A 48,520-nucleotide genomic window follows, 5' to 3' on the forward strand; every position below is an offset into this window, starting at 1 on the left:
GAGGTCAAGAAGCCGGAGACCATCAACTACCGCACGCTCAAGCCCGAGCGTGACGGCCTCTTCTGCGAGAAGATCTTCGGTCCCACCCGGGACTGGGAGTGCTACTGCGGCAAGTACAAGCGGGTGCGCTTCAAGGGCATCATCTGCGAGCGCTGCGGTGTCGAGGTCACTCGCTCCAAGGTCCGCCGCGAGCGGATGGGCCACATCGAGCTGGCCGCCCCGGTCACCCACATCTGGTACTTCAAGGGTGTCCCGAGCCGGCTCGGCTACCTGCTCGACCTCGCCCCGAAGGACCTCGAGAAGGTCATCTACTTCGCGGCGTACATGATCACCTCCGTCGACGAGGACGCCCGGCACAAGGACCTCGCCTCGCTCGAGAACAAGGTCGGCCTGGAGCGGGAGCGGCTCGAGAAGCGCCGCGACCAGTCCATCGAGGACCGCACCAAGAAGCTCGAGGAGGACCTCGCGGCCCTCGAGGCCGAGGGGGCCAAGGCCGACCAGCGCCGCAAGGTCAAGGACGGCGCCGAGCGGGAGATGAAGCAGCTGCGCGACCGCGCGCAGCGCGAGATCGACCGCCTCGAGGAGGTCTGGAGCACCTTCAAGGCGCTCAAGGTCCAGGACCTCATGGGCGACGAGATGCTCTACCGGGAGATGAAGAACTGGTTCGGCAAGTACTTCGAGGGCCACATGGGCGCCACGGCGATCCAGAAGCGGCTCGAGGACTTCGACATCGCCGCCGAGGTGGAGTCGCTGCGCGAGACCATCGCCACCGGCAAGGGCCAGAAGAAGGTCCGGGCGCTCAAGCGGCTCAAGGTCGTCGACGCGTTCCGCAAGACCGGCAACCAGCCGCAGGGCATGGTGCTCGACGCCGTCCCGGTGATCCCGCCGGACCTGCGCCCGATGGTGCAGCTCGACGGTGGCCGGTTCGCGACCTCGGACCTCAACGACCTCTACCGCCGCGTGATCAACCGCAACAACCGGCTCAAGAGGCTGCTCGACCTCGGCGCGCCCGAGATCATCGTCAACAACGAGAAGCGGATGCTCCAGGAGGCCGTCGACTCGCTGTTCGACAACGGCCGCCGCGGGCGTCCGGTCACCGGACCGGGCAACCGGCCGCTGAAGTCGCTCTCGGACATGCTCAAGGGCAAGCAGGGCCGGTTCCGCCAGAACCTCCTCGGCAAGCGCGTCGACTACTCCGGCCGCTCGGTGATCGTGTCGGGTCCGCAGCTCAAGCTGCACCAGTGCGGCCTGCCCAAGATGATGGCGCTGGAGCTGTTCAAGCCCTTCGTCATGAAGCGGCTGGTCGACCTCTCCCACGCCCAGAACATCAAGTCCGCCAAGCGGATGGTGGAGCGGGCGACGTCCGGGCTCTCGCGCTACGCGATGGTCTGGGACGTGCTCGAAGAGGTGATCATGGAGCACCCGGTGCTGCTCAACCGCGCACCGACCCTGCACCGTCTCGGCATCCAGGCCTTCGAGCCGCAGCTGATCGAGGGCAAGGCCATCCAGATCCACCCGCTCGTCTGCGGCGCGTTCAACGCCGACTTCGACGGTGACCAGATGGCCGTGCACCTGCCGCTCTCCGCGGAGGCGCAGGCCGAGGCCCGGATCCTGATGCTGTCGACCAACAACATCCTCAAGCCGTCCGACGGCCGTCCGGTGACCATGCCCTCGCAGGACATGATCATCGGCCTGTTCTGGCTCACCGCCGAGCGCGACGGTGAGAAGGGCGAGGGCCGGGCGTTCAGCTCGCCGGCCGAGGCCATCATGGCCTTCGACCGCGGCGAGGTCACCCTGCAGAGCAAGGTGAAGATCCGCCACACCGACGTGGTGCCGCCCCTCGGCTTCGACGGCGACTGGGAGGAGGGCCAGCCCCTCACCCTGGAGACCACCCTGGGCCGGTCGCTGTTCAACGACACCCTGCCCGCCGACTACCCCTACGTGAACTACGAAGTGGGCAAGAAGGCGCTGGGCGCGATCGTCAACGACCTGGCCGAGCGCTACACCAAGCTCGAGGTGGCCGCCTCGCTCGACGCCCTCAAGGACGCCGGCTTCTACTGGGCCACCCGGTCCGGTGTCACGGTCTCGATCGAGGACGTCGTCACCCCGGACTCGAAGGCCGAGATCCTCGCGGGCTTCGAGAAGCAGGCCGCGAACATCCAGAAGCAGTTCGAGCGCGGCCTGATCACCGACGACGAGCGGCGCCAGGAGCTGATCGAGATCTGGACCGACGCGTCCAGCAAGGTCGGCGACGCGATGGAGGAGAACTTCGACCGGTCCAACCCCATCTTCATGATGGTCGACTCGGGTGCCTCCGGAAACATGAACCAGATCCGGCAGGTCGCCGCGATGCGTGGCCTGGTGGCCAACCCGAAGGGCGAGATCATCCCCCGCCCGATCAAGTCGAACTTCCGTGAGGGCCTCACGGTGGTCGAGTACTTCATCGCGACCCACGGTGCCCGCAAGGGTCTGGCCGACACCGCGCTGCGGACGGCCGACTCGGGTTACCTGACCCGACGCCTCGTGGACGTCTCCCAGGACGTCATCATCCGCGAGGACGACTGCGGCACCGAGCGTGGCCTGGTCAAGCGGATCGGGGTCAAGCGCGAGGACGGCACCGTCCGCAAGGACGACAACGTCGAGACCTCTGCCTACGCCCGGACCGCGGCCGTGGACGTCACCCACCCGACCACCGGCGAGGTGCTGGTGTCGGCGGGCGAGGACCTCGGCGACGTCCGGATCGGCGAGCTCGTGGCCGCCGGCGTCGAGGAGGTGACGGTCCGCTCCGTGCTCACCTGCGACGCCAAGACCGGCACCTGCGCCAAGTGCTACGGGCGCTCGCTGGCCACCGGCAAGCTGGTCGACATCGGTGAGGCCGTGGGCATCATCGCGGCCCAGTCGATCGGCGAGCCCGGCACCCAGCTGACGATGCGCACCTTCCACACCGGTGGTGTGGCCTCGGCCGACGACATCACGCAGGGTCTGCCCCGCGTGGTGGAGCTGTTCGAGGCGCGCTCACCCAAGGGTGTCTCGCCGATCAGCGAGGTCGCCGGCCGGGTCGAGATCGAGGAGACCGACAAGGCGCGCGTCGTGCGGGTGACCCCCGACGACGGCTCCGACGTCCAGGAGTACCCCGTCAGCCGGCGCTCGCGCCTGCGGGTCGCCGACGGCGACCACATCGAGGTCGGGGACCAGCTGGTCGTCGGGACACCGGACCCCAAGGAGGTCCTGCGCATCCTCGGTGTCCGCAAGACCCAGCAGCACCTCGTCGACGAGGTGCAGGCCGTCTACCGGTCGCAGGGTGTCGCGATCCACGACAAGCACATCGAGATCATCGTGCGGCAGATGCTGCGCCGGATCACGGTGCTCGAGTCGGGGGACACCCGGATGCTGCCGTCCGACCTGCAGGACCGGGTCTCCTTCGAGGAGGAGAACCGGCGCGTGGTCTCCGAGGGCGGCAAGCCGGCCTCGGGTCGCCCGGAGCTCATGGGTATCACCAAGGCCTCGCTCGCGACCGAGTCGTGGCTGTCCGCGGCCTCCTTCCAGGAGACCACCCGCGTCCTCACCGACGCGGCGATCCACGGACGCTCCGACGCGCTGCGCGGCCTGAAGGAGAACGTCATCATCGGCAAGCTGATCCCGGCGGGCACCGGCCTCGAGCGGTACCGCAACATCCGGGTGGAGCCCACCGAGGAGGCCCGCGCCGCGGCGTACTCCGTGACCGGCTACGACTCCTACGACTACGAGTTCGCCGGCTCCGGCGGCCAGGCGGTCGCCCTGGAGGACTTCGACTTCGGGTCCTACCAGAACTGAGCACGACGGTCGGCCCCCAGCAGCCAACGGCTGCTGGGGGCCGTGCCGTCTCCTCAGCCCCCACGCGCCGACCTGGCGGTGCCGGCGGCGGTGGCCGTTGCCGCGCCCGGTGGGGCACGATGACGGCCGATGAGCGCCGTCGCAGTCCTGTCCTTCGTAGCAGGTCTGGCCCTTCTGGTCCTCGGCGCGGACGGCGTCGTGCGGGGCGGCTCCCGGCTCGCGGCCCGGCTCGGAGTGGGCCCGCTGGTGATCGGCATGACCGTCGTCTCGCTGGGAACGAGCCTGCCGGAGCTCGCGATCGGGCTCAGCGCCGTCCGCGACGGCAACGGAGAGCTGGCGGTCGGCAACATCGTAGGGACCAACCTGGTCAACACCCTGCTGGTCCTGGGCATCGCCGCCCTGCTCGTCCCGATCCGGTTCGAGTCGCGCACCTTGCGCGTCGACCTGCCGGCGGCCGCGCTCGCATCGGTGCTGCTCTTCGTCCTGGCGCGGGACGGATCGTTGTCCCTCGTGGACGGCGTGGCGCTGACGGCCTACGGGCTCGGCTACTTCGGATCGGTCATCGTCACCACTCGTGGAGCAGACCGGCCCGGACCGGACCAGCTGTCCACGGGGCACGAGGACGAGGGCGGAGGAAGTGGGCCTCCTGGACGGGTCGCCCCGACGGTCGCCGTCCTCGTGGCGGGCCTCGTCGGCGTCCTGGTCGGAGCCGAGCTGCTGGTCGACGGGGCCACGACGATCGCCCTGGACCTGGGGATGTCCGATGCCCTGGTCGGCCTGACCATCGTCGCCGTCGGGACCTCTGCGCCGGAGCTGGTCACGACCGTCGTCTCCACGGTCCGGGGGGACCGCGCGATCGCGATCGGGAACCTGATGGGCTCCAACGTCTTCAACATCGCGCTCGTGCTCGGCCCCACGGTGCTCGCATCCCCCACCGAGCTGTCGGTGCCCGACGAGGTGCTCGCCGGGGACCTGGTGCTGATGGTCGGCGCCGCCCTGGCCTGCGTGCCGGCGTTCTGGACCAGGCGCACGCTGAGCCGGATCGAGGGCGGGCTCTTCGTCGGGGCCTACCTGGCCTACATCGTCACCCTGGTCGTCGCGCACGTCTGACCGCGAGCCGGGACCGGGTCCAGGTGGTGGGAACATGCCTCGCATGGGACCACGCGCCGGCGCCGCGTCGCGGCGCCTGCTGAGGGCCGTGGCCGGGGCGCTGGTCCTCGTGGGCGCTGGCTGCGGCTCGGCCGGCACCTCGGACAAGGAGCCCGCCGCTGCCACGGCCGCGCGGCTCGAACCCGACTGCCCGACCGCGACGACGTCCCCGAAGATCACCGCCGACCTGGTCAACAAGGTCGTGTCGTCCTCGGACCTGCCCGCCTGGCAGGCCGGCGACATCGGTGCCAGCGCCCGGCTGAGCGACGGGCGGCTCGTGTGGGTCTTCGGCGACACCGTCCGCACCGGTGACTTCTCGCCGCGCATCGTGGCCAACTCGATGCTCGTCTCCTCGGGAAGCTGTGTCTCGCAGCTCCGGGTGCGCGGCAACGGCCCGGTCATCCCGGACGTGTCGAACGACGTCGTCCGGTGGCCGATGTCGGTCGTGGTGCTCCCGCCGGTGGGCCCCGCCGCCGGCACCGGGGTGCAGGACGTGCTCGTCGTCCTCTGCGCGCGCACCCAGCGCGGTGGGAGTGGTGGCGACCTCGACTTCACCTTCCTCGGGACCTCGGCAGCCGTGTTCACCGTGGCCGCCGACGGGGTGCCCGAGCTGCAGGAGGTCATCGAGATCACCCCCGACGACACCGCCACCGACCAGGTGAACTGGGGTGCGGCGGCGACGGTGCACGGGAAGTGGTACTACGTCTACGGCACCCGGCTGCCGGACCAGCAGGGCGTCTTCGGCCGCGAGCTGTACGCCGCCCGGGTGCCGGTCGACGACCCGGGCAACCGGGACAAGTGGCGGTTCTGGGACGGCTCGCGATGGCAGCCGGCGATCGGGTCCGCGGCGCTCACGCTGCCGGCCGTGGGCGGGGTGTCACAGACCCTGTCGGTGAGCGTGGTCGACGGCGTCTTCGTCGCCGTCTCGAAGCGCGACGGCGACCTCGGCGACCTCGTCTACTCCTGGACCTCGACCACACCGGCCGGTCCGTGGACCCCGCACCAGGGCGTCTCCGCCCCGTCCGGCGTCGACAGCGGGAACCTGCAGTACGCACCGCTCGCGCACCCCGAGGTCCCGCTCACCGACGGCAAGCTGCTGGTCTCCATCTCGCGCAACACCACGGACCTCCAGCAGCTGATGGACGACCCGGAGGTCGGCCGTCCGCTGTTCGTGGAGGTCGCCCGGCCATGACGGCGCCCGAGCCCAGGCCCACCCGGCGCGGCGTCCTGGTGGCCGCCGCTCTCGGTGGCCTCGCGGCGTGCTCCTCCGGCGGCGGCGCCGAGCCGGAGCCACCCTCGCCCGGCTCCCCGGCGGGGTCGGCCAGCGTCCCGAGCGGCTCCCCGTCCGGCTCCCCATCCGGCGCGGCGCCGACCCGGGCCGACTGGGCGCAGCTGGGCCGGTCGGTCCAAGGCAGCCTGGTGCTGCCGTCGGACCCGGGCTACGACCAGGTCCGCCTGCTCGAGAACCCGCGGTACGACGGCGAGAAGCCGCTCGCGGTGCTCTCGGTGCACTCACCCCAGGACGTCGCGGCCGGGCTGGCCTTCGCCCACGACCACGCGGTGCCGGTGGCCATCAGGTCCGGTGGCCACGGCTATCCGGGCTGGTCCGCGGGCGGCTCGCCGCCGGCCCTGGTCATCGACTGCCGGCCGCTGAGCGAGGTGCACCTCGACGGAGCCACCGCCACCATCGGCTCGGGGGCCGCCCTGGCGAGCGTCTACGACACGCTCGGGAGCCGGGGCCGGGCGATCGCCGCCGGGTCCTGCGCGACGGTCGGCATCGCCGGGCTCACGCTGGGCGGGGGAGTGGGCGTGCTGACCCGGGCGTTCGGCCTGACCTGCGACGCGGTGACGTCGATGCAGGTGGTCACCGCCGACGGCTCGGTCCGCACGGTCAGCACGCAAGAGGAGCCGGACCTGTTCTGGGCGCTGCGCGGCGGCGGTGGCGGACACCTCGGCGTGGTCACGTCGTTCGCGCTCGAGACGTCGGCGGCGCCCACGCTCCAGACCGTCTACCTCCAGTGGCCGGTCTCGGCGGCGCCGCAGGTGATCGAGGCCTGGCAGTCGTGGGCGCCGGGCGCGGACGACAGGCTGTGGTCGACGCTCAAGGCGCTCGGTGGCAGCAAGCACGCCGGTGGCGCGATCCTGCAGCTCTCCGGCACCTGGACCGGCCCCGCGAGCGCCTTCGACCAGCAGCTGGCGGCGCTGCTCGACCACGTCCCCACGCCGACCACCCGGTCGACGCACAGCCACAGCTATCGCGACGCGATGATGTCCTATGCCGGCTGCGCCTCGATCCCCGTCGCCCAGTGCACGACCGGGCCGGGCGGGTCGCTGACCCGGGAGGCCTTCGCGGCCACGTCACACGTCGCCTACGACCCGCTGACCTCCGCGGGCATCGACGACCTGCTCTCGCAGGTCGACGCCGCGCAGTCCTCCGGGCTCCAGGAGGCCGGCATCTCGATCGACGCCCTCGGCGGCAAGGTCCGCGACATCGACCCGGACGGCACCGCCTTCGTGCACCGCTCGGCGCTGGCGACCGTCCAGTACACCGCGACCTTCCCGCCCGGCACCGCCGGCCACGCCGACGACTACGTCCACGGCTTCCGCGCCGCGATGGTGCCGCACTGGGGCAACCACGCCTACGTCAACTATGCCGACGCGACCATCTCCGACTACCAGGACGCCTACTTCGGCGCCAATGCCGCCAGGCTCGCGCAGGTCCGGTCGACCTACGACCCCGACGGGTTCTTCACCCAGCCGCAGGACTTCTGAGCCGCGGCCTCACCCCGGGCTGAGCAGGGCCCGGCTCGGCACCACGGGATCCTGGAGCCGCCGTCGTTTCACCGCGGAGACCATCACGAACGCGGCGACCAGCGACCAAACCCCGAGCACGACCACGACGGCGACGTACGACGCCACGTGGCCGCCCGAGACCAGTTGGCTCGCGCCCTTGACGAACGCGGTCAGCGGCAGCATCCCGTTGAGGGTGCGCAGCACGCCCGGCGCGGTCTCCAGGGGGATCACGTTGCCGGAGGCCGCCAGCTGCAGGATCAGGAACAGCACGAACAGCACCACGCCGACCCGGCCCCACTTCAGCACCATCGCCAGGGCCAGCAGGCAGAACGCCGCAGCTGCCAGGGCCACCAGCAGGACAAGCGGCACGATCGCCGCGGCGCTCGGGTGGAAGAGCAGCAGCGCGGCCACCACCGCGACCGCGTTGAGGACCGCGAAGCCCAGCACCGGGAACGAGTGGACCATCGTCAGCGCGCGCGAGCCGACCGGGGCCATCGCGTTGCGGGTGATCGGGGAGAGGTCGAGGGTCAGCGCCGCGACCAGGGCCGCGAGCCAGAGGATCAGCCCGAGGATCATCGCGATCAGCCACCCGTTCCCGTGCGCGGTGTGCTGGACCTTGTGGGTCAGCAGGACGGGCTCGCTGACCACGCTGCTCAGGGCCTTCTGCAGCTCGTCGCTGTAGGTCGGGCTCTGGGCGGCCGCCTGGGCCAGGCCGCTGCTCAGCTGCTGGGCGCCGTCGTCGGCCTGGCCGGCGCTCGAGGCCAGGCTGGCGCTGCCCGCCGCGAGTGACCTCCCGGCCCTGGCTGCCCCCTCCGTGCCGCTCGCGAGCTCACCGGCCGCGCGGTCGAGCCGGGCCGCGCCGCGGCTGAGGGAGGTGGCCCCGCCCTGCAGGTCGTTCGCCGCGCTGCTCAGCCTGCCGCCGGCGGCGCTGAGCGCCCGCGCGGATCCGGCGAGCTCGTCGCTCCCGCGCGCGAGCCGACCGGCGCCTGTGGCCAGTCCGGAGGCACCGTCGGACACCCGGCCCGCGCCCCGGTCCAGCCGCGCAGCCGCCGATGCCAGGGTGCCGGTGTGGTCGGCGGCGCGGGCCAGCTCCCGGCAGAAAGCGTCCGAGCCGCCGGCCCCCGCGCACTGGGCGGCCAGCCGGGCCACCTCGTGCGAGAGCAGCCGGGAGCCGCCGGCGATGACGCGCGCCCCAGCCTTGACCGCGCGCGCGCCATCGGACAGCTCGCGGGAGCGGGCAGCCAGCGTCTCGCTGTCGCGGGCCAGCGTGCGGGCGCCGTTCGCGAGCCGCACCTGCCCGTCGTGGAGCCGCCGGGTGCCCGAGGCCAGCCCGATCGCGCCGTCGGCGAGCTGCGCGGCGCCGCTGCGGACCGAGCCGGCGCCGTCGTCGAGCTGGCGGGCACCCGAGGCCAGCTCGTCGAGCCCCTCGGACAGCTGGCCGGCGCCGTCGTCGAGCTGGTCGGCCCCGGCGGCGAGCTGCTCGGTGCCGTCCGCGAGCTGCGCGGCCCCGCTGGCGGACTGCTGGTTGCCCTGCGCGAGGGAGTTGAACCCGTCATAGACCTTGCCGAGGTAGGAGACGGTCACCTGGTTGCCCAGGGCCGTCGCCGCGGCGGACGCCACCTGCTCGCTGAGATAGGGGATCGTCGTGCTCGCCGCGGCGTTGCTGACCAGCGTCACCTTGCCCTGCACGGGCTGGTCGGTGCCGCTGGAGAGGATCGCGCTGGAGAAGTCCGACGGGATGGTCAGCACGGCGTAGAAGGAACCGTTCTGGAGCCCCGCGGTGGCGTCGTCCTCGTCGCTGAGGACCCACTTGAGGTTCTCGCTCGGGGTCGCCGGGTGGGTCAGGGCGGCGGTGAGCGAGCGGCCGGCGGCCATGGGCTGGGGGCTGGTGATGATCGTGTCGTTGTTGACGATCGCGACGGGCACCTTGTCGATGTGGTCCTCGCGGCCGGTGGCCGACCAGATCAGCAGGGACGCCGCGACGAGCGGCAGCAGTACGCCGGCCAGGACGACTCGCCGCCAGTGCGGCCCTTGGCCCTTCCGGTCCCCGGGGAGCTCTCCGGTCACCTGGTCACTCATCGTGTGGTCCTCACTGATCCGTCGACGTCGGGAACAGGGGCCTGGTCGGCCGTTGATCGATGGCTCGCAGGCACGAGCATGGGTTCGGTGCTCCCCGACACCACCAGCACGGTGGCCCCCCGGTCCGCCAGAGTTCGGGCGAGCAGCTCCGCGGACCCGCGGTCGACGTCGGGCAGCCCCTCGAGGCCGCTGAGGACGAAGACGTCGACCTCCTGGGTGAGGCCGAGCCCCGCCTCGACCACGGCAGAGGCGATGGCGCCGCCTGCGCCGCGCGGGGTCACCACCGAGGCGAGCTCGCGGACCTGCTGCTGCGCCCGGGCGGCCAGCTCGTCACGACGGCGACGCGACAGGCTGAGCATCCGGACCCGGTCGCGGACCCGGTCCTCGACCGACCCCTCGGACCGGTCCAGCGCCGCCAGGTCCAGCAGCGCGGTGCGCTGGATGACCGCCTCGCGCTGCTCGGGGAGCAGCAGCCCGTCGACGACCAGCTCGCCCCCGGCGGCCGGGCGGCGACCGGCCAGCACGCGGGCGATGGCCGTCGGGTCCGCCCCGGCCGGGACCGCGACGTGACCGACCTCGCCGGCCCGGGCGGCCACCTCCACCACCGGACCGCCCGGCTCCGCGGCGATCTCCCTCGCCAGCAGCATGATCCCGTCGTGGGTCGCCCGGAAGTCGTCGTAGGCGACCTTCCGATGGAGTGCGGCCCCTTCGACGTCGACCTCGGGCAGTCCGCGGGCCAGCCCGCCGGGCAGCCACCATGCGCGGCGGCGCAGGAGCATCAGGACGGCCGGCACCAGGGTCATCCGCACGATGAACGCGTCGACGAAGACCCCCACCGCCAGGCCGAGCGCGATCTGCTTGATCGTCGCGGTGCCGGCAGGCACGAAGGCGATGAAGACGGAGGTCATGATGAGTGCGGCGGCCGTCACCACTCGGGCCGAGGCCCGGAAGCCGTCGTGCACGGCCTCGTGCGGGTCGCCGGAGAGCACGAAGTGCTCGCGCATGGCGGAGACCAGGAACATCTCGTAGTCCATCGCCAGGCCGAACAGCACGCCCATCACGAAGATCGGCAAGAAGCTGACGATCGGTCCCTCCGCCAGCCCCGGCACCACGCTGTCGGCCCAGCCCCACTGGAAGATCGCCACGACCGCACCCAGCGCGGCGCCGACCGAGAGCAGGTAGCCGAGGGTCGCCTTCAGCGGGACGGCGACGGACCGGAAGACGACCATCAGCAGGACCAGCGAGAGCCCGATGACGATGGACCCGAAGGGCAGCAGCGCCGCGCCGAGCCGGTCGGAGGCGTCGATGTTCGCGGCGGTCTGGCCGGTCACCATGATGTCGCTGACGCCGTACTCCTTCTCCAGCGCTGGCGCCTGGGTGCGCAGCTCGGTCACCAGGTCGGCCGTCGCCGGATCGGTCTGGCCGCCCTCGGGGATCACCTGGACCAGCGCGGTGTCGCCGCCCTGGTCCGGCGTCGACTGGGGCACCGCGACCACGCCGGGGACCTTGCGGATCGCGTCGGCGAGGTCGCTGACCGTGTCCTGGGGCGAGGTGCTGGTGATGATGTCGGCGACCACGGCGAGCGGGGCGTTGTAGCCCTCGCCGAACGCCCGGGTGATGTCGTCGTACGTCGTCCGCGCGGGTGTGCCCTCGGGAGCCGTGCTGTTGTCGGGAAGGGCGAGCCGCAGGTCGAGAGCCGGGACCGCGGCCAGCCCGAGCAGGACCACGACCGCGACCACGGTGAGGACCGGGACCTTCGTGACCGTGCGCACCCACCGCACCGCCACGCCGTGCGGTGCCGTGGGCGCGCTCGCCGGCCGGGCGGTCTTCTTGCGGCTTCGCGGCCGGCGCGGCTTCCTCGGGCGCGGCCGCAGCCGCTCGCCGAGCAGCAGCGCGATCGCGGGGAGGAGCGTGAGGGCGACCGACACCGCCACGGCCACCGCGAACGCCGCGCCGGCGCCCATCACGGTGAGCACCGGGATCCCGGCTACCGCCAGACCGCCCAGGGCGATGATCACCGTGGTCCCCGCGAACACCACGGCGCTCCCGGCCGTGGCCAGGGCGCGGCTCATGGACTCGACCACGTCGAGCCCCTCGGCGAGCTGGGCCCGGTGGCGGGACAGGATGAACAGCGCGTAGTCGATGCCGACCGCCAGCCCCAGCATCTCCGCGAGCGTCGGGGCCGTGCTCGAGACGGTGATCCCGTGCGAGGTGACCATCACCGACGTGATCGTCACGGCCACGCCGACCAGCGAGGTGAGGATCGGCATCCCGGCGGGGATCAGCGCGCGGAAGGTCGCGACCAGGATGAAGAAGGAGACGAGCAGCCCCAGCAGCTCGGGCACCTTGCTCGGGTCGGAGGTGTACTTGTAGGCGTCGCCCCCGATCGAGGTGGTCACCGGCGCGGACGCCTTCGGCGTGCCGGCCTCCTGGACCTCGTCGAGGGTCTCGTCGGAGGGCACCTTGTCGGCGAACTGGATCTGGGTGAGGGTCGCGGTGGCGCTCTTGTTGAGCGTCGGGGTGGTCGCGCTCAGGGGGTTGTTGAGCGAGACGCCGTCGACCTTGTCGATGGCCTTGACCAGGGAGGCGACCTCGGCGGCGTTGTCCTGGTCCGTGATCTTCCCCTTCTTGGCCTCGAACAGGATCTGCCCGGCCGCCCCGGTCAGCCCGAACCGCTCGCCGAGCAGGTCCTGACCCTCCTGCGACTGCGTGCCCGGGATCGAGAACGAGTCGTCGTACCGATCACCCAGCGTGGCTGCCGCCCCGCCGATGGCGACGAGGACCAGGAACCAGAGAGCCACAACCATTCCGCGGTGCCTGGCGATGGCTCGGCCCAGGGCGTAGAGGAGAATGGACATCCTGCTGAATCCTCCTCAGCCAGACGAGCCGAGTTATCGTCCGGCCAGCTGAGCCCCGTCACGGTGTGGGCCGACATCGTGGCACAGCAGCGGCCGCACGCGGGTCGCCGGAATTGGCGATCTGGGACGCGGTCGGACTGTCCGGCGTGGCGACTTCTCAGCCGAAACTCAGCCCCGTCAGCAACTGCGCCGGCCCCGGGCGAGTCACACTCGATGACGGACGAGTGCGAGTCCACAGGAGGATGGGGTCATGGAACGCTGTATCAAGGTTCCGGTCTGGAGCCTCGCCGCGACCGTGGTCGCCGCGGCGGCCGCCGGGAGCGTGCTGATGTTCGCGCCGGCCGGGACCGCGGCCACCGGCCACGACGCTGCGGCGCGTTCGGCGCCCGAGTGCACCAAGGCCGACCTGAGCGCCAAGTACAAGGCGACCGACGCGGGGATGAGCCACGTCTACGGCCGGATCATCCTGCACAACGTGTCCGACCATGCCTGCTTCGTCCAGGGGTACGGCGGGCTGTCCTACGTCGGCGGTGGCAACGGCACCCAGATCGGCGCGCCGGCGGACCGCACGCCCAGCAAGACCCCCAGGACGGTCCTCCAGCCGGGCGAGAAGGTGCGCAGCGCGGTGTCCGAGACCTCGACCGCGCCGTACCCCAAGAACGTGTGCCGGCCGACCAAGGTGGACGGGTTCCGGGTCTACGTGCCCGACGAGACGCACGCCTTCTTCATCCCGCACAAGACCACGGGCTGCGCGAACCCCAAGGTGCACCTGCTGCAGCACAAGGCCTACCACTGAGCGAGGGCCGAAGGCCTGAGCGACGTGGTGGAACCGCCGACCCGGCGGTGCTGCTGGGCCCGATCCACGCCGCGGGTCGACGTGACCGGATCGACGAGTTCGGGTACATCTCACCCATGAGTGAGACCGCGCCAGAGCCCGGCCGTCACGCCGCGCCCGACGTCGATCCGACCAGCGACCCGCCGCCGGTGGCGGGCCAAGGCGGGGACCACCGCGCCGACGGCGCGCCCGTGGAGGGCGAGGACGGCGAGCAGTAGCCGGCACCACCCCCGTCGGGGCGAACAGGCCCCGATCGATTGGGGCGCTCGCGGGACCCCCTGAGACAATGAGCGGGTGACCAGCCCGCCGACGTACGCCGACGTCCTGGTCGTCGGCGCCGGGCCGGCCGGGTCCGCCGCGGCCGCCTGGGCGGCCCGGGCGGGCGCCGAGGTGGTGATCGCCGATGCGGCGGTCTTCCCGCGCGACAAGACCTGCGGCGACGGGCTCACCCCGCGCGCGGTCGGCGAGCTGCAGCGGCTGGGCCTCGAGGACTGGCTGCGCGCGCACACGGTCAACAGGGGGCTCCGGGCCCACGGTTTCGGCCAGACCCTGCTGCTGCCATGGCCCGGCGGCACGCTGCCCGACTGGGGCTCGGCGGTGGCCCGCACCGAGCTCGACGACCACCTGCGCACCACCGCGATCAAGGCCGGTGCCACGGCGGTGGACGGCGTCCGGGCGGTCGACGTACGCCGGGCCGGCGGCCGGGTCGAGGCTGTGGTGTTCAAGACCGACGACGGCCCGCGCGAGATCGGCTGCCGCACCCTCGTGGTTGCCGACGGCGTCCGCTCGCCGCTGGGGAAGGTGCTCGGCCGGGAGTGGCACCGCGACACCGTCTACGGCGTGGCCGGCCGCTCCTACGTCGCCAGCGAGCTGAGCGACGATCCCTGGATCAGCAGCCACCTCGAGCTGCGCGACGAGAACCAGAAAGTGCTGGCCGGCTACGGCTGGATCTTCCCGCTCGGTACCGGCGAGGTGAACCTCGGCGTCGGCACGCTTGCCACCAGCAAGCGCCCCGCCGACCTGGCCGTCAGGCCGCTGATGAGGCAGTACGCCGAGCTGCGCCGCGAGGACTTCAGGCTCGCCGGCGAGCTGCGGGTGCCGACGAGCGCGCTGCTGCCGATGGGAGGCGCCGTCACCGGCGTGGCCGGGCCCAACTGGGCGCTGGTCGGCGACGCGGCCGCGTGCGTCAACCCGCTCAACGGCGAGGGGATCGACTACGGGCTCGAGGGCGGCCGGCTGGTGGCCGAGCTGATCGAGCAGGGCGACGACCTCGCCACCGCCTGGCCGGCGCTGCTGCGTGCGCACTACGGCGAGGCGTTCTCGATCGCGCGCCGCCTGGCCGGCCTGGTCACCGTGCCCGGGCTGCTGAGGGCGTTGGGCCCTGCGGGCATGCGCTCGGACTGGCTGATGACCCTGGCGCTGCGCTGGATGGGCAACCTCGTGACCGACGAGGACCGCGACCGCGCGGCCCGGGTCTGGCGCTGGGCCGGCAGGCGCTCGGTCGCCCGGGACGCCCGACCCCCCTTCTCCTGAGCGGCTCGAGCGGCGACCTAGGGTTCAGGAGTGGCTGAACGGCGGCAGGTGCGGAAGGTCCAGCGGGTGGCCGCCTATGCCGTCATCATGCGTGATGACCACATCCTGCTCAGCCGGCTGGCCAAGCGGCTGACCAGCAAGGAGCTGTGGACGCTCCCGGGCGGCGGCGTCGAGCACGGCGAGGACCCGCGCGACGCGGTGGTCCGCGAGGTCCACGAGGAGACCGGGCTCGACGTGCACATCGGGGAGACCGCCCATCTCTACTCCTTCCACCAGCGCAACACCTGGCGGCAGGGCCGGAGGGCGGACGCGCACGCGCTGCGCATCGTCTACGACGGATGGGTCCCGGTCGACAGCCCGGAGCCGCGCACGCTCGAGGTCGACGGCTCCACGATGGACGCCGCCTGGCAGCCGATCGCCGGGGTCCTCGACGGGTCCGTCCCGGTGGTCAGCCTGGTCACCGAGGTGCTTGCCGAGCACCAGCCGTTCCAGATGCAGCGGGTCGCGGCCTATGCCCTGGTCCTGCGCCAGGGGCCGTCCGGCGAGGAGGTGCTGCTGACCCGCAACTCCGCCCGCGGCCCACACCCCGGCCAGTGGACGCTGCCCGGCGGCGGCATCGACCACGGCGAGGAGCCCCGGCAGACCGTCGTGCGCGAGGTCCGGGAGGAGACCTCGCTGCACTGCACGGTGGGCGACGTGCTCGACGTCGGGTCCACGCACTTCGAGGGCACGGCCCCCTCGGGCCGGCGCGAGGACTTCCACGCCCTCCAGATCGTCTTCAGCGCCGAGGTCTCCGACGGGGAGCCCGCGGTCCTGGAGGTGGGCGGCACCACCGACGCGGTCGCCTGGGTGCCGGTGGATCGGCTGGGGTCGGCCGAGCACCCGGTCCGCGATCTCGTGCACACCGCACTGGCCGCCCACCGGCATAGGTTGGGGGCGTGAACGAGACCGTCTTCACCTACGCCGCGCCGGCGCTCAAGTTCGGTGCCGGGGCGTCCGACGAGGTGGGGCACGACCTCGCGTCGTACGGCGCCCGGCGGGTGCTCCTGGTCACCGACCCCGGCGTGATGGAGACCGGCCACCCGTCGCGGATCGCCGAGCACATCTGGCAGCGCGGCATCGAGACGGTGATCTTCTCCCGGGCCCGGGTGGAGCCGACCGACGAGTCGCTCGACGAGGCGATCGGGTTCGCCCGCGACGCGCAGTCGACGGGCCGCACGCTCGACGCGATCGTCGCGGTCGGCGGCGGCTCCTCGATCGACACGGCGAAGGCGGTCAACCTCCTGCTCACCAACCCCGGCGAGCTCATGGACTACGTCAACGCACCGGTCGGCAAGGCCAAGGCGCCGGTCCGCGACCTGCTCCCGCTGGTGGCGATCCCGACCACCACCGGCACCGGCAGCGAGAGCACCACGATCTGCGTCCTCGACGTGCTGGCGCTGCAGGTCAAGACCGGGATCAGCCACGCCGCGCTGCGACCCAGGCTCGCGATCGTCGACCCGCGGCTGACCGTCTCGCAGCCCACCATGGTCACCGCCTCGTCCGGGATGGACATCCTCTGCCACGCGCTGGAGAGCTACACCGCCCGCTGGTACGCCGACTTCGACGCCAAGCAGCCCGACGAGCGGGTGCCCTACTGCGGCGCGAACCCGATCGCGGACATGTGGTCGGAGCGGGCGATGGGGCTGCTGGCCGGCTCGTTCCGCGCCGCGGTCACGGACGGCCACGACCTGCGGGCCCGCGAGCAGATGGCGATGGCAGCGACGTTCGCCGGGCTCGGCTTCGGCAACGCCGGGGTGCACATCCCGCACGCGAACGCCTATCCGATCGCCGGCCGGGTCACCGACTACACGCCCAAGGACTACCCCCAGGACGAGCCGATCATCCCGCACGGCATGGCGGTCTCGCTCACCGCGCCGGCGGCGTTCCGGTTCACCTTCGACGCCGCCCCCGAGCGGCACCTGCGGGCCGCCCGCATCCTCGATCCCGACGCGAAGGGCGACGGACCGGAGGTGCTGGCCGGCGTGGTCACGGCGCTGATGCGGGACCTCGGGCTCCCCAACGGCCTGGCCGAGGTCGGCTACGCCGCAGCCGACGTCGTCGACCTCGTGGCCGGGGCCACCCAGCAGCAGCGGCTCCTGGCGACCGCACCCAAGACGCCCAGCGAGGAGGACCTGGCGCAGGTGTTCGTCGCCTCGATGGAACACTGGTGAGGTGACGGCCGGCCCCGCAGATCTCCTCCAGGAGCTGCGGAAGCGGGGGGTCACCGACGTCGACGACTCGGTCCTCACCCGGGCGCTCTACTCCTCCGACGCCTCGCTCTACCGCGTCGTCCCGCAGGTGGTGGCCCGGCCCCGGGCCGGCGACGACCTCGAGGCGATCCTCGACGTCGCGAGCGCCACCGGCGTCCCCGTCACGATGCGTGGCGCCGGCACCTCGATCGCGGGCAACGCCGTCGGCCCGGGGATCGTGGTCGACACGGTCCGGCACCTCAACCGGGTCCTCGCGATCGACCCCGAGGCGCGGACCGCGACGGTCCTGCCCGGCGTCGTGCACGCCGAGCTGCAGCGGGCAGCGGCACCGCACGGGCTGCGGTTCGGGCCCGATCCATCGACGCACACGCGCTGCACGATCGGCGGGATGATCGGCAACAACGCCTGCGGCTCCCGGGCGCTCGGCTACGGCCGCACTGTCGACAACGTCGTCTCCCTGAACGTCGCGTGGGGACCGGGCGCCACCGACGTCGAGGGCCAGCTCGGCCGGCTCGTCGACGAGCACCTCGGGCACGTGCGGACCGAGTTCGGCAGGTTCTCCCGGCAGGTCAGCGGCTACTCCCTCGAGCACCTGCTGCCCGAGCAGGGCCGCAGCGTCGACCGGTTCGTGGTCGGCTCCGAGGGCACCCTCGCGCTGGTCCGCGAGGCCACCGTGCGGCTGGTCGACGACACCGTCGACCGGCTATTGGTCGTGCTGGGCTACCCGTCGATGGTCGACGCCGCCGACGCGGTGCCCGCGCTGCTCGCGAGCGGCGCGGGGGCGATGGTCGCCTGCGAGGGGCTGGACGCCCGGATCGTCGACCTGGTGCGCGCTCGCGGGAGCGCCGTGCCCGAGCTGCCCCGCGGGGCGGGCTGGCTGTTCGTCGAGGTGGTCGGGGCCGAACGCCGGGCCCTGGCCGACCGGGTCGTCGCCCACGGTGGCGCCCTGGACCACCGGCTCGTGACGCACCCGGCCGAGGCCGCGGCCCTGTGGCGGATCCGCGAGGACGGCGCCGGGCTCGCGGCCCGCAGCCTCCGGACGCCGGCCTACTCCGGCTGGGAGGACGCCGCGGTGCCCCCGGACCGGCTCGGTGCCTGGCTGCGCGACTTCGACGAGCTGCTGGAGGGGCACGGGCTGGACGGCGTGCCGTACGGCCACTTCGGCGACGGCTGCGTGCACGTCCGCATCGACTTCCCCTTCCGGCCCGGGGAGGGCGGCCCCGGGTCGGACGGCGCGAAGGTGTTCCGCGACTTCCTGACCGCCTGCGCGCTGCGGCTGCGCGACCACCGCGGGTCGCTGTCGGGGGAGCACGGCGACGGCCGGGCCCGCTCGGAGCTGCTCCCGCTGATGTACGACGCGGAGTCACTCCGGCTGTTCGCGGCGGTCAAGGCCGTCTGCGACCCCGGCAACCTGCTCAACCCGGGCAACCTGGTCGACCCCGCCCCGCTCGACGCCGACCTGCGGCCGGTGCGCGCCCGGCAGCCGCTGCTGCCGCTGCTGCGGCTCCCGCACGACGACGGGGAGCCCGCGGACCGGTTGGGCAACGCGGTGCACCGCTGCACCGGTGTCGGCCGCTGCGTGGCGCCGTCGACCAGCGGCGTCATGTGCCCCTCCTACCTCGCTACCCGGGAGGAGAAGGACTCCACCCGGGGCCGCGCCCGGGTGCTGCAGGAGGCGATCGACGGCTCCCTGGTCCGGGGGTTCGCCGACCCGGCGGTCGCCGAGGCGCTCGACCTCTGCCTGGCCTGCAAGGGCTGCGCGTCGGACTGCCCGACCGGCGTGGACATGGCGACGTACAAGTCCGAGGCGCTCTACCAGAAGCACGAGGTCGAGGGCGTGCGCCGCCCGCGCAGCCATCGGCTGCTCGGCCGGCTGCCGTGGTGGGCGGACCTGGCCGCGCCGGCCGCCCGGGCCGCCAACCGGATGGTGCGGCTGACGCCCGTGGCGCGGCTCGCCAAGGCGGCGGCAGGCATCGACCCGCGGCGCTCGATCCCGGCCTTCGCGCCGCGGACCCTCCGCAGGAGCGCACCGACGGGACCCGTTGGCGGCAGGGCCCCGGACGTGTGGATCTGGGCGGACTCGTTCAGCGACCACTTCTTCCCCGGCAACGGGCACGCCGCGATCCGCTACCTGGAGTCGGTCGGCCTCACCGCGCGCGTGATCCCCGACGACGCCTGCTGCGGGCTCACCTGGATCACCACCGGCCAGCTCGACCGGGCGCGGGAGATCATGGCCGGCACGCTCGCCACGCTGAGGCCCTACGTCGACTCGGGTGTCCCGGTCGTCGGCCTGGAGCCGTCGTGCCTGGCCACGCTGCGCAGCGACGCCGCCGAGCTCGTCGGCGACCCGCCCGACGTGATGAGCCTGGCCGAGCTGGTCGAGCGCGAGCAGCTGCCGCTGCCGGACCTGTCGGGCGTCGAGGTGGTGGCGCAGCCGCACTGCCACCACCACGCGGTCATCGGCTGGGCGACCGACCAGCGGCTCCTCGAGCGGGCCGGCGCCACGGTCACCCGGGTGGCCGGCTGCTGCGGGCTGGCCGGCAACTTCGGGATGGAGAAGGGGCACTACGACGTCTCGGTGGCCATCGCGGAGACCCACCTGCTCCCCGCCGTACGCGCCCACCCGCGGGCGGTCGTGCTCGCCGACGGGATGTCCTGCCGCGTCCAGCTCGACGACCTGGCCGGTGTGCCCGCCCTGCACCTGGCCGAGCTGCTCGCGTCCCCGCCTCAGCCCGCCCGGCGGTAGCGGCCGTCGAAGGCGACGGTCCACGTCGCTCCGTCGTCCTTGGAGGTCTCCCAGAGCTGGCGGACGCCGTCGCCCTCCGCGGTCCAGGTGATCCGCTGCTGGGCGTCGGCCGTCACCCCGGTGAGGACCATGGCGCCCTCGCACACGTCGCCGTCCAGGAGCAGGATGCCGCCGGTCGAGTCGATCCAGGTCTGGTGCCAGCACGAGCGCTCGGGGTCCCAGGAGTTCAGGCTGTGTCCCTCGACGCCGCCGTCGCCCCGCCAGTGCTCGGCGAGCGCTCCGGTGTCGTACGGCGCGGTGATCGAGTTGCGCCCGACGTGCTTGCCGTCGGGGTCGAACACGTCCCATTCCCCGAGCCAGAAGTCGAAGGCGTGGGCGTCGTCGGTCATGACAAGACCGTGGCACCCGCCCTCGCGCGAGGACGAGGGCGCCGGGCAACTCGTGACCGGCCCGGGACCGTTCCGTGACCTGCCCCGTGCCGCGGGCCTGACCCGAACGGGCCACCCCGAGAGGGCCCGGAGGGGTCAGGGCGCGGTGGCGCGGCTGGCCCTACAGTTGCTCAACCGTCCGCACGTGGCTCGGGCACCTGGTCCTTGGGGGGAGGACCGATGGAGATGCTCCGGTTGCTGCGCGGCCTCGCCGCGCTCACCACGTTCGCGTCCGTGGCACTGCTCGGGGCGGTGCTCGCGCCGGCAGAGGCAGCCGACCAGCCGGTGGTCGTAGGGCCTTGGACGATCACGGCGGCCTTCCAGAGCGGCGACAAGGGTGCCAGCTTCGCCGCCAAGAAGTGGCACCTCGCCTTCGGTGATGCGTGCTCCGCCGGTGCGGCCTGCCAGGTCCAGGGGAGCACCGGGCTGGGCGAGTCGGACTCGATGTCGCTGGCGACCGGTGCCGACGGCTTCCAGATCACCCAGCACTTCGACCTGGAGTGTCACGACACCGTGACCGGTGAGACCACGACGACCCATGGCGCCGACTACGACCTGACCGCGACTTTGACCGCCACGAAGGTGGAGGAGGTCGACGGCACCAGCTACGTGACCGAGCTGACCGGGACGATGGTCGAGGCCGTCGTGATCAACGCTCGGGGACGAGCGGAGGACTGCACCACCCCCAGCGGGGGCTTCGAGGAGCACGCCCGGTCGACCCTGACCGGCACTGCGGACGCGCTGCCCGCTCCCTCGGCCGGGGCGCCGTCCGAGCCCGTCGGCCTGGGACCGTCGTCCACCGGCACCGCCGCCAACGGCTCCGGCACCATCGCCGGCTTCACGCTTCCGCTCGGCAGCGAGGCCGAGCGCAGCGTGGCGGCCGTGGACGCCGGCCGGCGCTCCTCGTTCCCCGGTGCCGTCGTGGTGCCCTCGGAGTCGCTGAGCACGGTCGTGGACCGGCTGCCCCAGGACCTGCTCCTCGTCGGGATCCTCGCACTGCTGATCGTCTTCCCGGCGCAGGTCTTCAACAGCACCTACGAGGAGAACCACGAGCGGGTCGAGCGCACCTTCGGCCGGCTCCGCCGCCGGCGCGCACCACCGGCCGAGGAGCAGCCGGCGGCCGGACCCGGCCGGGTCCGCCGGATCGTGGTCTTCCTCGTCAGCGTCGTGCTGGGCACGCTGCTCGGTGGGCTGCTCGACCCGAACTTCGGCGCCGACCGGCCGACCACCGCGCTGCTGGTGGGTGTGTTCGTCGCCCTGCTGGTCGCGGTCGGGGTCGCGGTTGGTTCCGGCTGGCTCTTCCGCTCGGTGCGCCACCTCTCCCGCGACTGGTACCTGCGCGCCATCCCGAGCGGGCTCGTCGTCGGGATCGTCTGCGTGCTCGTCTCGCGGCTCACCCACTTCGCGCCGGGCTACCTCTACGGCGTGCTGGGCGGGGCGGTCTTCGCGGGCGCGCTGGCCAGGCGCACCGAGGGCGGGGCCGAGACCGTGACGATGCTGGGCGGGCTCGTCGTCGCGCTCGGGGCGTGGGTCGCCTTCGAGCCGGTCGCGCACGCCGCCAACTCGGCCCACCCGAGCCTCGGCGTGCTCGTGGCGGACTCCTTCCTCGCGGCCCTGTTCGTCGGCGGCATCGAAGGGATGCTGTTCTCGCTGATCCCGCTGCGGTTCCTGCCCGGGCACCGGGTCAAGCAGTGGGGCTGGGTGCCGTGGGCGCTGCTCACCGTGCTGACGGCGTACGTCTTCGTGCACGTCCTGCTCACGCCGGCCTCCGGCTATCTCGGCCGATCGACCGCGGCGACCACCAACCTCACGATCGCGCTCTTCGCCGGCTTCGGGGTGTTCTCCATGGGCTTCTGGGCCTGGTTCCGGTTCCGCCCCGACAAGCCCGAGGAGCGGGGGCCCGAGCCCGGGCCACCGCAGGAGGGCCTCGAGCGCGTCCCCGCATCGGAGCCGGTGGTGGCGTCGTGAGCGCCCGACGAGGGGCCCGGCTGCTGGTGGGCTGCGCCCTCGGCACGGTGCTGCTGGCGGGCTGCGGCGACGAGCCCGCCCTCGACGTCTCGGCGGTCGAGTCCTACCTCGCCGCCAGCCAGGCGACGACGTACGGCGCCGGCGCCGACGTGGGCAAGGCGCACTGCGCCGGGCACCCGGCCCTGAAGGAAGGGATGACGGTGCGGTGCACGCTCGACGTCTCAAACACCTCCGTGCCCTACCGGCTGACGCTGCACCACGTGCACGCGCGCAAGGTCGCGGTCGCGGTGGCGCTCGACGCCGTGGTGCTCGACGCCGGTGACATCGGTGACTTCGTGCGCACGCAGCTGCCCAAGAAGTTCGCCGACGCTGCGGTGGACTGCGGAGGGGCCTACGTCGTCACCGACGTCGGCAAGACGGTGGAGTGCACGGTCTCCTCGGGTGCGCAGACGCAGTCGGTCGTCGTGACGGTGGAGGACGCCGAGGGCCACGTCTCGCTCACCTGAGCCTCCTAGACTTTCGGGGTGAACCCGCGCCACCGCCGCCTGATCATCCCCGTAGCGCTGGTGGCGCTCCTCCTGGTCGTCGTCATCGCGGCGGTGCTCTGATGGCCCAGAAGGCGGAGAACGTGCTGCGCGCGCTGGCCCAGGTCCGCAGCCGGCTCCTGGAGCCCGAGACCATGGTCCGCGCCGTGGCGTCGGGCCGGCAGAAGGGCTCGACGCCTCGCTGGCGCCGGGTCGAGCTGAGGTACGTCGACCTCAAGGCCGGCCGGCACCTCCAGGTCACGACCTACGACGAGACGCAGGCTCACACCGCCAACCACGCCGGAGCGGCGGCGCGGGACGCCGTCGACGACCTGCTGGACGAACCGTTCGGCAGCTGGCACGTCGAGACCACGGCCGAGACCGTGCAGCTGCGGGTGACCAGGAAGGGTGCGCTGCTGCACGTCGCCGAGCGCTCCACGCCGGTCGAGGTCGACCGGGGCCACGACCGGGACAAGGCGCGCCTCCTGCCCGAGGACGACCCGCTGTTCCGGGCGCTCGGCCTCGCCGATGCCGAGGGCCGGCTCAAGCCCAACCGGCGCGACAAGTACCGCCAGGTCGAAGAGTTCCTGCGGCTGCTGGACGCCGCCGTCGGCGAGGCCGTGGACAAGGGCCAGCTGCGCACGCCCACGGCCGAGGACCCCCTCCGGGTGGCCGACCTCGGCTGCGGCAACGCCTATCTGACCTTCGCGGCCGAGCAGTACCTCGCCGGCACCCGCGGCCTGCCCGTCAGGCTGGTCGGCGTGGACGTGAAGGAACAGTCCCGCGAGCACAACGAGAAGGTGGCACGCGAGCTCGGGCTGGACGCGGAGTTCGTGGTGGGCACGATCGGCGGAGTCACGCTCGACCCTGCGCCGGAGGTGGTGCTGGCCCTCCACGCCTGCGACACCGCGTCCGACGAGGCCCTGGCCCGCGCGGTCGAGTGGCAGGCCGCGCTGGTGCTGGCCGCGCCCTGCTGCCACCACGACGTGGCCGCCCAGCTCCGGCGGACGCCCACGCCGGCGCCGTACGCCATGCTCACCCGGCACGGCATCCTCCGGGAGCGGCTGGCAGACACCCTGACCGACGCGCTGCGGGCCACGCTGATGCGGCTGCAGGGCTATCGAGTCGACGTCGTGCAGTTCGTCGAGAGCCAGCACACCCCCCGCAACACCCTCCTCCGCGCCACCCGCACCGGAGCGCCGGTCACGGGCGGCTCGCTGCGGCGCGACTACGACGAGCTGGTCGAGGCGTGGGGGATCCGCCCGAGGCTGGCCGAGCTGCTCGATGCTTGACCGGGTCGTCACCGGCCTGGTCGCCGTACCCTTCCTGCTCGGTGCGGCCGCGTCCCCGGTCGACAAGGCCCAGGTCGTCCTCTCCTTCCGGGACGCCGACATCGTCGAGTCCAGCGGCCTCGCGGTCGTCGGCGGCCTGGTGGTGACCACCAACGACTCCGGTGACACGGGACGGGTCTTCACCGTCGACCCCGAGACCGGCCGGACCGTGGGCGTCACCGGGTGGGGGAACGACCCCACCGACGTCGAGGCGCTGGCGCCGCTCGGGGACCACGAGGTCTGGGCCGGGGACATCGGCGACAACACCGAGAGCCGCGACACCATCCAGGTATCGCCGGTCCCCGTCGGTCCGGGGGACAAGGACGTCGACGCGCCGGTCTACGACCTCGCCTATCCGGACGGCCCGCACAACGCCGAGACGCTGATGAGCGACCCCACCACCGGCCGGCTCTACGTCGCCACCAAGGGGGTCCTCGGCGGGACCTTGTACGCCGCTCCGGCCCGCCTCTCCGCCGACCACGTCAACGAGCTCGAGCCGCTCGGCGACGTGCTGCCGATCGCCACCGACGGCGCCTTCCTGCCCGACGGCAAGCACCTCGTCGTGCGCAACTATGCCGCGGCCGCGGTCTATGCGTTCCCGTCGATGGAGAAGGTGGCCCAGCTCAGGCTGCCCGACCAGCCCCAGGGCGAGGGGATCGCGGTCGAGAGCGACGGCAGCACGGTGCTGCTGAGCTCGGAAGGGGTGCACTCCGACGTGCTCCGGGTGCGCCTGCCGGCGCTCCCGGACACTGCGAGCCCCAGCCCGAGCCCCAGCCCGAGCTCGACCCCGTCGGCGACTCCCGGGGGCCAGCCCGACCAGGCTGTGGACGCGCCGCCCACCGCCCAGGAGGAGCGACCGCTGTGGCCGTGGCTGCTCGGTGGCCTGATCGGTCTCGGCTGCGTCGTGGTGCTGGTCCGCTCCCTCCGCCCTCGATAGCCCCCTCCGCCGGGATAGTCCCAGACCTTCCCAACGCATCTGCCGCGGGAGTCGTGTTGGAAACGTCTGGGACTATCCCGGCGGGAGGTTGGCTACCGTGCCGCCGTGCCACGCCTGCGACGTACCTCCCCGGAGCAGCCCGGCTGGTCGCGCCGCCGGTCGGGCAAGGGGTTCGTCTACCTCGACGAGCACGGCCGGAGGCTCTCGGCGGCGGACGCCCAGCGGGCCCGGGACCTGGTGATCCCGCCGGCGTGGGAGGACGTGTGGATCACGCCCTACGACAACGGCCACCTGCAGGCGGTCGGCACCGACGACGCGGGCCGGCGGCAGTACCTCTACCACCCGCAGTGGCGGGAGCGGCGCGACGCCGAGAAGTTCGACCGGATGCTGCTTTTCGGCAAGGCGCTGGCCAAGGCACGCGCACAGGTGCTCCTCGACCTCGCGCTCGAGGGGATGCCGCTCGAGCGGGCCTGTGCGGCCGCGGTCCGCCTGCTCGACCTCGGCTACTTCCGGATCGGCAACGACGTCTACGCCGAGGACAACGGGTCCTTCGGCCTGACGACGCTGGAGCGGCGGCACGTGCGCCGGCTCCGCGACGCGCTGGTGTTCAGGTTCGTCGGCAAGTCCGGCGTCGAGCACGTCGTCGAGATCGACGACGAGGTCGTCGTCGCGGCGATCGAGGTGATGCGGCGGCGTCGTACGCCGGACGACCCGGGCCTCCTGGCCTACAAGGACGGTCGTTCGTGGCGCTCGATCATCCCGGGGCTGGTCAACGACTACGTCCGCGAGACCACCGGCCTGGACGCCACCGCCAAGGACTTCCGCACCTGGCACGCCACGGTGCTCGCGGCCGCCGCGCTCGCCGGCACCGACGAACCGGGCGAGACCAAGACCTCTCGCAAGCGCGCGGTGTCGGGGGCGATGAAGGAGGTGGCGTCGTTCCTCGGGAACACACCCACCCTGGCGCGGTCGTCCTACGTCGACCCGCGGGTGGTCGACTCCTACGAGCGCGGCCGGACCATCGAACGAGCGGTCCAGCGCAGCTACGCCACCACCGACGAGCGCCAGGCCGCGCTGGAACGTGCGACGCTGCGGCTGCTGAGGGAGTATGAATGAACATCACGGTGGTCGAGGGCGACATCACCCGGCAGGAGGTCGACGCGGTCGTCAACGCGGCCAACAGCGCGATGCGCGGCGGCGGGGGAGTGGACGGGGCGATCCACCGCGCCGGCGGGCGGGAGGTCCTCGAGGACTGCATCCGCCGGTTCCCGGACGGCTTGCCCACCGGCGACGCAGGCTGGACCACGGCCGGCCGGCTGCCGGCGCGCTGGGTGATCCACGTCGTCGGTCCCAACCGGCACGCCGGCCAGACCGATCGCTCGCTGCTGACCTCCTGCTACGTGCGGGCGCTGGAGGTGGCCGACGAGCTGGGCGCCCGGACGGTCGCGTTCCCGCTGGTCAGCGCGGGCGTCTACGGCTGGCCGAAGGACGACGCCATCGCCTGCGCGTTGGAGGTGTTCGGTTCGGCCCGGACGCAGGTGGAGGAGGCGCGGATGGTCGCCTTCGACCACGCGACGTACGAGCAGATCCGGGCTCAGCTGGACCGGTCGGCTGGCTGACCGCCGCCGGGGCTGGCGGCGGGTCGAGCGGGGCAGGCAGCTGCGCGGTCGGCTAGAGCCGCTCGACCACCCAGTCGATGCAGTGGGTGAGCGCCTCGACGTCGGACGGCTCGATCGCGGGGTACATCGCGACCCGCAGCTGGTTGCGGCCGAGCTTGCGGTAGGGCTCGGTGTCGACGATGCCGTTGCCGCGCAGCGTCGCCGCGATGGCGGCGGCGTCGATGCCCTCGTTGAAGTCGATCGTGCCGATGACCAGCGAGCGGTCGGCAGGGTCGGGGACATAGGGGAACGCGACCTCGGACCGCTCCGCCCAGCCGTAGAGGTTGTCCGAGGACTGCGTGGTGCGCTCCACCATCCCCTTGAGCCCGCCCTGGCCGTTCATCCAGTCCAGCTGCTCTGCCATCAGGAACAGCGTGGCCACCGATGGCGTGTTGTAGGTCTGGTTGAGCCGCGAGTTGTCGATGGCGAGCTTGAGGTCGAAGAACGCCGGGATGTGCCGGTCGGAGGCGGCGATCCGCTCGGCCCGCTCGATCGCGGCGGGGGAGAAGAGAGCGACGTAGAGGCCACCGTCCGACGCGAACGACTTCTGCGGCGCGAAGTAGTAGACGTCGGACTCGGTCAGGTCCACCGGGAGGCCGCCGGCGCCCGAGGTGGCGTCGATGAGGACCAGCGCGCCGTCGTCGGCTCCATCGGGACGCACGACCGGCGCCATCACGGCCGTTGACGTCTCGTTGTGGGCCCAGGCGTAGGCGTCGACGCCCGCCTCGGCGGCGGCCACCGGCCGCGAGCCAGGCTCGCTGGCGATCACCGAGGGCTCGTCGAGCCACGGTGCCGACCGGACCGCACTCACGAACTTGCTCGTGAACTCGCCGAAGGACAGGTGCTGGCTCTTCTGCTCGATCAGCCCGAAGGTCGCGACGTCCCAGAACGCCGTGGCCCCGCCGTTGCCCATGACCACTTCGTAGCCGTCGGGCAGTGAGAAAAGCTCGGCGAGCCCCTCCTTCACCCGGCCCACCAGGTTGCGGACCGGAGCCTGCCGGTGCGACGTACCCATGAGGGAGGTGCCCGTCGCGGCGAGCGCCGCGAGGTGGGAGGGCTGGATCTTCGAGGGCCCGGCCCCGAACCGGCCGTCGCCGGGCAGCAGGTCCGCGGGGATCGTCAATGGCTTTTCGTGCGCGTCGCTCACGCTCGTATTCTGGCAGCCGCAGAACGGCTGAACCCGAGGAGTCCAGATGCCACGTGGTCGCTCTGCGCCCAACGACGACTTCCGTCAGGAGGGGCTGCAGCGCGTGCTGCTGGTCGGCGGCGTGCTGGTCGGGCTGTTCGCCATCGCGATCACCGCCTGGGGGCTGGCCGCCGAGAACTGGGCGCTGGTCGCGGGACCGGTCCTGCTCGTCTTCGCGGCGGCGTGCCTGGTCGTCTCCCGCGACGACGGCAAGGGCCGCTGGTGCCCGGAGTGCGCAACCCGCAACCCGGTGGACGCCGCGGTCTGCCAGAAGTGCGGTCAGCGCCTTGAGTGAGCCCGCACCGCACCTGGAGATCGTCCGGGTCGGCTACGGCCACCCCGACGCGACCCTGCTGATCGAGGAGGTCCAGGCCGAGTACGTCGTCCGCTACGGCGGCCCCGACCACACCCCGCTCGACCCGGTCATGTTCGAGCCGCCGCTCGGCAGCTTCTACGTCGGCTACCTCGACCTCGACACCCGCACCGAGGTGCGAGCGGAGAGAGTCTCGAAGGGCCGCCCGACACCGGTCGCCACGGGCGCGTGGCGGTTCCACGACGAGGTCGAGGCGTTCGGCACCAGGCGGGTGGCCGAGGTGAAGCGGATGTACGTCGTCCCGGCCGCCCGCGCACGCGGCCTGGCCCGCACGATGCTCGCGCACCTCGAGCGGACGGCCGCCGAGAACGGCGCCGAGGCGATGGTCCTCGAGACCGGCACCGCCCAGCCGGAGGCCATCGGCCTCTACGAGTCCTCGGGCTACACGCGGATCCCGTCTTTCGGCTACTACAAGGAGGAGCCGCTGAACCGCTGCTACGCCAAACCACTTCCGGCGCTGCGACGGGGGCCCTAGCCTCTGCGGCGTACCGACACCCGACCCGGAAGGGACGTGATGGGCATCTTCGGCGGCTCCGCGCAGGACGAGGTAGACCTCGCGCACGTCAACGAGCGGCTGGCTCACCTCGAGTCGGCGCTGGCGTCGCTGCAGAGCCAGGTGGCCGCCCTGACCAGCGGTGCGGTGGCCGCCGGGACGCCCAACCCGCTGGCGGGGACCGACCCGGGGAGCGTGCCCTACGGCAACAACCCGGGCGCCGGCGGGGCGTGGCTCGACGAGGTCCGCGCGCTCAAGGCAGACGGCAAGCTGATCGAGGCGATCAAGGCCTACCGCGAGCACACGGGGCTCGGCCTCAAGGAGGCCAAGGACGCCGTCGAGGGGTTGGTCTGAGGAGCGCCGCCCGGTGCTGCTCCCGCTGAAGGTGGCGCGTGGCGTCGCGGACGGATCGGTGACCCTCGCGTTCCGCCGCTGGCGCCGTCAGGACGTGCGGCCGGGCCAGGTGTTCACGACGGCCGCCGGCATGGTGCGCGTCGACGCGGTCACCCTTGTGGACCCCGACGACATCACCGACGAGCAGGCCCGGCTCGCGGGCTGGCCGGACGCCGACGGGTTGCGCCGCCGGCTCGCACCTGAGGGGGAGACCTACCGGGTGGAGCTCTCCTACGCCGGGCCAGACCCGCGGGTCGACCTGCGGGAGTCGGCCGAGCTGAGCGCCGACGACATCGCCGAGCTCGACCGTCGGCTCGACCGGCTCGACCGGGCCGCAGCGCACGGACCGTGGACGCTGCGCTACCTCGAGCTGATCCGCGCCCACCCCCAGCGCCGGGCGCCCGACCTCGCCGAGCTGGTCGGCAGGGAGACGGCGCCGTTCAAGATCGACGTGCGCAAGCTGAAGAACCTCGGCCTGACCGTCTCGTTCCCGGTCGGCTACGAGGTCTCGCCGCGGGGCCTGGCCTACCTGGCCGGCACCACGCGGCGGCCTCCACCGTTGTAATTCACCCGGTTCCGCCGCGCGGTCCCCTGGCCCGGCCTACGGTCCTTGCCCATGCGTGCGTTCCTCGTCGTCGCCGCCCTCGTCGCCGCCACGGTCGCAGGCCCCGCCGCGGTCGCGGACGTGAACGGCGGGGGCATGCCCGTCGAGGACTACGCGTCCTACGACCCGCAGACCGGCTGCACCAAGAAGCCGCGGGTCGGGACCGTCGCGCTCGGCGAGTGGCTGGTGGCGACGTACGGCGGTGCCGGCGGCGCGGTCAACCGGCCCTGCTCCGGCGCCGGGACGTCGGAGCACAAGGACGGCCGCGCGGTCGACTGGGTGCTGAACGCCGAACGCCCGGCGGACCGCAAGCTGGCCCGGGCGTTCCTCAGGGCGGCGTTCGCCACCGACGCCGACGGCAACCAGGCCGCGCTGGCCCGCCGGATGGGGATCATGTACGTCATCTGGAGCGACCACTTCTACCCGGCCTACCGCCAGTTCCAGCCGGAGAAGTACCTGTCGTCCTCCTGCCGCTCCAAGCAGAAGTGCTCCAAGACCCTGCGCCACCGCGACCACATGCACATCTCGCTGTCCAGGGCCGGTGCCAAGGCCCTGACCAGCTTCTACGTCGACCTCGTGCCCGGCCGCGGCGTCTGACCTTCGCAGAGGGGGGAGGATGCGAGGCGTGGACCGCGACGAGCTCCTCACCCTGCTCACCGGCATGCCGGGCGCGGTCGAGGACTACCCGTTCGGCGACGAGGTCGCGGTCTTCAAGGTCGGCGGGAAGATGTTCGCGCTCGTCTCGTTGGACGGCGACCCAGGCGTGGTGAACCTCAAGTGCGACCCGGCGCTGGCGCTGCAGCTGCGCGAGGAGTACGTCGCCGTGCGTCCCGGCTACCACCAGAACAAGAGGCACTGGAACTCCGTGGACCTCGACGGCTCACTGGACGACGAGGAGCTCCGGGAGATGGTCCACCACAGCTACGACCTGGTCGTCGCCTCGTTGCCGAGGGCGAGGCGGCCCTAGCCACTCGTCTGCGACGATCCGGCCCACCCGGCCCGGGTGCGCTCGTAGCGCAGCACCTGCGGCCTGACCTGGCCGACGAGCTCCATCCCGCACTTGGCGAGCACGTGCTGGGAGGCGACGTTGCTGGTGCGGGTCTCCGCCCAGACCGAGTCCAGGCCCACGATCCCGAAGCCGTGGTCGAGCATCGCCAGCGCCCCCTCGGTGGCCAGGCCGCGGCCCCAGGCCCGACGCGGCAGCCGGTAGCCGAGCTCAGCGGTCGTCGGGTCCGCGTCGCGCAGCAGGCACCACCAGCCGACGAACTCCTCACCGGAGGCGGTGGCCTCGAACCCCACCCACAAACCGAGACCGCGCGTGTCGGCGTCCTGCTCCATGCGCAGCGGCAACGCCGCCAGCGACTCCTCGCGGGTCAGCGCCCGCCCGATGATGTGCTCGAGGACATCGGGGTCCGAGTCCAGCTCGACGAGCAGCTCGGCGTGCTCGGCACGCAGCGGCTCGAGCCGGAGCCGGGCCGTGCGAAGGACGGGTCGCATCAGCCGTCTCGGGCCGCCCGCTTCGCCTGCAGCTTGCGCTGCTTGGCGACGAAGCGGATCGAGGAGGCCGCCATGAAGCCCGGGGCCAACCGGCCGATCCGCCAGGCGATCCGGGCCGTTCGTGGGGTGACCAGCAGTGGACGGTTCTCGGCGACTGCGTCGAGGACCTCGACCGCGAGGACGGCCGGGTCGAGCGGGCGGCGGACCCCTTGACCCTTGAGGAAGTAGTCGCGCCCGTGGAACCGGCCCACCGCCCCCTTGTCGAGGATCGGGGTGTCCACGGCCGAGGGGCAGACCGCCGTCACGCCGACCCCGTGGGCCGCGGCCTCCGAGCGCAGCGCGAGCGAGAGGCCCACCACGGCGTGCTTGGTCATGACGTAGGACGTGAGGAGCCCGGCGGCCAGCAGTCCGCCCAGCGACGCGGTGTTGACGATGTGGCCGGTGTGCTGGCGGACCATCACCGGGTAGGCCGCGTGCACGCCGTGCACGACGCCCCTGATGTTGACGTCGATGATGGAGTTCCAGTGGTCGAGGGTGAGCTCCTCGGTCTCGCCGCCGATGGTGATGCCGGCGTTGTTGAACATCAGGTCGAGCGCACCCGCCTCGTCGGCCACCGACGTGACCAGGGCCGCGACCGCCGCCGCGTCGGTGACGTCGAGGGCGACGGCCCGCGCGGAGCCGGGCCCCGTGCACGACGAGGCCACCGACGAGGCGGCGTCGAGGTCGAGGTCGGCGCAGACCACGTGGGTGCCCGCCTCGACCAGCGCCCGAGACAGCGCCGCGCCGATGCCGGACCCCGCGCCGGTGACGATGGCGTTCCGACCGACGTAGTAGTCCGCCGGCTCGGCTACTGGGCCCACTCGGCCCGCCAGCCCTCGACCTCGTCGGCCTTCCGGGCCGACGGACCGGTGTAGATCGCCGACGGCCGGATCAGCCGACCGGTCTTCTTCTGCTCCAGGATGTGCGCCGACCAGCCGCCGGTGCGGGCGCAGGTGAACATCGAGGTGAACATGTTCGCCGGCACGTCGGCGTAGTCGAGGACGATCGCCGCCCAGAACTCGACGTTGGTCTCGAGCACGCGGTCGGGCCGGCGGGCGCGCAGCTCGGCCAGCGCCGCCTGCTCCAGCGCCTCGGCCACCTCGTAGCGCGGTGCGCCGAGCTCTCGCGCAGTACGCCGCAGCACCCGCGCGCGCGGATCCTCGGCGCGGTAGACGCGGTGGCCGAAGCCCATCAGCCGCTCGCCCTTGTCGAGCAGCCCCTTGACGTAGCCCTCGGCGTCGCCTGACCTCTCGACCTCCTCGATCATCGTGAGCACCCGGGCGGGCGCGCCGCCGTGCAGCGGTCCGCTCATGGCCCCGATCGCGCCGGAGAACGCCGCGGCGACGTCGGCACCGGTCGAGGTGATCACCCGGGCGGTGAAGGTCGAGGCGTTCATGCCGTGCTCGGCCGCGGAGGACCAGTAGGCGTCGATCGCCTGGACGTGCTTGGGGTCGGGCTCGCCCCTCCAGCGGATGAGGAACCGCTCGGCCAGCGTGCGGCCCTTGTCCACCTCTCGCTGCGGCACGACCGGCTTGCCGAGCCCGCGGGCCGACTGCGCGGCGTACGACAGGATCATCACCGCGACCCGGGAGAGGTCCAGCCGGGCCTGCTCGTCGCTGATGTCGTAGGTCTGGCCCATGCCCAGCATGGGGGCGAGCATGGCGACCGAGGCCTGGACGTCGGCGCGGACGTCACCGGTGTGGATCGCGATGTTGTAGGGCTCGGCCGGCGGCAGCCCGGGTGCGTAGGTGCCGTCGACCAGGAGGCCCCAGACGCTCTCGAACGGGACCCGCCCGACGATCTCCTCGATGTCGACGCCGCGGTAGCGCAGCGCCGACCCCTCCTTGTCAGGCTCGGCGATCTCGGTCCGGAACGCAACGACGCCCTCGAGACCCTCGTTCACCTCAACCCCGGATACGTCCTCGGCCATGTTGCGCATTGTGCCTCACCGCGATCAGGACGCGAGGTGGCCCGTATGTTGAACATCCATGGACCTCGGCAACTCCTCCGACGCACTCGACTCGGTGGCCGCCGCCCGCGAGGAGTACACCCGCGGCGGGCTCAGCGAGTCCGACCTGCTGCCGGACCCGATCGCGATGTTCCGGCGGTGGTACGACGACGCCCACGCCGCCGGGCTGCACGAGCCCAACGCGATGGTCGTCGCCACCGTTGCTTCAGACTTCGCGCCCGCGGCCCGGCTGGTGCTGCTCAAGGGTGTCTCGGAGGACGGCTTCGTCTTCTACACCAACACCGGCTCGCGCAAGGGCAGGGAGCTGGCCGGCAACCCGCGTTGCGCGCTGCTCTTCCCCTGGCACCCGCTGGAGCGTCAGGTGCGGGTCGACGGCACGGCCGCGCCCCTACCCCGGGAGGCCGTGGACGCCTACTTCTCGGTGCGACCGCGTGGCTCGCAGCTCGGCGCCTGGGCCTCGCACCAGTCGCGGGTGGTGTCGGGCCGAGAGGAGCTGCAGGCGGCCTACGAGGAGGCGGACCGGCGGTTCGCCGCCGGTGACGTGCCCACCCCTGACGAGTGGGGCGGCTACCGGGTGCACCCGGAGTCGGTGGAGTTCTGGCAAGGGCGGCCGGGCCGGATGCACGACCGGCTGGTCTACCGGCGTACTGCCGACGGGTGGCGCACCGAACGCCTGGCCCCCTAGGTCCAAGAGCTCCGGACCTGGTGCTCCTACCGCTCATATGGCCCACACGGGTCATGGGCGCCGGCGTGAGCCGGACATAGCCTCGACGTTCGTGAGAACGCGCCTGTTCAGGGGGAACCCGCGCCTCCTGGTCGCCGCGCTGCCGTGGGCCGCCGGCGTCGTCGTCCTCAAGCTCGTGGCGCACGAGTACGACGCGGAGTGGCTGAGGCTGAGCCCGCTCCTCGCCGGTGCGATCGCCGCCGAGGTGTTCATCCTCGGCTTCCTGCTCAGTGGCACCGCCGGTGACTTCAAGGAGGCCGAGCGGCTGCCCGGTGAGGTCGCCTCGAGCCTCGAGACGATGGCCGACGAGTGCCTGATCACCTACCAGGACATCAAGCTCCCCGAGGCGCGCACCTGCCTCCAGCAGCTGATCGAGATCAGCACCTCGGTCCGGATGTGGCTGATGCAGGACCGCGGCCTCGACGACGTCATGTCCGACATCCGCGCACTCAACGGCCCGTTCCGCGTGATCGCCCCTGCCATCCAGGCCGGCTTCACCACCCGGATGAAGTCCGAGCAGGCCGTCATCCGCAAGCTGGTGATCCGGATGGACACCATGCGCCGGACCTCCTACGTCGCCGCGGGCTACCTGATCGCCGAGGTCACCGCGGTGCTCCTCCTCGGCATCCTGGTCGTCACGGACTTCGAGGACTTCTGGCCCACGCTCTGGGTCTCGGCGCTGATCGCCTACCTGCTCTTCTACGTCGTCGGGCTGATCCGCGACCTCGACAACCCCTTCGAGTACCGCAACGGGCAGCCCGGCGCCGCCGACGTCAACCTCGACGTCCTCGAGCGCAGCGAGGACCGGCTGCGCGCCCTCCTCGGCTCGCTCGACGCGGCCACCGCGGCGGAGGCCGAAGCGGGCACGTAGCCACCGATCATCGAGCTTGTCGAGATGTCCGCAGGGTCGGCTCCCGACCCACGCTGCGGTGATCTCGACAGGATCGATCGGCGGTGGTGCGGTCGGTACCTGCCCTGCGGTGGTCTCGACTGCGCTCGTTCCTCGCGCTCGCCTGCAAAACCACTTGTGAGTGAGTGCTCACTCATTTACGCTGCCGGATGTGCCTGACACCCAAGTACGCCGCGAGCGCGCTCGCCCCATGTCACCGGAGGAGCGGCGTGACCACCTCATCGACACGACCCTGAACCTGCTCCGCGAGCACGGCCGCGCCGTGACCACCCGCCAGATCGCCGAGGCGGCCGGGGTGGCCGAGGGCACGATCTTCCGGGTCGTCGAGTCGAAGGAGGAGCTGGTCGATCTCGCGATCACACGCGCCTTCGAGCCCGGGGCGCTCATCGAGCGGATCGGCGAGATCGACCTGGACCAGCCGCTGCACGCCCGTTTGGTGCAGCTGTGCTCGATCCTCCAGCAGCGGTTCCGCGCCACCTTCGAGCTGATGAAGAAGGTCGGGATGGTCCGCCCCGCCGACCACGTCCACGACAGCCCAGAGGCGGTCGAGCTGCGCGAGTACGTCCACGCGCTCATGGAGGGCGTGATCGGCGCCGACCGGAATCGGCTGTCGGTGTCGGCCCGCGAGTTCCTCCATCGACTCCGGCTGCTCACCTTCGCGGGCAGCCACCCGCACATCACCGACGGCCAGCTGCTCACTCCCGAGGAGATCGTCGACACCGTGCTGCACGGGCTGCTGCGGAGCCAGCCGGCCGAGGAGGAGACAGACTGATGCTGCTGCGCATCCTGCGGACCCACCTCGCGCCGTACAAGCCGTGGCTGGCCGCGATCGTCGTGCTCCAGTTCACCGCGACCGTCGCGATGCTCTACCTGCCCAGCCTCAACGCCGACATCATCGACAAGGGCGTGGCGGTCGGCGACACGGGCTACATCTGGCGCATCGGCGGGGTCATGCTCGCCGTGACGCTGCTGCAGATCGCCTGTCAGGTGGTCGCGGTCGCCTGCGCCGCCCGGACCTCGATGTCGGCCGGTCGCGACCTGCGGGCGGCGGTCTTCCACCGGGTCGGCCGGTTCTCCGGCCGTGAGGTGGCGCAGTTCGGCGCGCCCTCGCTGATCACCCGCACCACCAACGACGTCCAGCAGGTGCAGATGCTGACCCTGCTGACCTGCTCGCTGGCCGTCCAGGTGCCCATCATGATGGTTGGCGGGATCATCATGGCGATGCGCCAGGACCTCGGCCTCTCGTGGCTGCTCGCGGTCGTGGTGCCGGCGCTGTTCCTGTCCGTGGGGCTCGTGGTCTCCCAGATGGTGCCGAGCTTCCGGCTCGTGCAGTCGCGCATCGACGACGTGAACCGCATCCTGCGCGAGCAGATCAGCGGCATCCGGGTGGTCCGCGCCTTCGTGCGGGAGCCGCGCGAGCGGCAGCGCTTCGCCGGGGCCAACGACGGCCTCACCGAGGTCTCGATCCGCGCGGGCCGCTGGATGGCGACGATGTTCCCCCTGGTCATGCTCGTGGTGAACGTCTCCAGCGTCGCGGTGATCTGGTTCGGCGGGCACCGCGTCGACAACGGCGAGATGCAGGTCGGCTCGCTCACGGCCTTCCTCAGCTACCTCATGCAGATCCTGATGAGCGTGATGATGGGGACCTTCATGCTGATGCAGGTCCCGCGTTCGGCGGTGTGCGCCGACCGCATCGGTGAGGTCCTCGACACCGACTCCAGCGTCGTACCTCCCCGTGCGCCGGTCACCAGCCTGACCCAGCACGGCGTGCTCGAGCTCGACGACGTGTCGTTCACCTACCCGGGCGCCGAGCACCCGGTGCTCTGCGACGTCAGCTTCGGCGCGCGCCCCGGCCAGACCGTTGCGATCATCGGCTCCACCGGTGCCGGCAAGTCCACGCTCGTCAACCTCGTGCCGCGGCTCTTCGACGCCACGTCCGGCACGGTCCGGGTGGACGGCATCGACGTGCGCGACCTCGACCCGGAGCTGCTCTGGTCGCGGATCGGGCTGATCCCGCAGCAGGCGTTCCTGTTCTCCGGCACGGTCCGCAGCAACCTGCTGCACGGCAAGCCCGACGCCACCGACGAGGAGCTCTGGCATGCGCTCGAGGTCGCCCAGGCCCGCGACTTCGTCGAGCAGATGCCGGAGGCGCTGGACGCCCCGATCGTCCAGGGCGGCACCAACGTCTCCGGCGGGCAGCGCCAGCGGCTGGCCATCGCCCGGGCCCTCGTGCGCCGTCCCGAGATCTACCTGTTCGACGACGCCTTCTCCGCCCTCGACCTGGCCACCGACGCCCGGCTGCGCGCGGCGCTCCGCCCGGAGACCCGTGACGCGACCGTCGTCGTGGTCGCGCAGCGGATCTCCACCATCCGTGACGCCGACCTGATCCTGGTGCTCGAGGACGGTCGGGTGGTCGGCCGAGGCACTCACGCCGAGCTGCTGGAGTCCGACGAGACCTACCAGGAGATCGTCACCTCGCAGCTGACCGCCGAGGAGGCCGCAGCATGACGACCACCCAGCAGCCGCAGTCCGCCTCCAAGGGTGGCGCAGCGATGAAGGAGACCGAGCGGATCCAGTCGCCCATGGGCGGCGGACCCGGCCGCGGCCCCATGGGCGGGGGGATGGTCGGGCAGAAGGCCATGACCTTCGGACCCTCGGCCAAGCGGCTGCTCCGCCGGATGGAGCCCGAGCGCAACCGCGCGTACGCCGTCGTCGCGTTCGCGTTCTGCAGCGTCTTCCTGCTGGCCTACGGCCCCCGGGTGCTCGGCCACGCCACCGACCTGATCTTCGACGCGTTCCTGGCCCGCCGCCCGGTGGACTTCCACGCGGTCCGCAACACCCTCCTCGAGGTCCTCGCGATCTACGTCGCCGGATCGGTGCTGGCCTGGATCCAGGGCTACTTCCTCAACGACGTCGTGCAGGGCACCGTCCGCCGGATGCGCTCCGACGTCGAGGACAAGATCAACGCGCTGCCGCTGGAGTACTTCGACAAGCAGCCGCGCGGCGAGCTGATGAGCCGGGTCACCAACGACATCGACAACATCAGCCAGACCCTCCAGCAGACCATGAGCCAGCTGCTCACCTCGCTGCTCACCGTGGTCGCGGTGGTGTCGATGATGTTCTGGATCTCGCCGACGCTGGCCCTCATCGCGCTGGTCTCGGTGCCGGTGTCGATGTACGCGACGTCGCGGATCATGAAGCGCTCGCAGGGCCAGTTCATCGCCCAGTGGCGACGCACCGGCAAGCTCAACGCGCACATCGAGGAGACGTTCTCCGGGCACTCGCTGGTGACCGTCTTCGGCCGCCGGGCCGAGGTCGAGCGCGAGTTCGCCGAGCAGAACGACGCGCTCTACGAGGCCTCGTTCAAGGCGCAGTTCGTCAGCGGCCTGATCATGCCCACGATGATGTTCATCGGGAACCTCAACTACGTGGTCGTCGCGGTGGTCGGCGGGCTGCGGGTCGCCCACGGGTCGCTCACGCTGGGCGAGGTGCAGGCGTTCATCCAGTACTCGCGCCAGTTCACCCAGCCGCTGACCGCGGTCGCGTCGATGATGAACCTGCTGCAGTCCGGGGTCGCCTCGGCCGAGCGGGTCTTCGAGCTCCTCGACGCCGACGAGCAGGTCCCCGACAGCACCACCGAGTGGCCGCCCGCGGGTCGCGGCGAGGTGCGGTTCGAGCACGTGTCGTTCAGCTATGACCCCGACAAGCCGTTGATCGAGGACCTGTCGCTGGTGGCCAGCCCCGGCCACACCGTCGCCATCGTCGGACCCACCGGCGCCGGGAAGACCACGCTGGTCAACCTCGTGATGCGGTTCTACGAGCTCGACGGCGGACGGATCACCCTCGACGGCACCGACATCACCGAGATGCCGCGCGCGGCACTGCGCGGCCAGATCGGCATGGTGCTGCAGGACACCTGGCTGTTCAAGGGGACGATCCGCGACAACATCCTCTACGGCCGCCCCGACGCCACCGAGGAGCAGCTGCTCGAGGCCGCGCGGGCCACGTTCGTGGACCGGTTCGTGCACTCGCTCCCCGACGGCTACGACACGCTGGTCGAGGAGGACGGCGGCAACCTGTCCGCAGGCGAGCGGCAGCTGATCACGATCGCCCGGGCCTTCCTCTCCGACCCGGCGCTGCTGATCCTCGACGAGGCCACGTCGTCGGTGGACACCCGGACCGAGCTGCTGCTCCAGCACGCCATGGCGGCGCTGCGCACCGACCGGACGTCGTTCGTGATCGCGCACCGGCTCTCCACGATCCGCGACGCCGACCTGATCCTGGTGATGGAGGACGGCAGCATCGTCGAGCAGGGCAACCACGACACGCTGCTCGCCGCCGGCGGCGCCTACGCCCGGCTCTACCAGTCGCAGTTCGCCGCGGCCGTCGCCTGACCCGCTCCGTTGCGCCGGACAACCCCGTTGCGGAGCCTTGGGCCGCCGACCTACGCTCGTCGTACACGGGAAAGGAGGTGGTCCGAAGAATGAATTCTTTCAGGACGCGTGAGGTGGCTGCCCGCTAGCAGCCCCAGCAACACGACGGGTGGAATCGCCCGTCGAGCTGCTGGCGAATCCCAAGCAGCTACCCGACCCGCAGGCGAACCGGGAACGTCCCCCGGTGCGGTGCCCAGGCTCCGGCCGAGGCGCCACGCCTGCGGGTCGTTGCATGTTCGGCCCGGCGGGATAGTCCCAGACCTTCCCAACGCTCCTTGCGCGAGGGGCACGTTGGGAAGGTCTGGGACTATCCCGCCCTGGGGGTGATCCGGGTCTCTTTGGTTGCCAAGTGTCAACTTTCTGGAATACAGTTGACTCTTGCAACCTTATGCATGACGTGACCCGGACCGCACCAGACGTGGATGAGACTCCCTTGACCCAGACCGCATCTCCCAGCTCCCTCCAGGAGGCGTCCGCAGAGACGTCCGGCCAGATGTCGCACCGCGAGGTGCTCGAGGCGCTGTCCGGCCTCCTGCTCGCGATGTTCGTGGCAATGCTCTCCAGCACCGTCGTGACCAACGCCCTGCCGCGGATCGTCGAGGACCTGCACGGCAGCCAGACCGGCTACACGTGGGTCGTGGTGGCCACGCTGCTGGCCATGACCGCGACCACCCCGATCTGGGGCAAGCTCGCCGACCTGTTCAGCAAGAAGCTGCTCGTCCAGTCCGCGCTGGTGATCTACTCCGCCGGCTCGCTGATCGCGGCCCTCGCGCCCAGCATGGGCGTGCTGATCGGCGCCCGAGTCGTCCAGGGCCTCGGTGTCGGTGGCCTGACCGCGCTCGTCCAGGTGGTCATCGCCACCATGGTCAGCCCGCGGGAACGAGGCCGCTACTCCGGCTACATCGGGGCGGTCTTCGCGCTGGCGACCGTGTCCGGGCCGCTCATCGGTGGCCTGATCGTGGACTCGCCGCTGGGCTGGCGCGGCACCTTCTTCGTCGGGCTGCCGATCGCGATCGTGGCGTTCGCGGTCCTGCAGGCCAAGCTGCACCTGCCGGTGGTCAAGCGGCCGGTCGACATCGACTACCTCGGCGCCACCCTGATCATCGGTGGCGTCAGCATCCTGCTGGTCTGGGTCTCGCTGGCCGGCACCCAGTTCGCCTGGCTCTCCGCGGCCACCGTGGCCATGGTCCTCGGCGGTCTGTTGGTCCTCGCGGCGGCGGTGTACGTCGAGGCGCGGGTCGCCAGGGAGCCGATCATCCCGCTGCGGCTCTTCAAGGACCGCACCACCGCGCTCGCCACCGCCGCGTCGGTGCTGATCGGCGTCTCGATGTTCGGCGCCACCGTCTACCTCAGCGAGTACTTCCAGAACGCCCGCGGCATGAGCCCGACCGGGGCCGGCCTGATGTCGGTCGCGATGGTCGGCGGGCTGCTCGTCTCGAGCATCGTCACCGGCAAGATCATCAGCGACACCGGCGTGTGGAAGCGCTACCTCGTCGGAGGCATGGTCCTGGTCGTCATCGGCCTGGGGCTGCTCGGCACCATCGACGCGACCACGCCGCTGGTCGAGATCGGCGCGTTCATGGCGGTGCTCGGCATCGGCCTGGGCGCCACCATGCAGAACCTCGTGCTCGCCGTCCAGAACAACACCGCCCAGGCTGACATGGGTGCTGCCAGCTCGGTGGTCGCCTTCTTCCGGTCCCTCGGCGGCTCGATCGGCGTGTCCGCTCTGGGTGCGGTGCTCAGCCACCAGGTCACCCAGAAGGTCACCGAGGGGCTCACCGCCATGGGCATCGATGCCAGCCACCAGAGCGGGTCGATCCCGGACCTCGGCTCCCTGCCCGCGCCGATCGTCGCGCTCTACCAGACCGCGTTCGGCGAGGCCACCGGGCACCTGTTCCTCGTCGCCGCGCCGTTCGCGTTCCTCGCCCTCGTCTGCGTGTCGTTCATCCGGGAGGTGCCGCTACGGACGACCCTGGACCGCGAGTTGCCCCAGAATGCCAGCATGGAGGAGAGCGTGGAGACCAGCGGACTGAGCGAGGCGGTGCTGCGATGACCAGCCGGGCAGACTCCCTGCGCCACCTCGAGCGCGAGGTCGGCGTGCTCATCCGCCGGGTCAAGCGGGTCATCGGCGAGCGCGCCCGGGCGGTCCACGAGGACCTCCAGCCCGCGTCCTACCTCATGCTCTCCTGGCTGGCCGACGAGGGCCCGGTCCGGGCCTCGGCGATGGTCGAGCGGTTCGCGATCGACAAGGGCGCGATCAGCCGTCAGCTCCAGCACCTCGACGACCTCGGCCTCGTCGTCCGTACGCCGGACCCGGACGACGGCCGCGCCACCCTGGTCGCCGCCAGCGACGATGCCCGGCGCCGCCTGGCCGACGTGGCCGAGCACCGGCGCAAGTGGCTCGACGAGCAGCTCGGCGACTGGACCTCCGAGGAGCTCGAGACCTTCGCGACGATGCTCGAGCGCTACAACCTGTCGCTCAACGCCTGAGTCCTAGGCGAGCCAGGCTGCGGTGTCCGGCGGCAGCAGCCGACCGGTCAGCTCGCCGCTGGCGACCACCACCTGGCCCGCGGGCAGCTCGACCGCGTCGGCGCCGGCGTTGAGGACGACTGTGAGCGGCCCTCGGGTGAACGCGAGCACGTCCCTGCCCGCGTCGAGCAGCTCCACCTCCTCGGTGGCGTCTAGCGCGTGCTTGCGTCGGGCGGCCAGGGCCGCCTTGTAGAACGCCAGCGTCGAGTCCGGGTCCTGCTCCTGCGCGGCGACGGTGAGCTGTGCCCAGTCCGCCGGCTGCGGCAGCCAGGGCTGGCCGGTGCCCGGGCCGAAGCCGTACGGCGGACGGTCGCCGGACCACGGGATCGGCACCCGGCATCCGTCGCGCCAGTCGGTCCCGGTCCGCTTCCAGGCCGGGTCCTGGCGCAGCTCCTCGGGGACGTCGACGTTCTCCAGGCCGAGCTCCTCACCCTGGTAGAGGTAGGCCGACCCGGGCAGCGCCAGCATCGCCAGCGTGGCGGCGCGCGCGCGGGCGACGCCCACCGGGCCGCCGCCGTACCGCGTCGCGTGCCGCACCACGTCGTGGTTGCTCAACACCCACGTCGGTGCCGCGTCGACCTCGGCCAGGTCCTCGAGGGTGGTGCGGATGACGTGTGCGAACGCGGTGGCCGACCACGGTGCCAGCAGCCACGAGAAGTTGAACGCCTGGCTCATCTCGTCGGAGCGCACGTAGCGCGCCATCGCCTCGGAGTCCTGGGTCCAGGCCTCGGCGACCGTCATCCGGTCGCCTGGGTAGTCGGCCAGCACGCGGTGCCAGCGCCGGTAGACGTCGTGCACCTCGGGCTGGTCCCACATCGGCTCGTCCCGCGACGCGCCCCCGGTGCCGGCGGTGAAGTCCACGCCGCTCGCCGGCTCCTCGTCCAGTGCTACCACCTGGTCGCGCAGGCTCTCCTCCTTGACCAGGCCCATGGCCACGTCGACCCGGAAGCCGTCGACGCCGCGGTCTAGCCAGAACCGCAGCACGCCCTCGAACAGGTCGCCGACCTCGGGGTTGCGCCAGTCGAGGTCGGGCTGGGTGTCGTCGAACAGGTGGAGGTACCACTGCCCGTCGGGCACCCGCGTCCAGGCCGGGCCGCCGAAGACCGAGCGCCAGTTGTTGGGCGGCTCCTCGCCGTGCGGCCCCTTGCCGTCGCGGAACAGGTAGCGGGCGCGCTCGGGCGAGCCCGGCGCGGCCGCCAGCGCAGCCCGGAACCATGCGTGGTCGCTGGAGGTGTGGTTGGGTACGAGGTCGACCATGATCTTGAGGCCCAGCCCGTGCGCGGACGAGATCAGCTCGTCGGCGTCGGCCAGGGTGCCGAACAGCGGGTCGACGTCCTCGTAGTCGGCGACGTCGTAGCCGTGGTCGTGCTGTGGCGAGGTGTAGAACGGCGTGAGCCAGAGCGCGTCGACCCCGAGGTCGCGCAGGTAGGGCAGCCGCGAGGTGATGCCCGGGAGGTCGCCCACACCGTCGCCGTCGTTGTCGGCGAAGCTCCGGACGTAGACCTGGTAGGTCACCGCGTGCCGCCACCAGGGCTGTCTTGGATCGTTCAAAGCCACGGGTGCAGCCTATCGACAGGACAACCGGCGGTGGTCCTCGCAACCTCCAGCCGGCCCCGCGGGGTCACCGGATATCCGGTGACCCCTGAGCTTCTGTACCGAGATCTCGGCACAGAAGCGGATGACTCGGCACAGAAGCCCGGCTCTGCTCCCGGGCGCGCGGGGGACCCGGCCGCCGCCCCGGCCCGGCGCGGTCCGCTCAGTTGAAGTCGGCGGGGTCGACCGCGATCCACACGTGCTCCGCGGCTCCGACCAGCCGGCCGTCGGCGGTGTAGAGCGAGGACGCGCTCATCCGCTTGCGCCCGGACTCCTCCCGGCCCTCGCCCACGACGACGTGCTCGACGCCGACCACGGGCAGCGAGTACAGCCGGGCGGTCATGGTGCCCAGCACCATGAGCCGCTCGCCGATGTCGGCCGCCCAGCCGCCGGCGCAGTCCAGCGCCGCCCAGGTGACCGCGTGGCCGACCTCGCGGGCGGCGTCGCGGTACTCGTGCCAGTCGCCCGCCACACTTGCGTCCGGGGTCCAGGTCGCCGCGACCCGACCGTCGCCAACCGGTCCCGGGAAGACCCGCAGCCCGTCCCCGGGCTCCCGGCCGGTGCCGCAGGAGAAGCAGGTCGGGAACGGGTGCGACGTGAGGCCGGCGTACGACGCCGAGGCGGTCCGGGCGGTGTCCGGCTCGACCGGCTGCACCGGCTCGGGGTCGGAGTCGGCTCTCGTCGCCCGCGCGACCTCGGCGCCGTCCCAGGACGCGACGAGCAGCCCGTCGCTGCGGGTGACGGTCATCGCCACGTCCAGCGGGGGCGGCTGGCTCAGGCGGACGGAGACCGCGGTCCAGTCGTCCGGCGCGAGCGCCGCCAGCGCCCCGCACGTGTAGCCGCCGTTGCCCGACCGCGCCGGGCCGCGGTAGCGGGAGGCGACGACCAGCTCGGTGTCGACCAGGCTCTCACTCACCCGGGCCACGCTAGCGCCGGATCGCCTGCCACCGGTCGAGGGCCTCCTGCCGCTCGGCCCGATGGTCGACGATCGGCTGCGGATAGCCGACCAGGTCACGGGTGTCGGGGTCCGGGTCGTGCGGGTCGGGCACCCGCTCGGGGTCGCGCAGCTCCTCGACCCATCGGCGCACGTAGCTGCCGTCCGGGTCGAACCTCCGGCCCTGGCCGGTCGGGTTGAAGACCCGGAAGTACGGCGCGGCGTCGGTGCCGGAGCCGGCGACCCACTGCCAGTTCTGCTGGTTGGAGGCGAGGTCTCCGTCGACCAGCCAGTGCATGAAGTGCCGAGCACCGTGCTGCCACTCGAGGTGCAGGTCCTTGACCAGGAAGCTGGCCACCACCATCCGGACCCGGTTGTGCATCCATCCGGTGGCCCGGAGCTGACGCATGCCGGCGTCGACGACGGGGAAGCCCGTGCGCCCCTGCTGCCAGGCCTCGAGCTGCCGGCCGGGCCGGTCGTAGCCCATCAGGGCGAGCTCCGGGCGGAGGTACTCGCGGGCGGTCTCCGGCCGGTGGGAGAGGACGTCGGCGTAGAACTCCCGCCAGGCCAGCTCCTTGCGGTAGGTCGCGGCGCCCGCGCTCGGCTTGCGGGCCAGGTCGGCGAGGAGCGTGCGCGGGTGGATCTCGCCCCACTTGAGGTGGACCGAGAGGTGCGACGTGCCGGGGACGGCGGGCCGGTCGCGGTCCTCCTCGTAGTCGTCGACCTTGTCGAGGAACGCAGCCCACCTCCGCAGTGCGGCGACCTCGCCGGCCTCGGGGAGCTCCAGGCCCGGTGGCGGCGCCGCGTCGGGGACGGCGGTGGTGCCGTCCGCGAGCTCGACCCAGCTCGCCCGGGCCGGCGGGCCGACCGGGCCGCGCCAGCCGTGGTCGAACCACGCCCTGCTGTACGGCGTGTAGACCTTGTAGGGGTCGCCGTTGCTGTTGGTCACCCGCCCCGGCGCGACGGCGTACGGCGAACCGGTCCGGACCAGCTCGATGTCCGCCTCGGCCAGTGCCCGCTCGACCTCCTGGTCGCGCCTGGCGCCGTAGGGACCGAAGTCGGCGGCGACGTGCACCCGCTCGGCACCCACCTCCCTGGCGGCCAGCACCACGCGCCGCGTGGGCTCGCCCCGCACCACGCTGAGCCGGGTCCGGCGCTGCCGGAGCCGGCCGTCGAGGGCGCGCAGCGACGCGCCGAGGTACGCGCGGCGGGACGGGCCGGCGGGTCCCCACAGCGCCGGGTCGAGGACGAAGAGCGGAAGCACCGGTCCGTCGGCCACCGCCTCGAGGAGTGCCGGGTTGTCCGCCAGCCGCAGGTCGCGACGGAACCACATCACACTCGGCACTGGGTCAGCCTCCCGTCCGGGCCGGATCGTGGGCGCCCCCGGTACCCCCTCGTAGGACAGAATGGACCAGTGATCACCCCACGAAACCGTGCAGGGCAGGCGCCGCGCGCGAGCGCCGAACGCTTCCGCGGGGACCCCGGAGAAGCATGAGCGACCTGATCGACACCACGGAGATGTACCTCCGGACCATCTATGAGCTGGTCGAGGAGGGCATCGTCCCGCTGCGTGCCCGGATCGCCGAGCGGCTGCACCAGAGCGGCCCCACCGTCTCCCAGACCGTGGCCCGGATGGAGCGCGACGGGCTGGTGACGGTCGAGGGCGACCGCCACCTCCAGCTCACCGACGAGGGGATGCGGCTGGCCACCCGGGTGATGCGCAAGCACCGGCTGGCCGAGCGGCTGCTCACCGACGTGATCGGCCTCGACTGGGAGCTGGTCCACGAGGAGGCGTGCCGCTGGGAGCACGTCATGTCGGAGACGGTCGAGCGGCGGCTGGTCGAGCTGCTGGACCACCCGACCGAGTCGCCCTACGGCAACCCCATCCCAGGGCTCGACGAGCTGGGGGAGTCGACGATGGGCGAGGAGTTCATGCACGGCGTCGAGGCGCTGTCCGACGCCGCCTCCCAGGAGGAGGGCCGGGTCCTGGTCCGGCGGATCTCCGAGGAGATGCAGAAGGACGAGTCGCTGATGAGCGCGCTGCGCCGCGTGGGCGCGCTGCCCGACAAGACCATCACCGTGGTGTCGACCGCGGAGGGCGTCCTCGTCGGCTCCGGCGGCGAGACCGCCGAGATCGTGCCCGAGGCGGCCGACCACATCTTCGTCCGTCGTTTGTGACAGTTTCCGGCTGCGGATCCGGGCTGGACCACTACCCCAGTACTGCTGTTTTCGCTGGCCTCTGGTGCGGTTTGCTCCTAAATTCGTAGGTGGGGACGGACGCGTGGGGTGTCCGTAGCGAAAATCTGGGGGATTTTCACGATGCGTGCTCTGCTGTCGATGGGTAGTCCGACCGACGAGATCCTGGACCTGACCGCACCCGAGAGGAGCGACGGGATCGTCGCCCGCTGGCTGCGCCAGTCGCTGTCGTTCAGCACGCCGGAGCCGGCGTACCTGCTGAACCGGCACATCGAGGGTTAGGCGGCCTGCCAGACCCGTTCAGCCTCGCCGGGCAGCGGCCAGCGCGGTGAGGAACTCGGAGGTTCCTGTGTCGAGCCGGTACGCCGCGAGCTCGTCGCCCCGCGTGGTGCCGCGGTTGACGATGACGACCGGCGTACCGGCCTTGGCCGCCCGGCGCACGAACCGGAAGCCGCTCATCACCGTCAGGCTCGAGCCGGCCACCAGCAGTGCTCCCCCTGTCTCCACCAGCCGGTCCACCGCCGCATAGCAGCGCGCCACCCGGTCGGCCGGGACGTTCTCTCCGAAGAACACGACGTGCGGTTTCAGCACCCCGTCGCAGTCCTCACATCCCGCGACGACGAAGTCCCGCGTGTCGTCGAGCTCGACGTCGCCGTCCGGCCGCACCTCGGCGAGCCGGTGCCGCTCGGCGAAGCCCGGGTTGAGCTCGCTCAGCCGTTGGTGCAGCCGGGTCCGGGTCGTCACCGCGCGGCACGCCAGGCAGACCACCTCGGCGATCCGGCCGTGCAGCGCCACCACCCGGCGCGACCCGGCACGCTCGTGCAGCCCGTCGACGTTCTGGGTGATCAGCAGCTCGGTGTCGATGCGGGCGAGGGCGCGGTGCCCGGCGTTGGGCTCGGCACCCTTCATCCGGCCCCACCCCAGGTGGCTGCGCCCCCAGTAGCGCTGCTGCGCCTGCGACCCGGAGACGAACTCCTGGTAGGTCATCGGCATCCGGGCCGGGCTGTTGGGCCCGCGGTAGTCCGGGATCCCCGAGTCGGTCGAGCAGCCCGCGCCCGTGAGCACGACGAGCGGCCGTGCGGCGAGGACGTCGAGGACCTCCGCGAGCGTGCCGTCGCGCTCCGGCGCGAGTGTCACTGCGCGTACCGCAGCGCCGCCCGCTCGCGCGCCTTGGCCGCCTCCACCTCGCGGTTCTTGGGCGGCGCGGTCGTGACCAGGTCGTCGATCAGATGGCGTACGACGTGGGCGATGTCGTGGACCGCCCGGTCGAAGACCTCCTGGTTGGCGGCCGACGGCTTGGTCGTCCCGCTGACCTTCCGCACGAACTGCAGGGCCGCTGAGGTGACCTCGTCGTCGGTGGCCGGGGGCGCGAAGTTGTTGAGCGGGCGGATGTTGCGGCACATGGCGCCAGAGTACGTCGGCGCATAGACGGCCATAGACCTCCGCAGGCTGGCGATGGGACGGACCGGGCCGCTGGTCGAGCCTGTCGAGACCGCCGCAGCGACGGCACCCCGGGCGAGTCCCGGACCGGGCTGCGGACATCTCGGCGGTCGGCTCGAGTGCCCCCTCTGCAGGATGGTGTGGGACGGGCGCACCGCGGGTCGAGCCTGCCCGGGCGAGTCCCGGCCCGGGCTGCGGACATCTCGACAGGCTCGATGAGCGGCGGTCGGCTCGAGTGCCCCCTCCGCAGGCTGGGCTGGGACGGGCGCACCGCGGCTCGAGCCTGTCGAGACCTCCGTAGCG

Annotated in this window: 43 protein-coding genes; 31 read left to right on the forward strand and 12 right to left on the reverse strand. The window is 72.1% G+C overall.

The genetic code is table 11. The annotated features are described in order from the left end of the window. From VFV89_RS11725 to VFV89_RS11740, 4 genes are all read left to right on the forward strand, one after another. The coding region (locus VFV89_RS11725; protein ID WP_329706121.1) for a DNA-directed RNA polymerase subunit beta' at window positions 1-3,813 on the forward strand (3,813 nt) is incomplete at its 5' end. A gap of 129 nt (window positions 3,814-3,942) precedes the next feature. Beyond that, on the forward strand, window positions 3,943-4,923 hold the full coding sequence (locus tag VFV89_RS11730) for a calcium/sodium antiporter (RefSeq protein WP_329706122.1): 981 nt from the start codon (window positions 3,943-3,945) through the stop codon (window positions 4,921-4,923). A gap of 43 nt (window positions 4,924-4,966) precedes the next feature. Next, window positions 4,967-6,154, forward strand: coding sequence for a hypothetical protein (locus VFV89_RS11735; protein WP_329706123.1), 1,188 nt, complete (start codon window positions 4,967-4,969; stop codon window positions 6,152-6,154). Further along, complete coding sequence (locus tag VFV89_RS11740) at window positions 6,151-7,734, forward strand: FAD-binding oxidoreductase (protein WP_329706124.1); 1,584 nt, start codon at window positions 6,151-6,153, stop codon at window positions 7,732-7,734. Before VFV89_RS11735 ends, VFV89_RS11740 begins: the two co-directional genes overlap by 4 nt. A 9-nt stretch (window positions 7,735-7,743) precedes the next feature. Here VFV89_RS11740 and VFV89_RS11745 read toward each other — a convergent pair whose 3' ends face one another. Together VFV89_RS11745 and VFV89_RS11750 are read right to left on the reverse strand one after the other, a co-directional pair. Continuing rightward, a complete protein-coding gene (locus VFV89_RS11745; RefSeq protein WP_329706125.1) occupies window positions 7,744-9,834 on the reverse strand; it encodes an ABC transporter permease in 2,091 nt (696 codons plus the stop codon). After that, window positions 9,831-12,692, reverse strand: a complete 2,862-nt coding sequence (locus VFV89_RS11750; RefSeq protein ID WP_329706126.1) for an MMPL family transporter — start codon at window positions 12,690-12,692, stop codon at window positions 9,831-9,833. Before VFV89_RS11750 ends, VFV89_RS11745 begins: the two co-directional genes overlap by 4 nt. A gap of 250 nt (window positions 12,693-12,942) precedes the next feature. Between VFV89_RS11750 and VFV89_RS11755 the strand changes: the two genes are divergently transcribed. The 6 genes from VFV89_RS11755 to VFV89_RS11780 all read left to right on the forward strand — a co-directional run bounded on the left by VFV89_RS11755 (window position 12,943) and on the right by VFV89_RS11780 (window position 20,058). Next, the gene (locus VFV89_RS11755) at window positions 12,943-13,488 is read left to right on the forward strand and encodes a DUF4232 domain-containing protein (protein ID WP_329706127.1); all 546 of its coding nucleotides are present in this window, start codon (window positions 12,943-12,945) and stop codon (window positions 13,486-13,488) included. Window positions 13,489-13,604: 116 nt separating this feature from the next. Then, on the forward strand, window positions 13,605-13,745 hold the full coding sequence (locus VFV89_RS11760) for a hypothetical protein (protein WP_329706128.1): 141 nt from the start codon (window positions 13,605-13,607) through the stop codon (window positions 13,743-13,745). Window positions 13,746-13,821: 76 nt separating this feature from the next. Next, complete coding sequence (locus VFV89_RS11765) at window positions 13,822-15,060, forward strand: geranylgeranyl reductase family protein (RefSeq protein ID WP_329706129.1); 1,239 nt, start codon at window positions 13,822-13,824, stop codon at window positions 15,058-15,060. Window positions 15,061-15,090: 30 nt separating this feature from the next. Beyond that, window positions 15,091-16,002: an NUDIX domain-containing protein gene (locus VFV89_RS11770; RefSeq protein WP_329706130.1), complete on the forward strand. Its 912-nt coding sequence runs from the start codon at window positions 15,091-15,093 to the stop codon at window positions 16,000-16,002. Beyond that, window positions 15,999-17,273, forward strand: a complete 1,275-nt coding sequence (locus tag VFV89_RS11775; protein WP_329706131.1) for a hydroxyacid-oxoacid transhydrogenase — start codon at window positions 15,999-16,001, stop codon at window positions 17,271-17,273. The genes VFV89_RS11770 and VFV89_RS11775 overlap by 4 nt, the downstream gene beginning before the upstream one ends. Before the next feature lies 1 nt (window position 17,274). Continuing rightward, a complete protein-coding gene (locus VFV89_RS11780) occupies window positions 17,275-20,058 on the forward strand; it encodes an FAD-binding and (Fe-S)-binding domain-containing protein (protein ID WP_329706132.1) in 2,784 nt (927 codons plus the stop codon). On the opposite strand, the gene VFV89_RS11785 is transcribed toward VFV89_RS11780, so the two are convergent. Further along, on the reverse strand, window positions 20,040-20,447 hold the full coding sequence (locus tag VFV89_RS11785) for a hypothetical protein (protein ID WP_329706133.1): 408 nt from the start codon (window positions 20,445-20,447) through the stop codon (window positions 20,040-20,042). The genes VFV89_RS11780 and VFV89_RS11785 overlap by 19 nt on opposite strands. A 219-nt stretch (window positions 20,448-20,666) precedes the next feature. Between VFV89_RS11785 and VFV89_RS11790 the strand changes: the two genes are divergently transcribed. The 6 genes from VFV89_RS11790 to VFV89_RS11815 all read left to right on the forward strand — a co-directional run bounded on the left by VFV89_RS11790 (window position 20,667) and on the right by VFV89_RS11815 (window position 26,865). Beyond that, window positions 20,667-22,454: an FGLLP motif-containing membrane protein gene (locus VFV89_RS11790; RefSeq protein WP_329706134.1), complete on the forward strand. Its 1,788-nt coding sequence runs from the start codon at window positions 20,667-20,669 to the stop codon at window positions 22,452-22,454. Beyond that, on the forward strand, window positions 22,451-22,960 hold the full coding sequence (locus tag VFV89_RS11795; protein WP_329706135.1) for a hypothetical protein: 510 nt from the start codon (window positions 22,451-22,453) through the stop codon (window positions 22,958-22,960). The genes VFV89_RS11790 and VFV89_RS11795 overlap by 4 nt, the downstream gene beginning before the upstream one ends. 101 nt (window positions 22,961-23,061) lie before the next feature. Further along, a complete protein-coding gene (locus VFV89_RS11800; RefSeq protein WP_329706136.1) occupies window positions 23,062-24,270 on the forward strand; it encodes an SAM-dependent methyltransferase in 1,209 nt (402 codons plus the stop codon). Continuing rightward, window positions 24,263-25,246: a hypothetical protein gene (locus VFV89_RS11805; protein WP_329706137.1), complete on the forward strand. Its 984-nt coding sequence runs from the start codon at window positions 24,263-24,265 to the stop codon at window positions 25,244-25,246. Before VFV89_RS11800 ends, VFV89_RS11805 begins: the two co-directional genes overlap by 8 nt. A gap of 105 nt (window positions 25,247-25,351) precedes the next feature. Further along, a complete protein-coding gene (locus VFV89_RS11810) occupies window positions 25,352-26,362 on the forward strand; it encodes a DNA topoisomerase IB (RefSeq protein ID WP_329706138.1) in 1,011 nt (336 codons plus the stop codon). Next, a complete protein-coding gene (locus VFV89_RS11815) occupies window positions 26,359-26,865 on the forward strand; it encodes an O-acetyl-ADP-ribose deacetylase (RefSeq protein ID WP_329706139.1) in 507 nt (168 codons plus the stop codon). The genes VFV89_RS11810 and VFV89_RS11815 overlap by 4 nt, the downstream gene beginning before the upstream one ends. Window positions 26,866-26,917: 52 nt before the next feature. Here the strand turns inward: VFV89_RS11815 and serC are convergent, their stop codons facing one another. After that, on the reverse strand, window positions 26,918-28,051 hold the full coding sequence (gene serC, locus VFV89_RS11820) for a phosphoserine transaminase (protein ID WP_329706140.1): 1,134 nt from the start codon (window positions 28,049-28,051) through the stop codon (window positions 26,918-26,920). Between the two features lie 46 nt (window positions 28,052-28,097). On the opposite strand from serC, the gene VFV89_RS11825 reads away from it, so the two are divergent. The 6 genes from VFV89_RS11825 to VFV89_RS11850 are packed head-to-tail and all read left to right on the forward strand — an operon-like array spanning window position 28,098 to window position 30,920. Next, window positions 28,098-28,385 (forward strand): hypothetical protein, encoded by a 288-nt coding sequence (locus VFV89_RS11825; protein WP_329706141.1) that lies wholly within the window; start codon window positions 28,098-28,100, stop codon window positions 28,383-28,385. Continuing rightward, window positions 28,378-28,938: a GNAT family N-acetyltransferase gene (locus VFV89_RS11830; RefSeq protein ID WP_329706142.1), complete on the forward strand. Its 561-nt coding sequence runs from the start codon at window positions 28,378-28,380 to the stop codon at window positions 28,936-28,938. Before VFV89_RS11825 ends, VFV89_RS11830 begins: the two co-directional genes overlap by 8 nt. 39 nt (window positions 28,939-28,977) lie before the next feature. Then, window positions 28,978-29,310 (forward strand): ribosomal protein L7/L12, encoded by a 333-nt coding sequence (locus VFV89_RS11835; RefSeq protein WP_329706143.1) that lies wholly within the window; start codon window positions 28,978-28,980, stop codon window positions 29,308-29,310. Between the two features lie 13 nt (window positions 29,311-29,323). Further along, window positions 29,324-29,914 carry a hypothetical protein gene (locus VFV89_RS11840; protein WP_329706144.1) on the forward strand — a complete coding sequence of 197 codons (591 nt, stop codon included), beginning with the start codon at window positions 29,324-29,326 and terminating at the stop codon, window positions 29,912-29,914. A gap of 51 nt (window positions 29,915-29,965) precedes the next feature. Continuing rightward, window positions 29,966-30,550, forward strand: coding sequence for a hypothetical protein (locus tag VFV89_RS11845; protein WP_329706145.1), 585 nt, complete (start codon window positions 29,966-29,968; stop codon window positions 30,548-30,550). A 28-nt stretch (window positions 30,551-30,578) separates the two neighbouring features. Further along, window positions 30,579-30,920 (forward strand): MmcQ/YjbR family DNA-binding protein, encoded by a 342-nt coding sequence (locus VFV89_RS11850; RefSeq protein ID WP_329706146.1) that lies wholly within the window; start codon window positions 30,579-30,581, stop codon window positions 30,918-30,920. Here VFV89_RS11850 and VFV89_RS11855 read toward each other — a convergent pair. The 3 genes from VFV89_RS11855 to VFV89_RS11865 are packed head-to-tail and all read right to left on the reverse strand — an operon-like array spanning window position 30,917 to window position 33,419. Beyond that, window positions 30,917-31,450 (reverse strand): GNAT family N-acetyltransferase, encoded by a 534-nt coding sequence (locus tag VFV89_RS11855; protein ID WP_329706147.1) that lies wholly within the window; start codon window positions 31,448-31,450, stop codon window positions 30,917-30,919. The genes VFV89_RS11850 and VFV89_RS11855 overlap by 4 nt on opposite strands. Beyond that, window positions 31,450-32,310 (reverse strand): SDR family oxidoreductase, encoded by an 861-nt coding sequence (locus tag VFV89_RS11860; RefSeq protein ID WP_329706148.1) that lies wholly within the window; start codon window positions 32,308-32,310, stop codon window positions 31,450-31,452. Before VFV89_RS11860 ends, VFV89_RS11855 begins: the two co-directional genes overlap by 1 nt. After that, window positions 32,298-33,419 (reverse strand): citrate synthase 2, encoded by a 1,122-nt coding sequence (locus tag VFV89_RS11865; RefSeq protein ID WP_329706149.1) that lies wholly within the window; start codon window positions 33,417-33,419, stop codon window positions 32,298-32,300. The genes VFV89_RS11860 and VFV89_RS11865 overlap by 13 nt, the downstream gene beginning before the upstream one ends. A gap of 58 nt (window positions 33,420-33,477) precedes the next feature. On the opposite strand from VFV89_RS11865, the gene pdxH reads away from it, so the two are divergent. The 7 genes from pdxH (at window position 33,478) to VFV89_RS11900 (ending at window position 42,015) form a co-directional block, all read left to right on the forward strand. Continuing rightward, window positions 33,478-34,143 carry a pyridoxamine 5'-phosphate oxidase gene (gene pdxH, locus VFV89_RS11870; protein ID WP_329706150.1) on the forward strand — a complete coding sequence of 222 codons (666 nt, stop codon included), beginning with the start codon at window positions 33,478-33,480 and terminating at the stop codon, window positions 34,141-34,143. Window positions 34,144-34,234: 91 nt separating this feature from the next. Further along, window positions 34,235-35,053 carry a hypothetical protein gene (locus VFV89_RS11875; protein WP_329706151.1) on the forward strand — a complete coding sequence of 273 codons (819 nt, stop codon included), beginning with the start codon at window positions 34,235-34,237 and terminating at the stop codon, window positions 35,051-35,053. Window positions 35,054-35,243: 190 nt separating this feature from the next. Then, window positions 35,244-35,864: a helix-turn-helix domain-containing protein gene (locus VFV89_RS11880; RefSeq protein WP_329706152.1), complete on the forward strand. Its 621-nt coding sequence runs from the start codon at window positions 35,244-35,246 to the stop codon at window positions 35,862-35,864. Then, window positions 35,864-37,600, forward strand: coding sequence for an ABC transporter ATP-binding protein (locus VFV89_RS11885; RefSeq protein WP_329706153.1), 1,737 nt, complete (start codon window positions 35,864-35,866; stop codon window positions 37,598-37,600). The genes VFV89_RS11880 and VFV89_RS11885 overlap by 1 nt, the downstream gene beginning before the upstream one ends. After that, window positions 37,597-39,486 (forward strand): ABC transporter ATP-binding protein, encoded by a 1,890-nt coding sequence (locus VFV89_RS11890; RefSeq protein WP_414690373.1) that lies wholly within the window; start codon window positions 37,597-37,599, stop codon window positions 39,484-39,486. Before VFV89_RS11885 ends, VFV89_RS11890 begins: the two co-directional genes overlap by 4 nt. Before the next feature lie 472 nt (window positions 39,487-39,958). Next, the gene (locus VFV89_RS11895; protein ID WP_329706154.1) at window positions 39,959-41,578 is read left to right on the forward strand and encodes an MDR family MFS transporter; all 1,620 of its coding nucleotides are present in this window, start codon (window positions 39,959-39,961) and stop codon (window positions 41,576-41,578) included. Beyond that, complete coding sequence (locus VFV89_RS11900) at window positions 41,575-42,015, forward strand: MarR family winged helix-turn-helix transcriptional regulator (RefSeq protein WP_329706155.1); 441 nt, start codon at window positions 41,575-41,577, stop codon at window positions 42,013-42,015. Before VFV89_RS11895 ends, VFV89_RS11900 begins: the two co-directional genes overlap by 4 nt. Before the next feature lie 3 nt (window positions 42,016-42,018). Here the strand turns inward: VFV89_RS11900 and VFV89_RS11905 are convergent, their stop codons facing one another. The 3 genes from VFV89_RS11905 to VFV89_RS11915 form a co-directional block, all read right to left on the reverse strand. Then, the gene (locus VFV89_RS11905; protein WP_329706156.1) at window positions 42,019-43,611 is read right to left on the reverse strand and encodes a glycoside hydrolase family 13 protein; all 1,593 of its coding nucleotides are present in this window, start codon (window positions 43,609-43,611) and stop codon (window positions 42,019-42,021) included. A gap of 199 nt (window positions 43,612-43,810) precedes the next feature. Beyond that, window positions 43,811-44,563, reverse strand: coding sequence for a hypothetical protein (locus VFV89_RS11910; RefSeq protein WP_329706157.1), 753 nt, complete (start codon window positions 44,561-44,563; stop codon window positions 43,811-43,813). Between the two features lie 10 nt (window positions 44,564-44,573). Further along, window positions 44,574-45,926: a deoxyribodipyrimidine photo-lyase gene (locus VFV89_RS11915; RefSeq protein ID WP_329706158.1), complete on the reverse strand. Its 1,353-nt coding sequence runs from the start codon at window positions 45,924-45,926 to the stop codon at window positions 44,574-44,576. Window positions 45,927-46,072: 146 nt separating this feature from the next. Between VFV89_RS11915 and VFV89_RS11920 the strand changes: the two genes are divergently transcribed. Together VFV89_RS11920 and VFV89_RS11925 are read left to right on the forward strand one after the other, a co-directional pair. After that, complete coding sequence (locus VFV89_RS11920; protein WP_329706159.1) at window positions 46,073-46,759, forward strand: metal-dependent transcriptional regulator; 687 nt, start codon at window positions 46,073-46,075, stop codon at window positions 46,757-46,759. Window positions 46,760-46,900: 141 nt separating this feature from the next. Then, a complete protein-coding gene (locus VFV89_RS11925) occupies window positions 46,901-47,059 on the forward strand; it encodes a hypothetical protein (RefSeq protein WP_329706160.1) in 159 nt (52 codons plus the stop codon). A gap of 18 nt (window positions 47,060-47,077) precedes the next feature. Here VFV89_RS11925 and VFV89_RS11930 read toward each other — a convergent pair whose 3' ends face one another. Together VFV89_RS11930 and VFV89_RS11935 are read right to left on the reverse strand one after the other, a co-directional pair. Continuing rightward, window positions 47,078-47,914: a Sir2 family NAD-dependent protein deacetylase gene (locus VFV89_RS11930; RefSeq protein WP_329706161.1), complete on the reverse strand. Its 837-nt coding sequence runs from the start codon at window positions 47,912-47,914 to the stop codon at window positions 47,078-47,080. Further along, a complete protein-coding gene (locus tag VFV89_RS11935) occupies window positions 47,911-48,180 on the reverse strand; it encodes a DUF2277 domain-containing protein (RefSeq protein WP_329706162.1) in 270 nt (89 codons plus the stop codon). Before VFV89_RS11935 ends, VFV89_RS11930 begins: the two co-directional genes overlap by 4 nt. Window positions 48,181-48,520 lie beyond the last annotated feature (340 nt).

Origin of the sequence: Nocardioides sp., assembly GCF_036274455.1 — a bacterium.
Classification (GTDB): Bacteria; Actinomycetota; Actinomycetes; order Propionibacteriales; family Nocardioidaceae; genus Nocardioides.

Coding starts and splice junctions, on each gene's coding strand:
- VFV89_RS11730 (WP_329706122.1), top strand. CDS start 3,943: ATGAGCGCCGTCGCAGTCCTGTCCTTCGTAGCAGGTCTGGCCCTTCTG.
- VFV89_RS11735 (WP_329706123.1), top strand. CDS start 4,967: ATGGGACCACGCGCCGGCGCCGCGTCGCGGCGCCTGCTGAGGGCCGTG.
- VFV89_RS11740 (WP_329706124.1), top strand. CDS start 6,151: ATGACGGCGCCCGAGCCCAGGCCCACCCGGCGCGGCGTCCTGGTGGCC.
- VFV89_RS11745 (WP_329706125.1), bottom strand. CDS start 9,834: ATGAGTGACCAGGTGACCGGAGAGCTCCCCGGGGACCGGAAGGGCCAA.
- VFV89_RS11750 (WP_329706126.1), bottom strand. CDS start 12,692: ATGTCCATTCTCCTCTACGCCCTGGGCCGAGCCATCGCCAGGCACCGC.
- VFV89_RS11755 (WP_329706127.1), top strand. CDS start 12,943: ATGGAACGCTGTATCAAGGTTCCGGTCTGGAGCCTCGCCGCGACCGTG.
- VFV89_RS11760 (WP_329706128.1), top strand. CDS start 13,605: ATGAGTGAGACCGCGCCAGAGCCCGGCCGTCACGCCGCGCCCGACGTC.
- VFV89_RS11785 (WP_329706133.1), bottom strand. CDS start 20,447: ATGACCGACGACGCCCACGCCTTCGACTTCTGGCTCGGGGAATGGGAC.
- VFV89_RS11790 (WP_329706134.1), top strand. CDS start 20,667: ATGGAGATGCTCCGGTTGCTGCGCGGCCTCGCCGCGCTCACCACGTTC.
- VFV89_RS11800 (WP_329706136.1), top strand. CDS start 23,062: ATGGCCCAGAAGGCGGAGAACGTGCTGCGCGCGCTGGCCCAGGTCCGC.
- VFV89_RS11805 (WP_329706137.1), top strand. CDS start 24,263: ATGCTTGACCGGGTCGTCACCGGCCTGGTCGCCGTACCCTTCCTGCTC.
- VFV89_RS11815 (WP_329706139.1), top strand. CDS start 26,359: ATGAACATCACGGTGGTCGAGGGCGACATCACCCGGCAGGAGGTCGAC.
- VFV89_RS11825 (WP_329706141.1), top strand. CDS start 28,098: ATGCCACGTGGTCGCTCTGCGCCCAACGACGACTTCCGTCAGGAGGGG.
- VFV89_RS11835 (WP_329706143.1), top strand. CDS start 28,978: ATGGGCATCTTCGGCGGCTCCGCGCAGGACGAGGTAGACCTCGCGCAC.
- VFV89_RS11845 (WP_329706145.1), top strand. CDS start 29,966: ATGCGTGCGTTCCTCGTCGTCGCCGCCCTCGTCGCCGCCACGGTCGCA.
- VFV89_RS11855 (WP_329706147.1), bottom strand. CDS start 31,450: ATGCGACCCGTCCTTCGCACGGCCCGGCTCCGGCTCGAGCCGCTGCGT.
- VFV89_RS11865 (WP_329706149.1), bottom strand. CDS start 33,419: ATGGCCGAGGACGTATCCGGGGTTGAGGTGAACGAGGGTCTCGAGGGC.
- pdxH (WP_329706150.1), top strand. CDS start 33,478: ATGGACCTCGGCAACTCCTCCGACGCACTCGACTCGGTGGCCGCCGCC.
- VFV89_RS11885 (WP_329706153.1), top strand. CDS start 35,864: ATGCTGCTGCGCATCCTGCGGACCCACCTCGCGCCGTACAAGCCGTGG.
- VFV89_RS11890 (WP_414690373.1), top strand. CDS start 37,597: ATGACGACCACCCAGCAGCCGCAGTCCGCCTCCAAGGGTGGCGCAGCG.
- VFV89_RS11900 (WP_329706155.1), top strand. CDS start 41,575: ATGACCAGCCGGGCAGACTCCCTGCGCCACCTCGAGCGCGAGGTCGGC.
- VFV89_RS11920 (WP_329706159.1), top strand. CDS start 46,073: ATGAGCGACCTGATCGACACCACGGAGATGTACCTCCGGACCATCTAT.
- VFV89_RS11925 (WP_329706160.1), top strand. CDS start 46,901: ATGCGTGCTCTGCTGTCGATGGGTAGTCCGACCGACGAGATCCTGGAC.
- VFV89_RS11935 (WP_329706162.1), bottom strand. CDS start 48,180: ATGTGCCGCAACATCCGCCCGCTCAACAACTTCGCGCCCCCGGCCACC.